At 58.0% G+C, this 51,326-nt stretch carries 31 protein-coding genes; 22 read left to right on the plus strand and 9 right to left on the minus strand.

Annotation, left to right across the window (positions count from 1 at the left end; all coding sequences use genetic code 11):
* The 3 genes from NZ823_05385 to NZ823_05395 form a co-directional block, all read right to left on the minus strand.
* A partial coding sequence (locus NZ823_05385; protein MCS6804563.1) for a hypothetical protein occupies positions 1-596 on the minus strand: 596 nt, incomplete at its 3' end.
* Between the two features lie 454 nt (positions 597-1,050).
* Positions 1,051-3,315, minus strand: coding sequence for a YncE family protein (locus tag NZ823_05390; GenBank protein MCS6804564.1), 2,265 nt, complete (start codon positions 3,313-3,315; stop codon positions 1,051-1,053).
* A gap of 38 nt (positions 3,316-3,353) precedes the next feature.
* Positions 3,354-3,563, minus strand: a complete 210-nt coding sequence (locus NZ823_05395) for a hypothetical protein (GenBank protein ID MCS6804565.1) — start codon at positions 3,561-3,563, stop codon at positions 3,354-3,356.
* Between the two features lie 676 nt (positions 3,564-4,239).
* Between NZ823_05395 and NZ823_05400 the strand changes: the two genes are divergently transcribed.
* The 3 genes from NZ823_05400 to NZ823_05410 all read left to right on the plus strand — a co-directional run bounded on the left by NZ823_05400 (position 4,240) and on the right by NZ823_05410 (position 8,343).
* A complete protein-coding gene (locus NZ823_05400; protein ID MCS6804566.1) occupies positions 4,240-7,356 on the plus strand; it encodes an AAA family ATPase in 3,117 nt (1,038 codons plus the stop codon).
* A 414-nt stretch (positions 7,357-7,770) separates the two neighbouring features.
* Entirely contained in the window at positions 7,771-7,968 is a 198-nt protein-coding gene (locus tag NZ823_05405; protein MCS6804567.1) for a hypothetical protein, read from the plus strand.
* A gap of 54 nt (positions 7,969-8,022) precedes the next feature.
* A complete protein-coding gene (locus NZ823_05410; GenBank protein MCS6804568.1) occupies positions 8,023-8,343 on the plus strand; it encodes a hypothetical protein in 321 nt (106 codons plus the stop codon).
* A 439-nt stretch (positions 8,344-8,782) separates the two neighbouring features.
* Here the strand turns inward: NZ823_05410 and NZ823_05415 are convergent, their stop codons facing one another.
* A complete protein-coding gene (locus tag NZ823_05415; protein MCS6804569.1) occupies positions 8,783-10,540 on the minus strand; it encodes a M10 family metallopeptidase domain-containing protein in 1,758 nt (585 codons plus the stop codon).
* A 411-nt stretch (positions 10,541-10,951) separates the two neighbouring features.
* Positions 10,952-11,323 carry a phosphomannose isomerase type II C-terminal cupin domain gene (locus tag NZ823_05420; protein ID MCS6804570.1) on the minus strand — a complete coding sequence of 124 codons (372 nt, stop codon included), beginning with the start codon at positions 11,321-11,323 and terminating at the stop codon, positions 10,952-10,954.
* Between the two features lie 361 nt (positions 11,324-11,684).
* Here NZ823_05420 and NZ823_05425 point away from each other — a divergent pair, with 361 nt between their 5' ends.
* The 5 genes from NZ823_05425 (at position 11,685) to NZ823_05445 (ending at position 17,366) form a co-directional block, all read left to right on the plus strand.
* Entirely contained in the window at positions 11,685-12,323 is a 639-nt protein-coding gene (locus tag NZ823_05425) for a (2Fe-2S)-binding protein (GenBank protein MCS6804571.1), read from the plus strand.
* The gene (locus tag NZ823_05430; protein ID MCS6804572.1) at positions 12,316-14,463 is read left to right on the plus strand and encodes a xanthine dehydrogenase family protein molybdopterin-binding subunit; all 2,148 of its coding nucleotides are present in this window, start codon (positions 12,316-12,318) and stop codon (positions 14,461-14,463) included. Before NZ823_05425 ends, NZ823_05430 begins: the two co-directional genes overlap by 8 nt.
* The gene (locus NZ823_05435; GenBank protein MCS6804573.1) at positions 14,450-15,439 is read left to right on the plus strand and encodes a xanthine dehydrogenase family protein subunit M; all 990 of its coding nucleotides are present in this window, start codon (positions 14,450-14,452) and stop codon (positions 15,437-15,439) included. Before NZ823_05430 ends, NZ823_05435 begins: the two co-directional genes overlap by 14 nt.
* A 329-nt stretch (positions 15,440-15,768) precedes the next feature.
* Positions 15,769-16,449 (plus strand): DUF1326 domain-containing protein, encoded by a 681-nt coding sequence (locus NZ823_05440; protein ID MCS6804574.1) that lies wholly within the window; start codon positions 15,769-15,771, stop codon positions 16,447-16,449.
* Positions 16,450-16,709: 260 nt separating this feature from the next.
* Complete coding sequence (locus NZ823_05445) at positions 16,710-17,366, plus strand: hypothetical protein (protein MCS6804575.1); 657 nt, start codon at positions 16,710-16,712, stop codon at positions 17,364-17,366.
* A gap of 167 nt (positions 17,367-17,533) precedes the next feature.
* Here the strand turns inward: NZ823_05445 and NZ823_05450 are convergent, their stop codons facing one another.
* A complete protein-coding gene (locus NZ823_05450; protein ID MCS6804576.1) occupies positions 17,534-23,392 on the minus strand; it encodes an MG2 domain-containing protein in 5,859 nt (1,952 codons plus the stop codon).
* Positions 23,393-23,576: 184 nt separating this feature from the next.
* On the opposite strand from NZ823_05450, the gene NZ823_05455 reads away from it, so the two are divergent.
* Positions 23,577-24,779: an isoprenylcysteine carboxylmethyltransferase family protein gene (locus NZ823_05455; protein ID MCS6804577.1), complete on the plus strand. Its 1,203-nt coding sequence runs from the start codon at positions 23,577-23,579 to the stop codon at positions 24,777-24,779.
* A 293-nt stretch (positions 24,780-25,072) separates the two neighbouring features.
* On the opposite strand, the gene NZ823_05460 is transcribed toward NZ823_05455, so the two are convergent.
* Both NZ823_05460 and NZ823_05465 read right to left on the minus strand, forming a co-directional pair.
* A complete protein-coding gene (locus NZ823_05460) occupies positions 25,073-26,053 on the minus strand; it encodes a patatin-like phospholipase family protein (protein ID MCS6804578.1) in 981 nt (326 codons plus the stop codon).
* 171 nt (positions 26,054-26,224) lie between these two features.
* Entirely contained in the window at positions 26,225-29,401 is a 3,177-nt protein-coding gene (locus NZ823_05465) for a hypothetical protein (protein MCS6804579.1), read from the minus strand.
* A gap of 259 nt (positions 29,402-29,660) precedes the next feature.
* On the opposite strand from NZ823_05465, the gene aceE reads away from it, so the two are divergent.
* From aceE to NZ823_05495, 6 genes are all read left to right on the plus strand, one after another.
* Positions 29,661-32,363, plus strand: a complete 2,703-nt coding sequence (gene aceE, locus NZ823_05470; protein MCS6804580.1) for a pyruvate dehydrogenase (acetyl-transferring), homodimeric type — start codon at positions 29,661-29,663, stop codon at positions 32,361-32,363.
* An 85-nt stretch (positions 32,364-32,448) separates the two neighbouring features.
* Positions 32,449-33,822, plus strand: a complete 1,374-nt coding sequence (locus tag NZ823_05475) for a 2-oxo acid dehydrogenase subunit E2 (protein ID MCS6804581.1) — start codon at positions 32,449-32,451, stop codon at positions 33,820-33,822.
* A gap of 180 nt (positions 33,823-34,002) precedes the next feature.
* Positions 34,003-35,427 carry a dihydrolipoyl dehydrogenase gene (lpdA, locus tag NZ823_05480; GenBank protein MCS6804582.1) on the plus strand — a complete coding sequence of 475 codons (1,425 nt, stop codon included), beginning with the start codon at positions 34,003-34,005 and terminating at the stop codon, positions 35,425-35,427.
* A gap of 233 nt (positions 35,428-35,660) precedes the next feature.
* Entirely contained in the window at positions 35,661-37,079 is a 1,419-nt protein-coding gene (locus NZ823_05485) for a Glu/Leu/Phe/Val dehydrogenase (protein ID MCS6804583.1), read from the plus strand.
* Between the two features lie 27 nt (positions 37,080-37,106).
* Positions 37,107-38,660: a 5'-nucleotidase C-terminal domain-containing protein gene (locus NZ823_05490; protein MCS6804584.1), complete on the plus strand. Its 1,554-nt coding sequence runs from the start codon at positions 37,107-37,109 to the stop codon at positions 38,658-38,660.
* A 15-nt stretch (positions 38,661-38,675) separates the two neighbouring features.
* Entirely contained in the window at positions 38,676-39,296 is a 621-nt protein-coding gene (locus NZ823_05495; protein MCS6804585.1) for a nucleotidyltransferase family protein, read from the plus strand.
* 101 nt (positions 39,297-39,397) lie between these two features.
* Here the strand turns inward: NZ823_05495 and NZ823_05500 are convergent, their stop codons facing one another.
* Positions 39,398-41,014 carry an MFS transporter gene (locus NZ823_05500; protein MCS6804586.1) on the minus strand — a complete coding sequence of 539 codons (1,617 nt, stop codon included), beginning with the start codon at positions 41,012-41,014 and terminating at the stop codon, positions 39,398-39,400.
* Between the two features lie 441 nt (positions 41,015-41,455).
* Between NZ823_05500 and NZ823_05505 the strand changes: the two genes are divergently transcribed.
* The 7 genes from NZ823_05505 to NZ823_05535 form a co-directional block, all read left to right on the plus strand.
* Positions 41,456-41,890: a YraN family protein gene (locus tag NZ823_05505; GenBank protein ID MCS6804587.1), complete on the plus strand. Its 435-nt coding sequence runs from the start codon at positions 41,456-41,458 to the stop codon at positions 41,888-41,890.
* The gene (locus tag NZ823_05510; GenBank protein MCS6804588.1) at positions 41,890-42,501 is read left to right on the plus strand and encodes a uracil-DNA glycosylase; all 612 of its coding nucleotides are present in this window, start codon (positions 41,890-41,892) and stop codon (positions 42,499-42,501) included. Before NZ823_05505 ends, NZ823_05510 begins: the two co-directional genes overlap by 1 nt.
* Positions 42,502-42,683: 182 nt before the next feature.
* Positions 42,684-46,208, plus strand: coding sequence for a helicase-related protein (locus tag NZ823_05515; protein ID MCS6804589.1), 3,525 nt, complete (start codon positions 42,684-42,686; stop codon positions 46,206-46,208).
* Between the two features lie 3 nt (positions 46,209-46,211).
* Positions 46,212-46,802 carry a DUF4433 domain-containing protein gene (locus NZ823_05520; protein MCS6804590.1) on the plus strand — a complete coding sequence of 197 codons (591 nt, stop codon included), beginning with the start codon at positions 46,212-46,214 and terminating at the stop codon, positions 46,800-46,802.
* A gap of 10 nt (positions 46,803-46,812) precedes the next feature.
* Complete coding sequence (locus NZ823_05525; protein MCS6804591.1) at positions 46,813-47,934, plus strand: macro domain-containing protein; 1,122 nt, start codon at positions 46,813-46,815, stop codon at positions 47,932-47,934.
* A complete protein-coding gene (locus tag NZ823_05530) occupies positions 47,927-48,556 on the plus strand; it encodes a DUF4433 domain-containing protein (protein MCS6804592.1) in 630 nt (209 codons plus the stop codon). The genes NZ823_05525 and NZ823_05530 overlap by 8 nt, the downstream gene beginning before the upstream one ends.
* Positions 48,557-48,573: 17 nt before the next feature.
* Positions 48,574-51,326, plus strand: a 2,753-nt coding sequence (locus NZ823_05535) for a DUF1156 domain-containing protein (protein ID MCS6804593.1), incomplete at its 3' end; no start/stop codon positions are given.

Below are 51,326 nucleotides of genomic sequence, written 5' to 3' on the forward strand. Positions count from 1 at the left end.
AGCACATATAGGAATTCGCTACCCCGTGCGCCCGCCACTACATCCTGATGACCGTCAGCGTCGAAATCCCCTGCGCCCAGCAAGTCCGGCGCTTCACCAAGCTCAAACACCCGCGCCTCCAGCAAAAACGGCGGCGCGTCCAAAAGCTGTGCCCCGCCCTGCGCCATCCCTGATCCATGACCGCGCGGCCAGAGCGATTCCAGATTGCCTCGATGCAACGTAATGAGGCCACCACTTGGCCCCTCGTACCCGCAGATCACATCCGGCACGCCATCTTCATCAAAATCGGCCGAGGCCAACGCCGTCGGGCGCGCCTGATGATGTCCCAGCATTTGTCGCAGCCCAGCCGCGCCCTCATACACGGTCGGCACAACAAGGCTCCCCGTCAAATTGATATGCTCCGTTTTAATGGCTCGTGTCGGCTGTAACTCTTCGCTTCCCCAGCCAGCCAATGCTGCCTGCTGCGTCGCAGCCTGCGTCGGCACAGACAGAAAACCCGCCAGCCACCGCCCACCGGCTCCAAGCCAAAAGATCAATCCCACCAGCCAAACACACGTCATCATGTTTCGCCGATTTTTCAGACTGTCGTGTTTCATCAGAGTCATCTCCTTATCATGTGGTCTTTGGTTAAGGTTGTGATGGTGTTGCTCGTGCAGACCTCGTATGTGACGTACTTCGTCGGGCGGCGCAGCCCGTGGCAGGCTGAGCTAACCAAGCGTGTGCGCGGTCAAGCCGTGCACAGGCCACCTCGGCGCAGCACCACTGCGCCAGGCCTTTTTGCAATGATACGTCCAGAGCGTTCCACATCTGGCTACCTTCTGCGCGGGCCTCTGCCGACGCCCCCAGCTCAGATTCGTCTCGAATCTGGCTCGGACGTCCCGCCGGTGGTCCATTCTCATGCTTCGTGGCCTGCATTAACCACACTGGCGATTCCTCAGAAAAACTCCCGTCACGAGGGCCCGCTTCACATCACCGATTTGGAATGTCAGACCCAAGGCGCAACCCCGCCGGCTGGCCCGTTAGCCGGCGGGATTGAGAGCCTTGAGTTTTTCATGGATTGATCGGCGGCGTCCGCGCGTCAATCGAGAGGATAAAGCGGATCAGTTTGCGTCGCTGTTCCGGATCATCCAGCAGATCAACGCCGGTGCCCGCGCTGCGATGTTCAACGTTATTCAATACCGCTTCGAGCGAATCCACAGCGCCCCCGTGCAAGAAGGTGCGCGGGAAGGCAAACAGCGAGAGTAATGAAGCAGGCGCAAAGCCGTCAGCGCCCAATGGCGGTGCTGCGTTGGCGCGCACTTCATTCTTGAGCGTTGGATCGAACGTGCCAACCCTGCGGAGCACGCCGACAAATTGTCCATTGCTCAGTTGATTAGCAGCCGGCGGCGGCGTGAAGTTTCGTATGGCTGATGTCCACTGTGGGCCGCCGTGGCACTGTTGACAATTATTGGCGCGAAAGATGCGCTCGCCTTCGATGACATCGGGATCGTTTTTGCGTAGCGGCGAGATTGGCGCGCGAATGCCAAACGCGATGAATGTCCGCATCGCATCCCAAGCGCCGACGCCGCGCACTTTCACCTGATTTCGGTTTCTATTAGCTGGCGCAAAGGCGTTGACATTGGGGTCCGGCGTGACGCCATCGGCCAGCACGATTAGTCCCTGGCCACCCGACACGTTTCGGATATTCAGTTCAAAGTCCTCTTCTTCATCAAAGATGGCTGACCAGTTGTAGAGCCGGTCTTGTTCGCGCTGCGGGTCGGTTTGGTCAAAGTCGGTGTGTTGAGGAATCGTGCGGCGGGGGCCGGCAGCGAAAATCCACACGACATTGTCGCTCAGACCAAACGGGTGACATGAAGCGCAACTGCCCCAGCCTTCCGACGACATGCGGCCAACAAGCGGCGTGGTCGTGCCGGGCGCCGGATCGAACTCGCCGACCGACGTGTTATACAGTTCCTTGCCGATGTGAATACGGTCTTCGAGCGTCCCTGGCTGCGGCAGGGCGGCTGAGCGAACTGTGGCGATGGCGGCCTCTGGTGTGCGCGTCAGATCAATGACAGTCACGTCGCGCGAGATGAAATTCATCACGTAAGCCCGCGTGTCAATCGAGTTGATGACGATACCACGTGGGTTCTTGCCGACCCTGATGTCGAGCACCCGGCCGGTGGCTGGATTGTTAACGACGGTGGGCGCGCCCGTAGTGGGATTGACCGAGATTTTAACTGCGATATTGCTGGCGGCGCTGACGACAAATCCTTCGTTCGTCCGATTCTTAAAGGCCATCGCCCACGGCTGTGTAATGAAGAGTTTTTCCAAGCCTGCTGGCTGGCGCGCCACAGCCAGGTGCATGTTGATGGTTTGCAAGGCATCGCGATTGGTGGCGCGGTCAAGAACGTGCAGCAAACTTTGTGTATTGACGTTGAACCGAACCGGACCATTGGGCGAGGCGCCGGTGTTGGGCAGATAAGCGAAGTTGCCTTTGATGGCCACATTGTTCAATTGATTAGGATAGGCGCCGGTGACGAAGGTGAATTGAGGCGGGTTGGCCGGCGCAATCCGATTGATGGCATCGCCGGCAGCGCGGAAGCCAGTGTCGGCAATCGGTTGCAACACCGCTGTGCTGACGATCGAGTCGGTGGTGGTAGACAGCACTGTGACCAGTGCGACTTTGCTGTCATCTTCGCCATCCAGTTTACCCACGGCACGCGGCAACGAGAGAAATTGCGTGACGTAGACGGTTTCATCCAGATCATTGAAGTCACCGTTATTAGTGATCGCCAAACCACGCGGTTCCTGGCCAACATTCTCAATTGTCCTGATGACCTGATTGGTGGCTGTATCAATGACGGAGACCGAGTTGGATCGCGAGTTGGTCACATAGAGCTTTCGCCCATTGGGCGTCAAGGCCAGCCCGTAGGGTTCTGTGCCTACTGGGATATTGGTGATCACGCGGCGGTTCACCACATTGATCACGGAAACCGTGCCGCTGACCGTGTTGGCCGCATAGGCGCGCGTGCCGTTAGGCAATATAGCGACACCATTGGGTTCATCCTGCACAGGGATTTCCGCCAGGCGGGTCAACTCACCGGCACCCGGATTGACATCAAAGAGCGATACGGTGTCATTGTCGGCATTGGCGACGACCAGCAGGCTATCGTCGGCGCTGAGGGCCAATGGTTGCGAAGACGTCGGCCCGGGAAAACGAACAGCTTGCGCCTCAGTGCCGCCTCCCGGCAAATAAACCTTCAGGAGAGCAACGCCGACAGCGAGGCAAGCGGTGAGTTTCAAAAGGTTCATCCATTGTCGTGTCTGTTTCATACATGGTCCTCCCTTGATTGTTTTGGATGGTGAATCAACTATGCTTGATGGGCATCGGTCCACTCCTCTTGCGCCAGTTTCGAGTTTTCCTCCTGCACCATCTCGCAGAAAAAGCCAAGCATCTCCTGTAACGAGTGGAAGTGCATGACGCGACCCGAACTGACGTGCTCCGAGCGTCCTTCCCACTGTCCCTGTTGCAGGTCTGCGTCCGATTGAAATTGGAGAACAAACGCTCGGCGATTGGACATCAGCCGTTCCTCCTCAACTGGGTTGTTTGGCCTTCGTTAGTCATAAGCGTTAATGTTGGTCCACGTAACAATCGGGAGAATACCAACAATGGGGTTTGCAAGTCATAAAAGTCTGGTAGTAATTCGGTAAGATTTCGGTAAGTTGTAAGGATGAAAAAGGAGCCACCGAGGTCACAGAGGCCACCGAGTTCATCTTTGTCCTGTCTCCTCAAAAAAGCGGCACAGGGGTTCCCGCCTGTGGGGTTTTTCATCGTTTCTCTCGCGTCGTGGCTAACGACACGAACAACTCCTCTGTGTGCTCTGTGGCGTCGGTGGCTATGTTCGGGAGAGACGAGGGGTCGAAGCCGGTGCCCCTTCGATTTGCTTTCTGCGTTGCTTCACGGCGTTGGGTCGTTGTGTTACAATGCCGCCTCGCGCTAGTTTGTCCAATTGGCATCCTATGCGGGCTTCAGGGATGCAAAATTGTTAGGGAGGCGCACTCAAGCGAGGGTTCAACATGGTATCCGTTAGGGCGTCAGCAAGGCACACCTTCTGAGTTAACGCGCCCGATGCGCTGATTGGTTGAGTCATCAGAAAGGCAGGCCCCTTGGCCTCTAAACGGTAGAGGTTCACTTCTTCCGATGTGACTGCTGCAGACGTGATTTAACGGTTGATGACCATTGACTCGCATCAAGACATGACACAACAGAAGGACGTCAAATTTGGTTCATTTCGGCTCAGCTTGGCCAATCAATGTCTGTGGCGGAACGATCAAGCGATTTCGTTAACGCCGAAGGCGTTTGCTGTGTTGTGTTATCTGGTCGAGCGGGCCGGACAGTTGGTTAGCAAAGATCAATTGCTCAACGCCGTCTGGCCTCAGACCTACGTGACGGACGCCGTGTTAAAGGTGTGTATTCGCGAGATTCGACAGGCGTTGGATGATGACGCCAGGAACCCTCAGTTTATCGAGACAGCGCATCGGCGCGGGTATCGGTTTATCGGGAAGGTCTTGACTGTAGAGTCGCGCGAGCCAACCAGGGACAAATCTGCGTTTGCCTCTTCATTTCAGCCTCCAACTTCCAAAGCGCACACAACGCCACTGGTCGGTCGAGAGGCAGAACTCAGGCAACTGCGCGAGTGGTTGCAACGCGCTTTGCGCGGCGAGCGACAGGTGATCTTCATCACCGGCGAGCCGGGCATCGGAAAGACTGCATTGATCGAAGCCTTTTTGGAGAGCCTGACGGACCTTCCAGGCGTCGCGGACGATCCTCCGTCAGTGTTGATTGCACGCGGCCAGTGCCTCGACCAATATGGTTCGGGCGAGGCTTACTTGCCCGTGTTAGACGTGCTTGGTCGGCTGTGTCGCGGGCCGGCACGTGAACTGTTAGTGGAATTGCTGCATCGTCATGCACCGACTTGGCTCGTACAGATGCCTTGGTTGATCAAAGAGAGCGAACGCGACGGCGTGGCGCGAGAAACGCTTGGCGCGACCCGCGAGCGGATGTTGCGCGAGCTGACGGAAACGATCGAGCAGCTCACGTTGGAGGCGCCTTTGGTGTTCGTGCTGGAGGATATGCACTGGAGCGATTATTCAACGCTCGATTTCATCACAGCGATGGCTCAACGGCGAGAGTACGCCCGGCTGATGGTGCTGGCCACGTATCGCCCGGTGGAAATCATTTTGAGTGGACATCCGTTGAAAACCGTGAAACAGGAACTTGCGACCCACCGCCGGTGTCAAGAAATCGCGCTTGAATTCCTCACCCAGTCAGCCGTGACCGAATACCTGAAGGCTTGCTTGGGCGATGATGCCGTGGCGCATCAGGTAGCGCCGGTTGTGCATCAGCGGACCGATGGCAATCCGCTCTTCATGATCAGTATGGTGGACTACCTGCTGAGGCACGAGATGCTCGTCCGCGACGAGCATGGCTGGCACTGGAAAATGCCAATGGGCGAGATTGAAACAGCAGTGCCTGACAGCATTCGTCAGATCATCGAAAAGCAAGTTGAGCGTCTTCCTGCCGATCAGCAGCAGGTACTAGAAGCGATGAGCATCGCCGGTATCGGCGTTGAGTTCTCCGCAGCGGCAGTGGCGGCCCTGCTGGAGGCAGATGTTGTTCAGGCTGAAGAGGCATGCGAAAAGCTGTCGCGCCGCCGCCAGTTCATTGAGGCCGTCGGCGTCAGTGAACTTCCTGATGGCACAGTCTGCGCGCGATATGGCTTCATTCATCAGCTTTATCAAAATGTGCTCTATGATCGGATTGCGCCGGCGCGTCGTAGTCGGATGCACCGCCAACTGGGGCTCGCCGGCGAGCGGATATTCGCCAATGATCCATCGGTGATTGCCGGCGAATTAGCCATGCACTTTGAGCGAGGGCGTGAAAAACGGCGGGCAATTCATTACTTGCAACAGGTGGCCGCCAAGGATGTGCAACGCTCGGCCAATCGCGAAGCGATCGCTTACCTGAGCCGGGCGTTAAAACTGGCCGAGCAACTGCCCGAGTCAGACAGGCCGATGGCGCGCCTTGAGCTGTTGGAGCAACGCGGTCGCGTCTACCGTTCAGTGGGCCAGATGAACAAAGCTGTGCAAGACTTCACAACGATGATGAGCTGCGCGCAAGAACTGGGGCGGGTAGACCGTCAGGTGTGGGCCTCGTTGCTGGCGGCCAGCGCCCAGTTCTGGATCAATCGCCAGCGGTGCTTACAAGCCGTTGATGAAGCTGCTGCGTTGAGTGAGCAGATTGAGGATGAGTTGCTGCGGGCGCACATGCGCGGCTATTGTGGGCATTGGAGCCTGAACCTGCGCGGCTGGCGCGACGAAGACGCGCAAGCGTTCATCGCCGGTGTGGCCGCAGCCCGTCAGGCCAACGAGCCTTCGTGGTTGACGCTGCACACGGCGCGTGAGAGCTATTTTGAATGCATGCGCTCGAATTACCTGGCTGCGAGCCGCGCGGCTGAGGCTGGCATGCAACTGGCGTTGCAATCAGGCGAGGCCTTTGATTACATGTTGGCCAAGTTCTTTGGCGCGTGGGGCCTGTTGCACAGCGGCCAGTGGGCTCGGATGAAAGCCTCGTTGCAGCGCGGTATCCAGATGGCCGAGCGTAACGGCCACACGGTGTGGGCGTGGTTATTCCGCGTGGCATTGGCGTGGTTGTATCAAGAGGCTTACGACTTTGAGCAGGCGCGAGCGTTATGTGAACCCGCGGCTCAATACGCCCGCAGCTCGCCGCAAGAGAGCGGACAATTACTCTTCAAAAGTTTGATCGTGTCCGGTCTGACCTATAATGGCCTCGAACAGTGGCAGCAGGCTTCAGCCTGCTTCGACGAAATCACGGCGCATCTGAGCAATGAGCGTTGGGTGATGGATTGGATTTTGAACGCGCCGTTGCACTACGGCCTGGCTGAGTGTCAGTTCCGGCAGGGTGACCTGGATCACGCGCAACATACAGCCGAACAATTGTGCGAACTGGCCTCACTTGTGCCCGAACGAACCTATCTGGCGCTGGGCCATCGCCTCTTGGCTGACGTGGCCATGAGTCGGCGAGACTGGCATCAGGCCGAAGCGCAATTGACTTGCGCGTTGAGTGCGCTGAAAGCCGCATCGGCGCCGCTAGCTCAGTGGCGCGTTTACGCAACGGCCGCACGGTTCTATGAACAACGGCGCTCACGGTCTAAGGCAAAATCCTATTGGGCACGGAGCGCGGCTGTGCTCCATCAGTTGGCCGATTCGCTCGATCAGGCTGATGGGCTGCGGCACACATTCCTCAACCATCCCGCCGTGCAAGCCATTTTCCATAACGCTCAGCCTTCCTGATGAAGTCTTTTGAGAAGCGGCCGGTGAGCAACCACAGCCAGAGCGCCGGTCGGTTGGCATCGTGCATTTTTGTGCGCGCGGCCATGAAAACCGGGGATGACGCCCTTCCAGACGTTGCACGTCGGGCTACCGGCTCAGGCACCGCTTGCGCAGCTCAGCAGAAAGGAGCGTAGCATGAGTAGGCAATACAAATGTGCATAGAAAATCGTTGACTGCCGTTTCGGCCGTTCTGTTGCTCTGCATGTCGCTTGTTCAAACACGACCTTTCTCCAGACTATTGGCCCCTGGCTCCTGACTCACATAGGGCCTTTCTTCGAACGATTGGTATATGCAGAATGGTTTTGTTAAGGCCTTTTCCTATACGCGCTATGATGTGATCCTGTGAACGACGCAGCACGAAAGCATGATAAAGTGATGACACACCAGGAGCCCTGCATCGAACTTGATCCGGTCATCGAGGCTTACAAAAAGGACGTGGATCGCACGCTCATTCGCGAGAATCTCAAACTAACCGTTGAAGAGTGGTTCAAGAATTTGATGAATTTGCAGGCGTTCATCGAGCAATTGCGGTGCGCCGGCCAGGACTTGAAAAAACGTAATCACCAGGTTTGATCAATTGATCGCCTGGCAACGGCCAAGGTTGAATTCATTATCGTCGGTGGCGCAGTGGCCGTAGCGCACGGCTCTGCCCGCTCAACTGAAGCTTTGGATATTGTCTATCGGCGAACGCTGGAGTGCGTCACGAGGCTGGTGCATGCGTTGGCTCCGCACCACCCATATCTACGCGGCGCGCCTCTGGGATTGCCCTTCGTATGGGACGAGAGGACGATTTGGAACGGCCTCAATTTCACGCTGGTCACGTCGCTGGGAGCGATTGATTTGCTTGGCGAAATTACGGCTGGCGGCCGTTATGACGATTTGCCTCCCCATACAGTTGAACTCCACTTGTTTGACTTAAAGGTTTATGTCTTGGCTTGGAACGTTTGATCTACGTGAAGCGCACGGCGGGTCGCCCGAAGGACTTCGAGGTGATTGCTGAGCTGGAAGCAATCTTGAAGGAGTGCCAACGTATGCCCCCGTAATTTCTACAAAAGCCGTCGTGCGCACGCCACCGCTGTCCCGTTTATTCGGGGACTCGCTCATGAGCAGTAGCTCGCCACGAAGCATGAAAATGAATTACAGGCAGGAATGTCTGGGCCACATTCTGGTGGGAATCGCCTCGATGCAACAGCTCGCCACGAAGCATGAAAATGAATCACAGGCAGGCATGCCTGGGCCACATTCTCAAGCAAGGCGCAATTGTTCAATCGCTGCCGAGCTTCAATAATCACCGTTGGACAATTGGTGAGTGAAAACGATAGAGCATGCAATACGCACAGCAAGCTGATTTGTATCGGCGCTCTGTGTGTCGTTCATTCACCATCCGCTAGCGCGCCACCACAGCCCGAATCAGGATATTGACCGGCGTCTGATTGCCGCGTCCATCAACCAACACCAGCGGACCTTGAAAACTCGCTCCATTGTTGACAGAGAAGTAAGCGCGCCGCCGTTGAATGCCGTTGGAATCAGCCGCGAAAGCGACACCGCCGGCGGGCGACGGCGCTTGGAATCCAACATAGAAATCCCCGCTGGTCAGGGTCGGGCCATTGTTGATCTGGTAATCAACGAACGCGCCGGCATTCGTCACACTGGGAATGGTGACCATTTGATCCACAGCCCGCTGCGGGTTATTGGGAGGTCGGCCTGAGCCGGTCGGATCGGTGAAAACAATCAGACGAACTTGCGAACCACTCGGATTAGGCAGACCTGCAAATGCCTCCCAGTAGAGGCGAACGGCTTGCAACCGGGCAGGGTATCGCGTCGGCGTCAACCGATTGACGATCAACGCGCCATTAACGGAGACGGCCTGTTCGCTCGTGCCGTCGTCGGTGGATAACTCTTCGGTGGGATTGAACGTGGTTCTTAGGTGATAACCAAAAAAATCGAGCGCCAACCAATCATTCACAGTGAGCGTTTCTCGTTCACCGGGCGCAATGGTTGGGTCCATCACGCCGATAAATCGGCCGATGAGCGTGTTATCTTTCCAGTGACTCGCTTGATTACCATCGCCGCCTGAGCCATCGGGTCGGCCGGTCGAAAGGGGTATCTCTTCGCCGCCAACAAAGAAGACGTGCTCGCCGCCAGCAGAAAGAATCCGCGCCGCGCCGGTGAATGAAGCCATCGTGACACCTGGCCGAAAACGGAACAGGTCCCACACACTGAGAGCCAACGGAAACCGACGGTCAAGTTCTCGGTAGCCGGTGAGCGAGCTAAATCCTAAGGCGTGTCCGATCTCATGAATGGCAATGGCGTTGAAATCGAAGCGGCCTCGCTCGATACCGTTGTTGGGGTCCAGGTCGAATCTGAAATTGGAGTTGAAGCCAATGGCCGGCGGGTCGCCCAATTGACTCTTCTCTCCGGCAGGATCAGCCACCGGCGGCAACAAGCCAAGCGCACGAAACACCGGCGAAGGCGCCATGACCGAATTGATGGAACCAATGTCAGCAGTCAACGCGCCGCTTGGCAATGCGCCGTAAATCAACGCTTCGTGTGTATCCGGTGTCCGTTGAATCAGCCGCGAACGCACCTCACCATAGTTGCCTGTGCGACCGATCATCTGTGGGTCTGTCGCGCCTAGAACGCCAGAAGGATACGTTTGCCCAAACCAGGTCGGTCCGTAATCCACATCAATGACCACTGTGATCGGTGTCTGCACGCGCTCTTCCCAAGCGGCTGCCGCGCGGATGAACGCTTCTCTGGCTTCGGGAAAACGGTCTAGTTGCGGCGTGCCGCGCAGGACAATCTTCAAGCCATCCTGCTGGTGGTAGAACCGGATTGGGCGAATTGGCATCACTGGGTAATCGGGGTCGCGCGACTTGACCATCGCGGCTTCTTCTGCCGTTGCTTCTCGGCAGACCAATTCTCCGTCCACCATGCGGCGCACATAGAGGCCAGCTTCAGCAATTCTGATCAGCGCCCGATCATACTCTGCCTCAGTTGATGCAACTGGTCCTTTGGGAACCACAGGCGAAAGCGGAACGGCCAGCAACACCAGCGTTATAAGCATGAGGGTGATGCTTGAGCGGCGCAGATTCAGTGGAATGGGCTGACGCTGCTTCGCAGAAGGTCGTTGCTGCTTGATCATCCGAGTCCTCCTTGAGAATGTGGCACAAGCGGGAACGCCTGTGCTCCATTTTCATTCTTCATGGCGTGACATAGCATAAGGGCGATTCCTTGTTGATTAACTGCGCGACCAACGCAAGGCACGCGACAACAGAGACTCTTCAACAAGTGACAGGATGTTGGGGCAAATGCCATGCCATAAGGAGCCGAGCTTTTGCTCGTAACGAACGCTTGAGATCAAACAGCTTAGCCTGTCAGTGATGGCGGATGTTAGGAAGTCAGCGATAAACACATTTCAACGGCGCTGCAACGCGCGTTGCAGACGTGAAAAGAAGAGGCCAGCACTCACCCATCGGCTAAGTGTTGAGTACGCGCCGGTCTGTGATGCGCTGGCATCATCGCGCGCGGCGCATACACAAAGTGGAAACCATTTCTATTGAACGCGCCCGTAATCATCCTGCAGCCGGATAATGTCATCTTCACCGAAGTAGCTACCATATTGCACTTCGATGAAGGTCAACACATCCTGCCCGATGTTCTCAATGCGATGGGCTGTGCCAGCCGGCACGTCAATCGGTTCTCCGGCTTTGCGGATGAAGTCTTGTCCGTCCAACGTGACCTTGGCCGTCCCTCTGATAATGAACCAATGCTCGGAGCGTTTCGCATGCTTTTGGTAGCTGAGGCGTTGGCCCGGTCGCACCTCGATGCGTTTGACTTTATGCGTGTCTGCATCTTCAAGGACCCAGTAAGCGCCCCAGGGCCGCTCGTCGTAAAGATTGACTGCTTCATCGGCGCGCTTTAGCACAATCACTTCGACCGACTCGCCTTCTCGGAACGGGCTATCGGGCAATACGATTTTGCCTCCTGCTTCAACGGTCGCCTGACGCTTGATCGCTTGCATAGTGCCTCCATGATGAATCTGACTCAAACCCACCGAACAAGTCTAGCCGACTTGCCATCGGCTGAAAAGCAAGGCGCGTTGGTTGCTTCGTCCTCATCCTGGCGTGTAAATCGTTGTAAAATCCCAGCCATTGCCTGGCAGCGTCGGTCAGGTGTTTGACCAGCACAGCTTGGCGCGTTAGACTATCGGCTCTGTTTTATGCCAAGCACCACACAGAAAGTTGAGCTACGTGCGCGCGTCGTGAGCGCAGCATGGGAGGTGAAGTATGAAGCATGAGGATCAGCAGTCGCAGCAATCGGGCGCAAGCCTATCGCGTCGTGATTTTTTGAAAGTGTCAGGGCTTTCGTTGTCGGTCCCGCTTGTCATCGGCCATCGCACGATCACCGTCGCCGGAGCTGAGGTTGTGCTGTACGGGCCTGGGAAAGTGCCCGTTTCGCTCACGGTGAACGGCAAGAAATACACAGCCGAGCTTGAGCCACGTGTGACGCTGTTGGAAGCGCTTCGTGACCACTTCGATTTGACCGGCGCCAAGCGCGTGTGCGACCGCGCCAGTTGCGGCGCCTGCACTGTTCTGATAGACGGCAAGCCAGTGTACGCCTGTTCAGTGCTGGCTATTGAAGCGCAAGGTCAGCCAATCACCACGGTTGAAGGATTGATGCAAGGCGAAGCGCTCCATCCGATTCAACAGGCCTTTGTCGAAAATGACGCCCAACAGTGCGGATTCTGCACGCCGGGATTTGTCGTCGCTTGTCAGGCGCTACTGAATCAACATCCTAATCCGACGCCGGAACAAATCCGACAGGGCTTGGGCGGCAACCTGTGCCGTTGTGGCACCTATGTCGGCGTGCAAGCCGCTCTGATGCAGGCTGCAAAAGCGCGCAAAGGAGGGCAAACCAATGGCTGAATACAAATGGCCAGACGCCACTGAACGCACACTCATTGGGAAACGCATTTCGCGCGTAGACGGCCCGGCCAAAGTGTCGGGTCAGGCCAAATACACCTACGACCTGAACCGTCCCGGCATGCTTTATGGCAAAATCCTACACTGCCCGCACGCGCATGCCAAGATCATCAGCATTGATACCAGCGCCGCCGAGAAGATGCCCGGCGTGCGAGCTGTGAAGGTGATTCAAGGGCCGGGTACAGAGATTTTCTGGGCGGGCAGTGAAATCGTCGCTGTCGCTGCTGTGGATGAGCCGACCGCGCGCGACGCCATCCGGGCAATCAAAGTTGAGTATGAGAAACTGCCTCACCTGGTCGAGGACACCAATCCGCAAGCTGCCGGTCAGATGGCCAGACCGACGGCAGAAGAGATCAAAGGCGAGCCGGACAGCGCGTTTCAACAAGCTGACGTCACGATCGAAGGAGAGTACGGCATGCCGATGATCACGCATTGCTGCCTGGAAGCGCACGGGTCGGTGGCCGAGTGGGAGAATGAAAACAACCTGCTGGTTCACATTTCGACGCAGGCTGTGTCGGCGATTGCTGGACAGATGGCCGGACCGCTGCAAATTCCTGCTGGCAACATTCACGTGAAGCAAGAGCATATCGGCGGCGGGTTCGGCAGCAAATTCGCTGCTGATCGCTGGGACATCGTCGCTGCGCAGCTTTCCAAGCTGGCCGGCGGACGACCTGTCAAGATGATGCTGGAGCGCGATGCTGAGCTGATGATCGCTGGGGCGCGCCCTTCATCCTATGCTCGCGTCAAAGTGGGCGCCAAACGTGATGGCACTGTGGTTGCCTGGCAATCGCAATCGTGGGGCAGCGGCGGCATGGGCGGCGGTGGCGCGCCGCCGTTGCCGTACATCTTCGACATTCCCAATCAACGCAAGCAACACACCGCCATCCAGAACAACGTCGGCAGCGCGCGAGCGTGGCGCGCGCCGGGGCATCCGCAAGCCTGTTTGATCACGATGGCGGCGCTCGACGACCTGGCCGCGCGCTTGAACATGAACCCGCTCGATTTCTTTCTCAAGAACATCGAACTGACCGGAGTGCGAGCCAATCTCTATCGTGAGCAATTGCTGCTGGCTGCCGAATTAAGCGGATGGAGAAAGCACTGGCATCCGCGCGGCGACAAATCGCCCGGCCCGATCAAACGTGGCCTGGGTCTTTCAATTCACACCTGGGGTGGACGCGGGCATGCTAGTGATTGTGATCTGACCATCTATCCTGACGGTTCTGTGGATGTCAAGATGGCTACACAAGACCTCGGCACCGGCACGCGCACGGTCATTGCCATCGTGGCGGCAGAGACGCTTGGGCTGCCGCTGGACCGAGTCCGGGTGATGATCGGGGACTCTCGTTTTCCTGTCTCTGGCGGCTCCGGCGGCAGCACGACCGTCGGCGGCGTGGCATCGTCAACGCGACGGGCGGCCCTCGATGCGCTCGATCAACTATTCGCCAAAGTCGCACCGGCGCTGGAGGCAACACCGGACCAACTGGAAGCCGTCGGCGGAACGGTTCGCGTCAAGAACAACCCAAGCCGCCAATTAAGCTGGGCGCAAGCGTGCGCCAAACTGGGCGGCATGCCGCTGACTGTCAGAGGCAAGAATCCCGGTCCGGGTAACCTGACCAATAGCGGCGTAGGGGGGGTGCAAATCGCCGACGTTTCCGTAGATGTGGAAACCGGCGTCGTCAAGATCAACAAGATGGTCGCTGTGCAAGATTGCGGCTTGATCATTGATCTGAAGACGGCTGAGAGCCAATGCTACGGCGCGATGATTATGGGCATCAGCTACGCGCTCTATGAGGAGAAGATCATGGATCGTACCACAGGCCGCATGCTCAATCCGAACCTAGAATTTTACAAGCTGGCCGGCCTTGGCGACATCGGCGAGCTGGTCGTTCACATGATGACCGGACCGGAGCATGATGCACGCGGCGTCATCGGGCTGGGCGAGCCGCCGGTGGTTTCGCCGGGCGCGGCGATTTCCAATGCAGTGGCCAACGCTATAGGAATTCGCGTGCCCTATCTGCCGCTGACGCCTGAGCGTGTCTTGCAAGCGTTGGCCAACAAAGGAGGTGCCCATGCGCGCGTTTGAATATGCCAGCCCAACAACGACACAACAAGCCGTGGCTCTGCTGGCCAGCCGCTGGGGCGAGACCGAAGTGCTGGCCGGCGGCACCGACCTATTGTCACTGATGAAGGATGACGTGGTAAGCCCAAAGCGGCTCGTCAATATCAAACAGATTCGCGAGCTGCAGGGCATCACGTTCAATCCCAAGACCGGTCTGCGGCTGGGCGCGTTAGTGACCATCCAGCAAGTGCTCGACGATGCGCAGGTGCAACGACACTATCCGGCCCTGCATCAAGCCGCACAAGGCATTCATAGCCCACAAATCAGGAGCATGGGCACGGTCGGCGGCGATTTGTGCCAGCGGCCGCGGTGCTGGTATTATCGCGCTGGCTTTGGCTTGCTGGCGCAAGACAGCAGCGGTCAATCGCTCGTGCTGGCTGGCGACAATCGTTACCACGCGATTCTGGGCAATGCCGGGCCGGCCTACTTCGTCAATCCGTCGAGTTTGGCGCCGCCGCTGATTGCACTGGGCGCTCGGCTGCGCATCTTCGGGCCAAAGGGCGCGCGCGAGCTGCCGCTGGAGAAGTTCTTCCTGATCCCACAATCGAACGCGCAACGCGAATATGATTTGCAACCCAATGAGATCGTGACCGACATCCTTGTGCCACCTGCTGGTGGTCCCAGTGCGACGTACGAAGTGCGGCAACGCGAAGCGTTAGACTGGCCGCTGGCCACGGCCTCCGTCGCTCTCCGGTTGAGTGGCAGCAAAATCCAATCGGCTCGCGTTGTCATGGGGCATGTCGCGCCTGTGCCGTGGGTCGCAGTGGAAGCCCAGCGCGCGCTGGCAGGAAAAACCATCAATGAAGAGGTCGCGCAGGCGGCTGCTCGCGCTGCTGTGGCGACAGCCAAGGCCTTAAGCCATAACGGCTATAAAATTCAACTCGCGCAAGTCGCCGTCAAACGGGCTATCATGCAAGCTGCTCGGGGAGGTGTCCGATGATGACGGAAGCCGAACGTTTCAATATCCACCATCCGGCGTTGTGCCATTGCCTGCGCTGGAAAGGACAGTTCGTTCTCGCGGAAAGCGATCCAACGGTTCCTGCTTCTCATGACGGCCTCTTTTGGTGCCTCTACACTCAGACCTGCATCGGCCCAGATGGACAGTTAGCCGAGCCGGCCAATTGTTCATCACCCAGCCGCGCATGCTATGGCACCGGGCGGGCATGAGAGAATGATTGCTGCACATTGCCAGATGAATAAGGCGAGCGAACCGACCGCTTGTTCATCATTCAGCGTTCGTCAGGCATTGTGCTGATTCATGGAGGAAAGATGATGATGTCACGATTCAGTTTCATGCTTGGAATTGGCGTCATGCTGCTGACGCTTTCAACCGTCGCTCAAGCGCAACAGATTCGCGGTGATTATGTCGAGACGCGGAGCGCCGACGTGTATACCGGCGCCTGCGTGGCCAACGGAGAAGTCGGCCTCGTTGGCGATCAAGCCATCCTGGCGTGGCGCGTGCAACAAGGCGAGTGGAAAGGCGTTCGCCTCGATGGATTGAGCGTCGTTGGCGTCGTCAAGGCGAAGGCTACGTTGGGAGACCCGCACAGCAGCCCCTATCCGGCCAAAGCGGTCCTTATTGTGGACGAACGGGCAAGCGCCGAGCAGCGGACAGCGTTGGTCGGACTCGCCCAGGAACTCGCCGGTGATCTGTTGAAGAATGTTGTCCACACCGAAGTGGCGCCCATCCGCCTAGAGATGCGACACGACGACGGACACCACGCTCATGTCAGCCTGCGTGCCGGTCATCTGGCGGCCATCGAAACACGTACCATTGCCCACACTGATCATCTGTGCGGCAATGAGGAAACGTACTACCCGCCGCTGGTCGCTTTGTGTCATGCGATGCCGGCTGTGGCTACACTCGATCAATACACCGGCCCGGCGCTGGGCGTATCCTGGACGTTACAGGGCAAGCGCAGCGCATTCGTCGGCAGCTTCTCGCGCTGACGAGCGGATAGAGAACAGTGGTCGGTAAACAGTGGTCAGTAGGTAATGGTTAGTGGTCAGTGAACAGTGGTCGGTGGAGAGTGAATCATCGAAAAGTGAGCAGTGGACAGCGGAGGGCTGCATGAGGTTGAACGATTGTCCACACTCTCCACAGACCGCTTGCCACTGTTCACTGAACACGAACCACTGACCACCAACCACTTGCCACTGTCCACCAACCACTTCGCACTCTCCACTATTGCGGTAACTGGAGGTATTTTATGCTCAGTCAAATTCTCGCCATCATACTGCTCGCGCTGCCACTGACCACCGTGTGGGCTGGCGGCAAAGTTGAACCGATTGGCTCGTTCACTGACGCGAGCGCATCTGAGTCGCTCCGCAGCGCGCTCAGTGAGCAAGGCTACCGCGTTTTTCTCGGCGACAATCAAGCTCTCTGCGATATTTGGTGGCGGAAAACCATCCCTACACAAGCCAAGGCTGATGTGCCTGGCGCAACCTACACTGAACTCGCCGAGTCAACCTTCGTCGGCGTTATATCACTGCTCAAACCCAGCGCCGATTATCGTGGGCAAACGCTTAAACCCGGCGCCTACACCATGCGTTACGCACTGCTACCGAACGACGGCAATCATCTTGGCGCTGCGCCCACTCGCGATTTCTTATTACTCATTCCAGTCGCTGCCGACCAGGCAGTTGATGCGCCGCTGAAATACGATGATCTTATGGCGCTGAGCAGAAAGGCCAGCGGGACCACTCATCCAGCCTGTTTGAGCTTGGTCTCGGCTGAAGGCCAAAAGACGTTTCCTGCCGTTGTTGAAAGGGGGCACGGGCACGTTGCATTTGTTGCTACTTTGCAGGCAGCATCCAAGGCGCAATTTCCTATCGCGCTGATCGTCAAAGGCGTCGCCGAACAATAGGCATTTGGACGCGCAAAAGCGCAATGCACGCGGGCAAAGGAAGAATGCGGAAAGAGAGCTTTTGGGGGAGCCGCTCGCCGTGCTTGCATTGAGCCTCTGCATCTGAATTGGCCAGCAGCGCCTCATGGGGCGATGCGCATGCTGACTGAGGCGCAGCTCAGTCCAATCTATTTCTGATCCTCCACGCGAATGCGCACCTCGGCGCTGTTGGCGCGTATCTCCGGCACATACATCGCATGAGCCAGCACCGGCAGCGCATGGAATTGACCTGGCACTTCGGCGCGCAAATCATAACGTATCTGCCACACGCCCTGCGGCAGCTTGTCAATAAACAAGGCGACTTTGCGGTCACGCAATTCCTGATAGACCCACCGACGCCGGCGCGTGTAATCGCTGACCGTTTGCCAGTCGCTGCTGACGGCTTGTTCTCGCGCGCCGGATGCTGCTTGCATCTGACGTTCGACAGCGCCCGACTTCAGCTCGTGCGCGTAGAGCTTTTCGCCGCTACGAATTTGCACAGCTTCCAGGCCGGCCGGCTTCAGGTCTTCAAACACGAGGTACTCGTAATCATTCTTCGCTTCGATGGTCATGACCACTTCGATGCGGTCGCCGCTTGTCACCGAGTCGCCGTCGCTGAGTGGCAGTCTGTCGTAGACATACCCTTTGAGCAATGTCGGGCGACCCACCAGCCTGTAGTATTGCCGGTTGACGAAAATCTCGTTGCCTGCCGGCGTGAGCGGTTCTTCCAAGCTGAAGAACTTTGCCTGCGCAGCAAAATAGATCGGCCCACGCCCGCTCTTGCGCAGGATGCGAATCTCGTTGGCGCCGTCACGGATCAGTTCACGGTCAATGGCAAATTGACTCGGCGCGCTCAACGCATCCTCTGCCGTCAGTCGTCTGCTGGCAATCGAGCGACCGTTGACGAACAGCTCATATTCCAACGAGGGATTTAGTTCGCCGCTCTGGCGCAGGTACTCGCTGAGCGTGAGCACAACGATGGCCGTGTCGCGCGTGTTGCTCCACTGCGCGCCACGCCGGTTTTTCACCAGCCAGTTCATCACCGGCTCGATCAACTTATTCTGAGGATCAATGGCCAGCAAAGCGCGCAGCGCGAACGCTGTGGATTCGACGGCGCCGTCTGACCAACGCCAGTAGATGCCATCTCTGCCCCAATGAGCTGTGCCGATGACCGTGTCTTGCGCCGATTCTCCGCCGCGTTGAATGACCGAGGTATCCGGTGCTCTGTCGAGTTTGACGCCATTTTCCAAATTCCTAACGAGCGTCCTTGCCCGATCGGCATACCCGAAATAGTGGGCGCTCAGGGCCAGCAGCGCGCGCGTATAAGCGTTGAGCCGGTCCCGGTTTGTCCAGAGATTTTCAAATGCCTTGGCCTGGAATTGACCGACGCCAGCCGGTCTGGATGAAACGTGATAAGCAGCCAGCGCATGGAGCATCCACGCTTGCATGTCGTACTGGTTTTCTTGCTCGACGATCTCTTTGATGAGATATTCTGCGCCGCGTTCGAGCGCACTCTCTTTGATGTTCATGCCGCCCTGGCGCGCGAGCGTCAATCCCCAAACGACATACGCGGTCATGAAATGATCGCTGTCGCCTTCCTTCCACCAGCCCCAGCCGCCATCGTTGTGCTGCATGTCGTAGAGCCGTTCCAGTCCCTTCTTGATCATGTCGTCCAGTTCCCGCAAATCCCGTTTGCCTTCGGGCTGCGTTTTCTGCGCGAATGATTGTTCAATGCCGCCAAAGATTTTCCCCATGACCACCTCCGGCTTGAGGCCAAGGTCATTGAGCGTTTTGGCACTGATGGCCACTGGCAGAAATCGGCTCATCGTCTGTTCGGTGCAGCCGTATGGATAATCAATCAAGTACGGCAGCGCATCCAGCATCATCGCGGCCATACTGGGCGTTACCTGCACGGTCAGCGTGGTTGAGTCTGGTTTACGTTCCCTGGGAATATCGAGCCTCACAGTCACGTCATCACCGCGCGTTTTGCCTGAGCGGGCTACGAATTTTTCAATGCCATGTTCATAAGCGATGTAGGATTTTTCCATCGCATCGGCGTATTTTTGGCTACGCCCGGTGACCTTGATCGAGACTGCGCCGGCATTCAAGACTTTGACGAGCCAATCCACGCGAGCTTCGCCATGAGCGGCAACTTTCACGCGCTGCGGCTGAGGCTGACGCGATACGGCATCGAGGACATTCACGGCGCTCCCGTTTATCTCCCACGATGTCGCCACCGTCATGTCTTCATCGGTGTTGTTGTTGATCACAGCCGAGAGCGTCACGTCATCCCCGACCACAAAGAACCGGGGCGCTTGCAACCGAACGATGAGAGGCTGCGTGGTGCGTGTCGTGCCCGAGGCGATGCCGAATTGATTTCCGCTCGTTGCGACGCGCGCCGTCGCTTTCCATGTCGTCGTCGAATCGGGGTACTTGACGTTCACTGTGGCTTGCCCATTTTGGTCCGTGATGACATCCGGCTGCCATACGACAGTCGCGCGAAAGTCGCTACGTACCTGCACGGGCGGTTCTTCGCCCGGTGGCGGGGCTAGCATTGCCGTCGCTCTCGCCTCAGCCATGGTAGGCTCCACCACGAGCATCTCTTGCACAACACCCGCCTGTAACTCAGCGCTCTCTTTGCTAAGAACCAATCGCGCTGACGTATCACCGAGTACGCCGGCGGGGACGCGGGCCGCATCATATCGAGCAAGCTCGCCTTCTTCAGAGTCGCGGCGCGCCCACTCGTCAATCAAGTGCTTATCCTTGTCTTCGACCAGCTTGACATAGGATTTTTGTTGAAACGTGCTCTGTGTTTGAACGTACTGGCGGCGTTTCTCGCCATAGAAGTATTGTCGTGGGTCGCCGGCGTAGTCCTGCTGGATATAAAACACCGACTCATCCACCAAACTGAGCGCTACCTCGGCGGCAACCGGTCGTCCCTGCTGATCGCGCGTTGTCACCGTCAACGTGCCTTCCTCGCGCGGCTGATACTCCTGGCGGTCGGACTTGACTTCCACACTGAGGAAGTGCTCGACCGGCGGAACGATGACCTGCTCCACATCCATGAACAGGCGACGGTCGCTCACCATCGCTGCGCTCAGGAAGATATTGGGGACGTGCTTCTGTTCAATCGGCACTTCGATCAGTTTGACCGTGCCGGTCAGATGAATGAGTTGATAGCTGTAGAGGTCTTCTCCTTCGATGCTGAACAGCACGTAGCGATCATTCGTCGGCGCGCTCAACATGACCGGCGCTTTCTGTCCCACGCGGAATGTGTCTTTGTCTACGATGATCTCTAAGCCGCCATGCCGGTAACCAAGATCGGTCGAAGCGCTGGTGGCAACCCAAACGGTCGTATCAGCCTTGATCGCCGCGCCATCCTTATCTTTGCTGTTCCAGCTCACGCGATAGTAGCCTTCGCGTTCGGGCGTGAAGGTGAATTCGGCTTCGCCGTTGGGATCAGTCTTTACCAGTCGCGTCAGAATCTCGTCATATTGGTAGCCGCGGAATTTAGGTTGCCATGGCCGTTGGCCCGGTCGTTGCGGGGGTGGTGGAAAGATTTTGCTTGACTCGCGCAGCCGCCTGAGCTCATCGCCCTTGACTTCACGACCCATCGGATCAACCCAGATTTCGTACCAATACTCGCGCACCAGCTTGATCGTGCCTTCGGCTTGGACCGGTTGATTATTGGCATCGAGCGCCTTGACGTTGACGGTGACTTTGTCTTGTGGGCGATAGAGGTAATGTTTGGGATGAAGATAAACGTAATAGCTCTGGCGGGTCACGCGCACGGCGCCGGTGGCGATGATTTCGCGTCGGGAGGCATCGGTCACGCGCGCTTCGACACGGTACTCGAAATCTTGCTGTGCGCCGCGTGGCGTCTCAAATGTGAACGTCGCTTTGCCGAGCGCATCAGTCCTGAGCGTTTCGCGCTTCACGATTTGATTGTTTCTGCCATAGGAGCGGTACTCCGCCGACGCTTCATCATAGAACCATGGGAAGTCGCGTGGCGGTCGCCACCAGTGATAGAATGGCTCTTGGTAAACAAGCGCCTCAACGGTCGCATTGGCAACTGGGCCGCCGAAGTAGTACTCAACCTGGATGCTCACGTCAACTTTGTCACCCAGTTTGAACGATTTCCTTTTACCGTTCTCTTCCGGCGTGTGTACACTGACTTTGAACTCCGGCAGTTTGTATTCTTCCAGCCGAAACAACGTGGCATAGCCGATATGCTGCTGGCGACCTTCGTTCCAGAATGTGACCCGATATTCACCCAGCGGCATCGCCTCAGTCAACCGCAACGAACCCCAGGCGCTGCCAAACGCATTGAGCGTGGCTTTGCCCGCGTGCACTTTTGATCCACGCGGATCAATGATTTCAAACTCGATGGTTTGATTCGACGGCGTCGTATAGACCGAGCCGTTGTATTTCCGCGCGATGAACTTCCATTGCACCTCTTCATTGGGCCGATAGGCAGGCCGGTCGGTGAACGCATAAATGCGCCATGGCTGATGCTCGCGACTGCTCCGCGAGCTGTAACCGGCGCTGTAGGCTTGACGGTCACCGAGCGCCGCGCTGGCAAACAAATTCCTATAGTAGCTCGGGCTTAGCGACACATCGAAGACGGCGAGGCCGTTGCCATCCGTCTGTTTGGTTTGCTTGTGCCACCGAGGGCCTTCCTGCATTTCCCAGAGTGTGACCGTGCCGTTGGCGATGGGCGACCCGTCTAGTGCATTACAAAAGTAGACCAGCGCCTGCCGGCCTGAGGCCTTCACTACGACCGATACATCGGTGACAAGTATCAGCTCGCGCGCCGTGAGGCCGCCGCCTCTGGCCTCGATGACGTACGCGCTGGTTGGCAATTTGCTATCCAGGCGCATATTTTGCTGGCCGGGTTGATGATCGCCTTTGTCACCGGTCTCTTTGACCCATGTTTTGATTCTGGCACGGCCGCTCAGAGTGAGTTGCCCAAGCCAATTGGCATCATAACCGGACATTTGCACATCGCGCGTGAGATCAATTTTGTAGATGGCTAGATCAATTCTTTTCACGTTGCGCCAACTCAAATGATACTGAATTTCCGAGTCAGGCAGAAAAATGTTGCTTACGCTCACGCCGAGCGATGGCCGCGTGATCTCTTCAATTTCGCGTCGCGCTTGATCGTAATAGCGCGTTTCCCCTTCGCGAAATTCGCGCGTCAGCCGACGCAATAGCGCCAGTGCCTTGATGAAGTCAGGTTCGTAGTTCAAGTGGCCGTCTTCTGCCTCCACAATGCGACCATAACTGGCCACCCATTCGGCGTAGTGATAGAGCGCGTCATCATACCAATCCGTTGCTTTTCCGCCTTTGAGCGCCGCTTCAAATTCTTCAGGGATGCGCCGGCGTTGTTCCCGAGTGCTGTGTTGGCGAAGCGTCATGGCGATCAGATAATGCGCGTGCGCCTTGTCATTGTCAGTTTGAGCTATCTTCAAAGCATTTTCCAGAATCTCCAGCGGCACGGCGCTTCCGTAGTAGCCATAGTAGTAGGGCTCGGCGTCGGGCGGCTTCGCCATTCGCCAAACCATGTTCAGATAGCGTTGCCGCGCCAGCGGGATGTCGCTAGAGCCGGCCCACCAATCGAGCGCTTGTTGATAGTGGATCAACGCCCGGCTCCAGTTGCGCACCTGAGGTTGCGTCCACCAGAAATCGCCGAGCGATTCCTGCACCTCAGCCCAGAGACGGTCTTTCTCTTCGTCGCGTTGCACATCGCGAATCAACTTCTCCAGTTGCTCCCGCGCCTGGTCGCGTTTGGTCGAATCGGCGGTCTCTGTAGCCGCTTCTGATCGCCAGAGTGTATCGGCAAGGCGAAAATCAACCCACCGCGCTTCGTCTGGCGGCAGGCTCAGCGCGTCGGCTTTCATGTATAACTCGTGAGCTTGAGCGTAAGAGCCTTCAGCATAGCGTCGTTCGGCATCGGCTTTTAATCGCTCATACTCCGGCAACTGTGTGTCGGCAAGGCTATCTATCATAATCGAACCCATCATCCCACAAAGGGAGAGTAGCGCAAGCGCTATAAGATTTTTCATGCTCATACTATATCATACCGTCCCGACCCGTGTAGTGTTGGCACGTCATTGAGACGCCGGACAGAAAAGGAAAGTTCCCCGACTTTATGCATGAAAAAGATTTTGCTTGTTTCAGAAATGAGCGCTAATGCGACAGCCGCGGCTTCAGCAAGCAAAAAAGCAGAGGCCGCTCAAAGCCGCTTGCAAGCATTGCAGGTTGCCGTATACTTCTGGCGACATGGTCAACCTGAATCGAACACTTGTGCCTGCCGCATGGATGTTCTATCTGGTCATCGTCTTTGAAATTCTCTACATGATCAGCCCCTTTGCGCTCTATTTCTATTCGGCCTACGGGCCGTGGCTGAACTTGTTTCACCACTCCGCGCAGACGGCATGGCTGACCGGTTTCTTCCTGCCGCACTTTTCTCAAACGACGAGTCCTGTGCTCAACCTTCTACCAAAATTGAGTGACCCGCTTGTCTGGCTCGGCGCAGGGGTGTTCGCGCTGGGATTCGTGCAGATCTACGCAGCCAAAATCCTACGGCGCGGCGCCGTCACCGGCGGGCTATACAGATTCATCCGGCATCCGCAATACGCTGCGCTGGCCATCGTCGGGCTTGGCACGCTCATTCACTGGCCTCGGTTTCTGGTGCTCCTGATGTTTGTCACGATGCTCTTCCTCTACTACTTCCTGGCGCGTCATGAGGAGGAGCGATGCGTGCAAAAATTCGGCGAAAGTTACCGCGCATATCAAGCGCAAACGGGCATGTTTTTCCCCGGCGGACTCTTCAAGCGTGCGCCGGCCGTTTTGCCGGCATCTGGTTGGCAGAGGCTGGTTGCTGCGCTAGCGCTTTACGCCGTGGTGCTTGTTGCCACAGTTGGCATTGCTCAATGGCTCCGCGATTACTCGCTCTCACGGGTTTCCACCCATTATGCCGACAATATGGCCATCATCTCGCCAGCGGTGCTCACGCAGGATGAACTGGTGAAGGCAGCGCGGATCGCTCAAGACCACACTGAGACACAACGCGCGCTGGGCAGCGTTGGTCCAAACGCCAAGCTGCTGGTGTACGTTGTCCCGATTGAATGGAAGCTGCCCGATATTCCAATGGAAACGACGCAAGGTGGGCATTACACGCCGGAGAATTTTGATCGCCGGTTTTACAAAGTGCTGTTTACCCGCGTGCGAACGCACGAGCCTGCTGCTGAAGGCAAAGAGATCATCACGCGCGCGTATGGTCGAGACCCCATCGTGCTGGTTAAGGTCAACGTTGAAGCAGGTCAAATCACCAGCATTGAAACGCCGCCGCCTCATGTGCGTTGGGGTGACATCCCGACACCGTTGTTTTAGGATTTTGCTAGCCAATCGCCTCTGCGCAATGGCACGCCATGAAACATAAAAACGTGGGAGCGCCCTTGCAACAGGAAATCCGAAATCCGAATATCGAAATCCGAAACGATTCGGATTCGGGATTTCGTGCTTCGAATTTCCCCGCGGGGGCAGGGCGTGCGCTCACAGGATGAACTCATTCGCAGACCGCACTAGAGCGATTTGTGAATGAGTTTACGCTGGGGCGCGCTTGCAGCGTGCATCAGCCGCAACAAGATGCAGGGCAACCAGGCTAAATGCAATTGAAAATCGCTCTAAAGTTCAAAAAATCGTTTGCCGGCCTCCGTTCGCATGACCTGCTCAGCACACTCTGCGCCTTGCCAGAATGTTTTCATGATGAGGCGATTGTCCCGGCAGAGCGTGCCGGCAGCGACTTTGCTCGTCGGCGCAATGATCAGCAGCTTGCCATCGTGGATTGCTTGCTGAATATCTGCTTGATCGTTCCACCGCTCCAGTCGCATCGTTGTTTTCCAGAGAACGCCGTCGGTTTCGGCGCTGATGGCGAGCGTCTTTTTGGCCTGCAAGCTCCGCGACAGCTCGGCGTAGGTTGTATCCGAAGGCAGATCAAGTGGCATCTTCAGCGTGAATCCGCCGTCTATCAGGTCCATGCCGTCATAGCGCAGCGGCAAGCCCATAGCCAGCGGAATCAGACACGACGCCATGATCGCCTGACGAAGGTTATCGCAGCTCAGGCGGCGGATCAGTGGCGTGACCGTGGGAGGCCGGCTATCAAAAAAGACAGCGCGGTAGATGTAGCCATCGGCCAGGTATTTGATCGGCAGCTTGCGCGTCAACGATTGCCAGAACAGTCGTCGCATATCCCGGCGAGTGATCGGCCGGCCATCGTGGCGAGTGATCTGGGTTGTGCAGATGACCAAGCGTGTAGGATTTTGCTCGCTCAGGATGGACGCCATGGTTGAATCGTCCAGCACGTATTCGATCGAGTGCTTCAAGTGGGCGCGGAAATGACGGACGTGAAGGAACCCTTGTTCTGATGGCGGCACAGCGGGTGGCGGCATACGCTCCGCGCCCCAATCAGTCCATCCCTTGAGGAACACATCCGGATTGCCTGTTGCCGCGTCAGCAGCCATGTAAGCGCCGACCGAGGAGCCGATGACGACATCAGGAAAACGCCCCAAGGATCGGGCCATTTTGGTGAGGGCATAGCCAACCCCGCCGAGCCATGCGCCACGGCCTGCTCCACCGGTATCGAAAACCCATTTACAACCAATCATTGTGTGCCGGAGCGCCCCTCAAGCGCACATCCGCTATCCTCAGGTCTGCGCGTCCGCGCGCCCCTCATGAGCGTGTCCGCTCTGATGTGTCTGCGCGTCAGCTCGTCGCCAGTGGCAATCGCGCTCACCGGCGCAAATTCCTACGACCTATGCACGCGCCCGCGCGCCTGCTCACAAACTGAGCGTCAGTCGAAAGACTTTAGTGTCGCCGCTGGGGATCGTTTGTGTCGTGCGAAGTTGTCCACCGCTCACGACAAACGGCGTGCTGGCGCCGGAGACAATCTCGACCAGTGTTGATGACGGCATTAGGTTCGCGCCGAGCGCGCCGAAATCAATGGTCAAGGTATAGCTCTGAGTTGAACGCGTCGCATTGCGCACGGTGAAGTAGACGTAGCGGCTTGAGCCAACGACTTCCGGCCCGTAGCGCTCGACCCACACGGCATGATTATCCGTCCACGCCTGTGTGACCGGCTCCCAGCCAGCGCGGGCAATCGTCTGGATGATTGGAATGTAATAGCGAAACAGATCACGGTCGCGTTCATAGAGCGCCGGCGTGCGCCAATAGATGCGCGACTGCCCATCGGCATCAATGCCGGCATCGAAGATGCTGGGGAAGAACGCATAAAAGAGACTGGCTTTGATGTAGGCTTCGACATCGTTGCGCGTCATCAGTTGGCGTGATCCGCCTTCCCACAAGTGCCATTGCATGAGGTTCGAGTTCGGCTTTTGATAGGAGAGCGTTCGTCGGAGATTAGCCCGCGTGTCGTCGTCAATGACGGCGATTTCGCTGCCCAGCACGTCCAGATGATGAGCGAAGAAGTTATAGGCGTCGAAAAAGACATTGCCCATCAGCAAACGATTCTGCGCGTGCAATTGATTGGAGAGCCAGTCAACGAAGTCGTAGTGTGTCATGAAACCCAGCAGGACGGGTTGCTTGGTGTCGTACGAAAAAACTGGTGGATGATCGGCGACAGCCAGATGCTCGCGCCGATAGTTTTCCAGCGTTGACCAAGCCCAGCGCACATGCAGCGAATCCAGATATGCGCCTTCGACGTCGGTCTCAGTCGTATTGCCGCGACGATTCTGTTCAAAGCTAGGATTTGGCGCCAGATTTGCGCTGGCGCCGGCGGCGCGCAGTTCAACATCATCGAACCAGACTTTGCCGACGCTCCGTTGCCAGATGGCGCCATAAAGGAAGACCTGTCGGGTGCGCGGGCTTGTGACAAAGCTGACCGACCGCCGTGTCCAATTATAAGTGCCGCGCGGCACGGTGATGTCGTGTTGCGTCCAGGGCAAGATCGGTTCGCCTTGCCCGTCCAGTTCGACGGCGAAGAAGCCAGCTCCAGCCACGCCGTCCAGCGCTTCAGCTTTGACCCACGCGCTCAGCGTGTAGCTCGTGTTGGGAGTGACCGAAATGGATTCGCTCTGCCAGTAGCCCGACGGTTTGTCTGTTGGCGCGGGCACGGCAATCTGGGCTGAACGGCTGCCACTGCGGCCAATGGAATCCCAGCGGCATTGCAGCCCGAACGTCCAATGATCAATGAAATTCAATTGAGCGGCTTTCGCTAACGTGCGCCCCAGTTCATAGTCCCAGGCAATGCGACCGCGATTGGGTCCGGGCAGCTCCGGGTCAGGATTGGTCGGATAATTTTGATAGTAGCCGGCAATGCCGGCGCCCCAGTAGTGCCAGAAGTGATCGGAGGCATCCAGATAATGCCGACCGGCGGCATCCCACGGCGCGGTGTTCAAGACGCTCTGCGCGACTTCCCGCAGCGGCGCGCCTTCCCATGTGCCGTTGCCTGAGGTGGCATCCTGTATCAGCGCGTTCATGCGCTCTTGATAGGAGGGCTTTTCTGGACTGACGCTAAAAAATCGCCACCAGCCCCACGGCTCCAGATATTGAAATGTCTGGATGTTGTGCAAGCTATCGGACAGCAGATGCAACTGCCCGTCTTGGTTAAACGCGAAGCGAAAATCTTCCACATTGGGAATCTTGGCAGGGTCTACGCCACCAATCCACAGGCCTTCCTGCTGAACACGCTTGGTGAAAAAGTGTGGAAAGATAGCATAGTACTTGGCTGCGGCGGCGCGGAAGCTCCAGGGCGAATCATATCGGTAGAGCACCAACGAGAAGGTCGCCCGACCGGGGCCAATCTTGGTGGTTGCCGGCGAGACAGCCAAGTCAAACGTCATTTGATATCCGCGCGCCTTTTCGTAGGTGGTGAATTGAATGCGCGGCACATCCATCGGCACGGCGAGTGACAAACCGCCGGACGGGCCACTCAAGCTTGAAAACGGATAGCGTGAAACCGTGCCGCCGTAGGGAAGCAATTGCGTGTTTTCGTAGCGAATGCCATCTCGCACGGTGCGCCCATTGCGAATGTCATCACCCCAAATCCATCCGACAGCATCCATAGGCACGGTGAAGGAGATTTGCATGCCACGATCAACTCCTCGCCGGTCTTGAATCTCACCGTCAATGCGCAGATGGTTGGAACGGGCTGTGTATGTGGCCGTGAAGTTCAGGCCGACGTTGGCCATGTTGGCGCGATGAACGAGCACATTGGCTGCGGGCTGCGTGACCGTGCCACTGAGCGCGATCTCAGGGTTTTCGCCGAGCGAGGCGCTCAAGTTGACATCATCAAGCCAGAGCGTGCCGTAGCCATAGAAGATATTGGCGTAGATGTACCCTTGACGACAATCGCTGCGGGTACGAAACACGCGGCGCAGTTGTCGCCACTCATACGTGCCGTGAGGAATGTCGAGCGCATGTTGGAGGATGCGATTGTTTTCCCCGCGCAGCACGTTGCCGGCGGCATCCAGCTCCACGAAGCGAATCGCTGGTTCAAATGAGCCGCCCACATCTTGCGCACGCACCCACACGCTGAAGTCATACGATGTGTCCGGCAGCAGCGGAAAGGTGGAAGACCTCAAATTGCTACTCAGTTGATCTACCGGCGGCGGCACGACCAAACGAACCGAGCGACGTCCGCTCCGATAGGTGCTGGAATCCCAGAGCCAATCGGGTCCGCCAAATGTCCAGTCCATTGGCGCGTTCGATCCTTGTTCAAATCCTGGATTCGGTGCGCGATTGATGATCGTGCGGGAGACTTCCCGCAATCGAAATCCACCCAGGCCAGTGGCCAGCTCACTGGCGCCGAGGCGCACTGATTTGACCGCGCCGCTGCCATCGAGCGTGATGCTCAGCCCGTCGCCAGTGGTCAATGCGAAATCGGCGCTGGATGCCCAAGGAAACAACACGGTTGGTAACCACCACAACGTCACCATCAGCAAACACGCTGCCACAATAGCCACTACCACCTTGCCAATCACTGTCTGTTTTCTCATGACTCCTGCTCCCACCGTTAGATTGACCCGATTGGGAGCCGGCATTTTAACATAGATCAGGTCAATTTTTAAGCAGATGTTTCCGGCATGCTGATTGAGCTTGGACGTTGCGTCGTGAGCCAGCAACAGTCCGCCGCCAGTCGGGTGCCACCGAGCGCTTGCACGCTTCCGCGCCGGTGCCAGAGCCAACGACTTGCGCAATGGACAAACCCTGATGAGGGCAATACAATTGGGGCCTTCAAGCGAGGAGTCAAATCTTATGGTTAAGGGAATCAATCGTCGGGAGGAAGTAGACACGGATGTAGCTGACGCTTCAGAGATCGAAGCATTTGAAACGCAGGAATGGATTGAGTCGCTCGATTACGTGCTGCAACACAGCGGGCCGGAACGGGTCAAGCGGCTGATCCAGCAACTGCAGTTTCATGCCCAACAAGCTGGCGTCGAGTTACCATTCACCGCTAATACACCCTACATCAACACTATTCCGGTAGAGAAGCAACCTCCATTTCCCGGCAATCGCGAAATCGAACGACGCATCAAGAGCATCATCCGTTGGAATGCGATGGCTATGGTCGTGCGCGCCAACCGCGAAGAGAGCGGCATCGGCGGGCATATTTCGACCTATGCTTCAGCGGCCACGTTGTACGAAGTGGGATTCAATCATTTCTTTCGCGGTCCGGGAGAAGATCACGATGGCGACCTGATCTACTTTCAAGGCCACGCTTCGCCGGGCATCTATGCGCGCGCTTATTTGGAAGGGCGATTGACCACCGAGCAACTGGAGAACTTCCGCAATGAGCTGAAGCCGGGCGGCGGACTGTCGTCCTATCCACACCCTTGGTTGATGCCGAATTTTTGGCAAGTGCCCACCGTCTCAATGGGACTGGCCCCGATCATGGCGATCTATCAAGCGCGCTTCAATCGCTATCTGGAAGATCGCGGATTGAAGAAAACATCCCATCAGAAAATCTGGGCGTTTCTCGGCGATGGAGAAACCGACGAGCCGGAATCGCTCGGCGCCATCACGCTGGCCGCGCGGGAAAAACTGGACAATCTGATTTTCGTCATCAACTGTAATCTGCAACGACTCGACGGGCCAGTGCGCGGCAATGGCAAGATCATTCAGGAGCTGGAAGCCGCCTTCCGTGGCGCCGGTTGGAACGTGATCAAAGTGATCTGGGGAGATGATTGGGACCCGCTGCTGGCCAAAGATAAAGACGGCGTGCTGGTCAAACGCATGGGTGAGGTGGTGGACGGCGAATATCAAAAATACACCGTCGCTCCCGGCAGCTATATTCGCCAGCATTTCTTTGGCGCAGACCCACGATTGGCCGAGATGGTCAAGAATTACTCGGATGAACAACTGCGCAAGCTGCGCCGTGGCGGTCATGACCCAGAGAAGGTCTATGCTGCTTACAAAGCTGCCGTCGAGCACAAGGGCGCGCCAACCGTCATTCTGGCCAAGACGATCAAAGGCTACGGACTGGGCGAGAGCGGCGAAGGTAAAAACATCACACACCAGCAGAAAAAATTGAACGAAGAAGAACTGCGCGAATTTCGCTCGCGCTTCGGCATCCCTATTTCCGACGAGGATGTCGCCAACGCGCCGTTTTACCGACCGGACGACGACACGCCGGAGATGAAATACCTGCGCGAGTGCCGCGCTCGGCTCGGCGGGTATCTGCCCTCGCGGGTGGTCACCTGTGAGCCGCTGCCGATGCCATCGGAAGAGATCTTTCATGAGTTTTACGCCGGCACTGAGGGGCGCGAAGTCTCCACCACGATGGTCTTCGTGCGAATTCTTTCCAAGTTGCTTCGTGATCCGCAAATCGGCAAGCTGATTGTTCCGATTGTGCCAGACGAAGCGCGCACATTTGGCATGGAAGCGTTGTTTCGGCAGGTCGGCATCTACTCGCACGTCGGCCAGTTGTACGAACCGGTTGATGCTGACACACTGCTTTACTATCGCGAGTCAAAAGACGGGCAGATTCTCGAAGAAGGCATCACGGAAGCGGGTTCCATGTCGTCGTTCATCGCGGCCGGCACGGCCTATGCCACGCATGGCATCAACATGATTCCCTTCTTCGTTTACTATTCGATGTTCGGATTGCAACGCATCGGCGACTTGGTCTGGGCAGCCGGCGACATGCGATGCAAAGGGTTTTTAGTCGGCGGCACATCGGGACGCACAACGCTGGCTGGCGAAGGATTGCAGCATCAGGACGGCAACAGTCACTTGCTTGCTTATCCGGTTCCGAACCTGATCGCTTATGATCCGGCCTATGCCTACGAGCTGGCCGTGATTATCCAAGATGGCATTCGCCGCATGTACGTTGAGCGGGAAGACATCTTTTACTACCTGACCATCATGAATGAGAATTATCCGCAGCCGCCGATGCCAGAAGGCGTGCGCGATGGCATTCTCAAAGGCATGTATAAATTCAAGCCGACGGCCAACCCAGCCGCGCCGTTGCGTGCTCAACTGCTGGGCAGTGGGGCCATCTTAAACGAGGTGGTGAAAGCCCAACAGATGCTTGAGCGATACGGCGTCGCCGCCGACGTTTGGAGCGTGACCAGTTACAAAGAACTCTATCGCAACGGGCAAGCGGTTGAACGTTGGAATATGCTCCATCCTGGCCAGCCGCCTCGCGTGCCGTATATCACGCAGTGTTTGGCTAATGAACCCGGCGTGATTGTTGCTGCCACCGATTATGTCAAAGCCTTGCCCGGTTCCATCGCGCGGTGGACGCCCAAACCGCCGCTGTGCCTGGGCACGGACGGCTACGGGCGCAGCGATAGTCGCCGCGCGCTACGCGACTTCTTTGAGGTGGATGCGCGATTCATCACGCTGGCCACATTGTCGGAATTGATGCGCGAAAACAAACTCAAACCAGAGGTCGTTCAACAAGCGATCACTGAGATGGAGATCAATCCGGAGAAGGCTGACCCGATGATTTCATAATCCTGATGCGTCATTGGTCATCTGTTCACCACCGGCAGGCAGCCAACGGACACCAATGACGAACGACCAATGACCAAGAACCATGATGGCAAGCGAATTCAAATTACCGGAACTCGGCGAAAACATTGATTCTGGCGTGGTCACCAAGCTGTTGGTCTCGGTTGGCGACAAGATTGTCAAAGACCAGCCAGTGTTGGAGCTGGAAACTGACAAAGCGGTCATCGAAGTGCCCTCCGGCGTTAGCGGCGTTGTCACGCAGCTTTTCGTCAAAGAAGGAGAGAAAGCCACTGTGGGTCAGCTCATCCTAACCGTTGAGCCGACGTCGGCGCGACCGACGGCGGTGGCTGAGGTGGTCAAACAAGCGCCAGAACCAGTGCCGGTTGAAACGGAACAATCGGTCGGCAAGCGCGCGCGGCCTTCAACGGTCGTCACTGAAGAACGCATACCGACAGCGCCGCCGCGCCCGTTGCCACCCGAACCGACCCGTGCGCCGGCGGAAGCGAACGTGGTCTCACTGGTGCCGCGCGTAGAAGCATCGGCTGAGGCGCGGCCCGAACCGGCGCCGGCAGCACCATCGGTGCGCCGATTGGCACGTGAACTCGGCGTAGACATCAATCAGGTGACCGGGTCAGGGCCAGCCGGTCAAATCACCGTCGAAGATGTCAAACAATATGTGCGACAACTGATGACGGGCGGCGGCCTGCTGCGTCCTGTTGGCGCACCGACGCTCAGCGCTGTACCCGAGCATTCGCGGTGGGGTGAAATCGAACGCGTGCCGATGAGTAGCGTTCGCCGCAAAACGGCTGAACACATGGCGTCCGCTTGGGCCAACATCCCACATGTGACCCAGCACGATCAAGCTGACATTACACAGTTGGAACAGCTCCGTCAGCAGTTCGCCGCCAGGGCGCAAGCAGCCGGCGGTAAACTGACCGTGACGGCCATCTTGATGAAGGTGGTGGCCTCGGCGTTGAAGCTCTTTCCGCAGTTTAATGCGAGTCTGGATATGTCCCACCAGACGATTGTCTACAAGAAGTACATTCACATCGGCGTCGCGGTGGATACAGACCGGGGACTGCTCGTGCCGGTCATCCGCGATGTTGACCGCAAGAATGTGATCGAATTATCGGTTGAATTGGCTGCCGCCGCAGAACGCGCCAGAACCAAGAAGACGACACTTGAGGAGATGCAGGGCGGCACCTTCACAATCACCAACCTGGGGGGTATCGGCGGCACGGCGTTTACCCCGATTGTGAATGAACCGGAAGTAGCCATTCTTGGCGTTGCGCGCGCGCGTATGCAACCAGTCTACATCAACGGGCAGTTTGAGCCACGGCTGATGCTCCCGCTGTCGCTCTCGTACGATCACCGGTTGATTGACGGCGCTGACGCAGCGCGATTCCTGCGCTGGATTGCGGAAGCCCTGGAGCAACCATTTGTATTGATGTTGGAGGGATGAGCCCGGAGCTAATGGGCGATTGAGGGTGGGTCGCTGAGTGGCCCTCGGCAATGTGAATATATCAGCAGATGCACAGATGCGGCGGAAATGATGGGGATGGTCAATCGGCTCTGAGTTGTGAATGATGACTCGGCTCTGAGTTGTGAATGATGACATCGAGAGGAAGGATAGGTTTGAACGATGAGTGAACAAACACATTCAACGCAAGTGGTAGTTGTCGGTGGTGGACCGGGCGGTTATGCAGCGGCATTTATGGCGGCTGATTTGGGGTTGCAGGTCACGCTGGTTGATTTGGAAGTGAATCCTGGCGGCGTCTGTTTGTATCGTGGGTGCATTCCCTCGAAAGCCTTATTGCATGCTGCGCGGGTGTTGACTGAGGCGCAGGAGGCAGCGCATTGGGGCATTGAGTTCGGCAAACCCAGCATTGATCTGGACAAGCTGCGCGCCTGGAAAAACAGCGTCGTCCAGAAGCTGACAGGCGGTTTAGGTCAACTCTCCAAGCAACGGCGTGTGACGTTCATCCAGGGCCGCGCTACATTCCTGGATGCACATACGCTCCAGGTGGACACAAACGGCGCTCAGCAGCGGCTGAAATTCGAGCACGCGATTGTGGCCACCGGCTCGCGGCCGGCGACGATACCGAATCTTTCACTGGAAAGTCCTCGGGTGATGGATTCCACCGTCGCTCTGGACTTACCCGACATTCCCAAAACGATGCTGGTCATCGGCGGCGGCTACATCGGGTTGGAACTGGGTACGGTCTATGCTGCATTGGGCACGGAGGTGTCGGTTGTCGAGATGATGCCGGGGCTGCTGCCTGGCGCTGACCGCGATTTGGTCAACCCGTTGGCCAAACGCTTGCAAGGCATTTTCAAGTCCATCATGCTCAACACCACTGTGGTTGAGATGAAGGAAGAAAAGAAAGGCATCCGCGTCAGGTTCCAGGGCGCCGACGTGACCGAGCCAGAACAAGTCTTCGACAAGGTGCTGGTCTCGGTCGGGCGCAAGCCAAATTCCGACGGCCTTGGCCTAGAACGCACCAACGTGCAGATTGATGAGCGCGGTTTTATTCGCGTTGATGGGCAACGTCGGACGGCAGAGCCGAGCATCTACGCCATCGGCGATGTTGTCGGCGAGCCGATGCTCGCGCATAAAGCCACTCATGAAGGGCGCGTGGCTGCTGAAGCGATTTCCGGGCGTCGTGTGCTCTTCGAGCCGATGGCCATCCCGGCCGTCGTGTTTACCGATCCGGAAATCGCCTGGTGCGGTCTGACCGAAACACAAGCCAAGCAGGAGGGACGCGCGGTCAAAGTCGTCCGCTTCCCGTGGGCGGCTTCAGGCCGGGCGTTGACGTTAGATCGGCAAGAAGGCGTGACCAAATTAATCATTGATCCAGACTCCGAGTTGGTGTTGGGCGTTGGCATCACAGGGCCGGGCGCCGGCGAACTGATTTCCGAAGGCGCACTGGCCATTGAAATGGGCGCACTGGCCGCCGACATCGGATTGACGATTCATCCCCATCCGACGCTCTCGGAAACAATCATGGAAGCGGCTGATGCATTTTATGGACACAGCACACACATCTACCGACCGAAGCGCGATTGAGGATCGCAGAAGTCGCCCATGTGTGCCTACGCCACAAACGATGAACATGAGCAGAACGCAGGTGCTGCGGGCCGAACGGATGCTCGCCGACGGGTAATCGGCGTTAATCTGCACGTCCGTGTCATCGGCGTTCGATTTTTCAAGAGGAATCACCCCTATGCGATTATTCGCCACGAAGAATGAACATGTGGCACAGGCAGGCATGCCCGTGCCACATTCACAAGAGGAGGCTTATGGCAAAGCGAGAATTGACATTCTATGAAACTGTTCAGGCATTTTTCGACAAAGCAGCTCGGTTTACATCACATCCGCCGGGGCTGCTGGAGCAAATCAAGTATTGCAACAGTGTTTACCGTTTCAAGTTTCCTCTGAAGAAAGAGGATGGCAGCATTGAAATCATCGAAGCATATCGCGTTGAGCATAGCCATCATAAGCTGCCGGTCAAAGGTGGCATCCGTTACAGCGAGATGGTCAATGAAGATGAGGTTAAAGCGCTGGCGGCGTTGATGACCTACAAATGCGCGATTGTTGATCTACCCTATGGTGGCGCTAAAGGCGGCGTGAAAATCGAACCACGCAACTACACGGTGGATCAGTTGGAGCGGATCACGCGGCGCTACACGGCTGAGTTGGCAAAGAAGAATTTCATTGGGCCGGGCGTGGACGTGCCGGCGCCCGATTATGGCACGGGGCCACGCGAGATGGCCTGGATTCTGGATACCTATTCGGCTCTCAATCCTGGTCAGATTGACGCGTCCGCCTGCGTCACCGGTAAACCGATTGCGCAGGGCGGCGTGCGTGGTCGCAATGAAGCCACCGGTCGCGGCGTGTTCTTCGGCATACGCACGGCGATGAGTCATACCGAGGACATGAAAAAAATCGGCCTCACGCCGGGCATTGCTGGCAAGCGCATCGTCGTTCAAGGTCTGGGCAACGTCGGCTATCATGCTGCGAAATTCCTTCAAGAGGCCGGCGGCATCATTGTGGCGCTAGCCGAATATGATGGCGCTATCTACAATCCCGACGGGCTAGATGTAGATGAGGTGCAGAAGCACCGTCGCGAAGCGCAGACCATTTTGAATTTCCCCGGCGCCAAGAATTTTGCCAAGAATTCCGATGCGCTGGAATATGAATGCGACATCCTCGTGCCGGCTGCATTGGAACGACAAATCACCGAAGAAAATGCGCCACGGATCAAAGCCAAGATTGTGGCCGAAGCCGCCAACGGACCAACGACCATAGGCGCTGAGGAGATTCTCAGTGAGCGGGGCATCATGATCATTCCAGATATATACCTCAATGCTGGTGGCGTGACCGTCTCCTACTTTGAATGGTTGAAGAATCTGAGTCATGTTCGATTCGGTCGGTTGAGCAAACGGTTTGAGGAAGCCACTAACTTGGCCATCGCCAACGCGCTGGAGCGCGTCACCGGCAAGAGCCTGACGCCCGAAGAACGCAAGTTGATCACGCACGGCGCGGATGAAATTGATCTGGTCAATTCCGGCCTCGAAGAAACAATGATCACAGCCTACGAAACGATCCGCGACGAAATGCTGCAAACCAAAGGCATCCCTGACCTGCGCACAGCGGCATTCGTCAACGTCATCAACAAGATCGCTGTTTCGTACATGGAGCTGGGCATCTTTCCGTAAGAACGTGACGGCCCCGAAGACGCGCAGATGAACATCAAAACGCGGCCCATCAGATGGATTCTTATCCTCTGGGTCTTCTGTGTCGGCTTGGCGTGCATGCCACCGCCGGCTCAGGCGCAGACCACGCCGGAGCCTGTGGTGCGTGTCACGTTGTTGCACGTGAACGACGTCTATCAAGCCGCGCCAGTGGACCAGGGTGCGCGCGGCGGTTTGGCGCGGATTGCCACGTTGCGTCGCACGATCATGGCCGAGTCGCCCCACACACTGCTGCTGCTGGGCGGCGATACGATTTCGCCATCGGTCGCCTCCAGCATCTTTCGCGGTCAACAAATGATCGCCGCGTGGAATGCCGTGGGACTGGATTATGCCGTCTTCGGCAACCACGAGTTCGACTTCGGCGATGACGTGTTGCACCAACGCATCAAAGAATCACGGTTCGTGTGGCTGGGCGCAAACGTCATTGATAAAAGGGCGAAAAGACCGTTTGGCGGCGCGGCAGCGTTTGTCATTCGTCAGTTTGAAGGCATCAAGATCGGCATTTTTGGATTGTGCTTGCCTGAAACCAAATTCCAATCCAATCCTGGTCCTGATGTGGCGTTCTACGATCCATATCTGACGGCTCGTCAGATGGTGCGCCAGTTGCGCGCGCGGGGCGCAACTGTCATCGTGGCATTGACACACATGAGCATGGAGCAAGATAAACGACTGGCGCGCATGGTGCCGCAAATTGATCTGATTCTGGGTGGGCACGAGCACACGCTGCTGCAATCGCTTTCGGGACGCACGCCGATCTTCAAGATGTGGTCAGATGCGCGCCTGCTGGGTCGCGTGGACCTGCACATTCATGCTCGTAGCGGTAAGCTACTGAGCATGGATTGGCAAATCATCCCGGTCACCGCCGATGTGGCAGAAGATGCCGCGGTCGCCGCCGTGATCAATGAGTATGAGAACAAATTGAGTGTCGAATTGGACAAAGTCGTTGGCACCACAACGGTCGAGCTGGACGCGCGGCAGCAGACCAATCGCTCGCGGGAGACCAACCTCGGCAATTTCATCGCCGACGCATTTCGCGCCTACGCCGGCGCTGATGCGGCGTTGGTCAACGGCGGCTCGATTCGCTCGAACACGACCTACGGACCTGGCCCGATCACCAAACGCGATGTGCGCTCAATTCTGCCGTTTGAAAACCCTATCGTTAAAATCCAAGTTACCGGTGCAACGTTGCGTGCTGCGCTGGAGCATGGCGTCAGTCGCGTGGCCGAAGCGATTGAGGCAGGGCTTTTCCCGCAGGTTTCTGGCTTGCGGTTTACGTTCGACGGCAGGCGGCCGCCCGGCTCGCGCGTGGTGGATGTGACGATCAATGGAGAACCGCTCGACAACGCAAAAACCTATACGCTGGCCACGAGCTCGTTCGTGGCCGCCGGCGGCGATGGCTATACCATGTTGCGTGGGATGCCGTACCTGATTGCGCCCGAAGCCGCGCAAGTTGACTTTGCCATCCTGAGCGATGCCATCGCCGCCAAAGGCACGATTGCGCCTCAGACCGATGGTCGCATTCGGCGACTGGACCAACCAAAATGACCAGAAAGGGCAGCCATGATCACAGCCATTTTGCTCGCTGCCGGCGAGTCGCGCCGCATGGGACAACTCAAACAGCTCTTGCCATTCGGCAGCAAGACCGTGATTGAAACGTGCCTCGATGCGCTCTTGGCCTCGAAGGCGGATCACGTCATGGTTGTGCTGGGACACCGCGCTGACGAGATTGGGCAGCGCCTTGAATCACTGCCGGTCACGCGCGTCATCAATCCAGACTACCGACAAGGCATGAGTAGCTCCGTCAAGGCCGGTGTGCGCCGGTTGCCGCCAGAGACGCAGGCGGTGATGATCGCTTTGGTTGATCAACCGCTGGTCCCCTCCAGCATCATGGATGAGATCATGGATGCTTATCGCAGCGCGGACAAAAAGATCGTTGTTCCCGAATTTCAGGGCCGCAGTGGTCATCCGATTGTGATTGACCTCGCCTATCGCGACGAGATACTCGCCGTCAATCCTCAAGCTGGTTTACGTGAGCTGATCTATCGTCACTGGGATGACGTGCTCAAACTACCCGTCCAGACCGAGGCGGTCATTGACAATATGAACACGTGGGATGACTATCAACGCTTGCTCAGGAAGCAAGAAGCATTGAGCCAGGAAGCCATCGAAGGCAACCGATGAGGGGGGTGTGTATCTTCCTGCTCTGCGCCCTCACTCAGCGGCGGAACAGTTGATTATTGAGACCGTGACGACGTGGCCGTGTATCTCCCTTCTCTGCGCCCTCACTCACCGGCGGGCGCGACGGCCTCGCGCTTGATGGCCAGTTCGTGAGCTTTGCCTTTGGGTACAAGAAAGGCGCTGAGGAAGGCCAGTAGCGAAACAATCAAGCCAACCCAGAAGACGCCACCCAGCGCATCGGCTAACGCTGACTGAACGGCTGTCAGCACGGGCTGAGAGAGGTGAGCACGGGCCAGTGGATCAATGAGTGCATCGGGGTGTTCGAGCAGCCGCGCGATGTCCCCCGAATGGATTGTTGGCACTGAAGACAACGTCGCCTGATAGGCCCGCAGGCGATGGATCATGACCGTGCCCATGATGGCCACAGCGATCATGCCGCCGATGATGCGGAAAAACGTGATCGCTGAGGTGGCGATGCCCATGTAGTGACGCGGCACAGAATTTTGCACGGCGATGGTCATCGTCACCACCGAGAGTCCCATGCCGACGCCGATGAGAAACACGTCGGCGCAAATCAACGCCCACGGCGTCGTCGGATTAAGCCGTACCAGCAACAGGAAACCCGCCACCAGTGAAATCATGCCGGTGATCACCAGCGGACGATATCCCACCCTGAGCAACAGCCGACTGCTGATGATGGAAAACGTGGTCCATCCAAATGTCAGTGGAATGAGCACCACGCCGGCTTTGGTGGCGCTTGTGCCGAGGACGCCTTGCACATACAGTGGAATAAACGACATCGTTCCAAACATGGCCATGCCGGCGAGAAACCCGTTGAGTGAGCCAGCAAAAAACAAGCGGTTTTCCTGCAGCAACGTCAGTGGAATGATCGGCTCTTGCGCCGCGCGTTCCCAGACGATGAATAAGACGAGCGCCACGGCGCTCGCCAGGAACATGCTGAGAATAGCCGGCGAGTTCCAGCTTTCGCCACGACCGCCTTTCATCATCGCCAACAGCAGCAGCGTCATCGAGGCGGCAAAGCTGATGACGCCTTTGATGTCAAGCCGCGCTTGCTTTCCGATGGGCGGCTCCTTCAATGTCAGGCCGATGATCGTGGCAGCCGCTAGACCAAATGGAACGTTGATGTAGAACACCCAGCGCCAAGAAATATGTTCCGTGATCAATCCACCAACGAGCGGTCCGATCAAACTGGCTACACCCCACACGCCGCTGAACAAACCTTGCATGCGTGACCGCTCAGCCAATGAGTAAATATCGCCGATGATCGTCAAGCCCAGCGGCACAAGCGCGCCGGCGCCCAGCCCTTGAATGGCCCGGCAGGTGATCAACTCGACCATCGAGCTTGCTTGCCCCGACAGCGCTGAACCGAGCATAAACAATCCGATGCCGATCAAATAAAATCGCCGCCGACCGTACAAATCGGAAAGCTTGCCCCAAACAGGCATCGTCACTGTGGAGGTCAGCAGATAGATCGAAAACACCCACGAATAGATGTCAATGCCACCCAGCCGCGCGACCACAGTCGGCATCGCTGTGCCGACGACTGTCCCTTCCAAGGCGCCGAGGAAAAGTCCTGTGATGACGCCGAGCGTTACCAATTTTCTTTGCACCGGCGGCAATTGAACCGGCGCTGTGAACATGGCAGAAGAGTCAGGAGCAGGTGTTGGCTCAGTCAGCGCAGCCGACTCGTGCTTGGGCATAATGATCTACATCTTTACAGGCTCAAACAGAATGCGACAGGCTAGTGGAAGAGCACAGAAAAGTCAAATAGGGCATCGGTGCATCTGTGCATGAACGGTAGTGTTTCTCACCTGTGGGAATGTGACGCAGGCGTCCCGCCTGTGAGCCATTTTCATGAGTGGTGGCGTGCCCTCACACATGGCCGAACCTTCCCAACATTTTCGCCAACGGATGAAAGGTTCCAGCAGATAGAAGATCCGTTGGCATGTTTCATCCGTTGGCAACCCCTTACTATCTCGTTTTTCTCGCCTCGTCACCGCCAACGTGAATACCTTCTGAATGCCCTCTTTGAAACTTTCACATTGAGGTTGCATGCTGCTGTAGCAACTCCGCTCTGCCGGTTGCAGCAGTGGACAGGTGGTCAGGTTGATGCTACGCTGCGGTGCATGAGTCGAGCAAGCATGACGCAGCAGCCGGCTCACCTGACGTTAGGCCAGCGCGGCGAGCGGTTCGCTGTTGAATACTTGAAGCATCGCGAGGGTTACCGAATTGTCGCGCAAAACTTCTCTGTCCCGCTCGGACGCAATCGCCGCAACGTCGTGATCACCGGCGAGATTGACATCGTGGCGTATGATGGTGAGACGTTGGTCTTTGTTGAAGTCAAGACGCGCTCGCAGGAGACGGTCGCCACGGCGGCATCGGCTTTGGATCGCCCCAAGCAGCGAACGCTCTCGCGCGCGGCGCGCGCTTATCGGCGACTGCTACACCTTGACGATGCTCCTTACCGTTATGATCTGGTGACCGTCGTGTTTGAGAATGAACGCTGTCCGACGATCACGCTTTATAAAGGCTACTTTCGCGAGCGCCCGATGCGCGAGCCATCAACGATCTGGTGATGGACGGTCTGACCAAACTGCATGATGAATATCGTGAATGTCGTCGCTGCGAGTTATGGCGTTCGCGCCAGCAGATTGTGTTTGGCATTGGCCATCCGCAGGCGCGTGTGCTGCTGTTGGCTGAGCGTCCTGGTCGGCAAGATGATTTAACAGGCGTGCCTTTTTCCGGGCCATCGGGCGATTTGCTGCATCGGATTCTGACGGCGCCGCGTGTCGAGATTCCGCCGGCTGATGTTTACATCACAAACATGGTACTGTGTCGCGCGCCGGAAGATCGCTCCCCGCGCGCCGCAGAAATCGTCGCCTGTCGTGAGCGATTGCATCAACAAATTGCTCTGATCAATCCACAGTTGGTCGTTGCGATGGGTCGGTTGCCGATGATCTATTTTCTGGGCATCAACGGGAAGCTCGAACAGGTGCGGGGTTGGTACGAGACGCTGATTCGGGGTCAGCGTGTGCCGGTATTTCTGACGTTCAATCCGGCCAGCGCGCTGTACGGTCACGCGTGGCAGATCAAGCAAAAGAAGCGGCTGATGTATGAAGATTGGCAACAGATTGGCGCGCGCTACCGCGCCTTGCGACAAACGGAGAACGAAATGCTGGAAAAATAACGGCCTCAGATAATGGTTGCTCACCGTCGGTGGTGGTATCAGTTCACAGCTCGGTGGTCGCTGCAAGCATTGGCTGATCGTTAATGTCCATCGGTGAGGGACCTCAGTTCGTTCTGCATCGAGGGCTTCGTCCTTGCCAATGGTTCAATGTCAGCGATAACATATCCGCCCTCGTAGCGCGAATGGCCGTGAATAACTTTTTAACGCAGGTCGGGCGGCAGATTCTTTTGCCAGGGCACTTCGACGTCCCTGTTTTGCTCGAGGACGTGAGGGCGCTCGGTGGGGATGGTTCCGCGGGTTACGAATGCCGGGTCCGGCTGCCCGACGGCACTCTCGAGGAGGCGGTCATTTCGCCTGCTGAAGCGGCCACGCTGTTCGGCACGGACCAGGAAACGCCGACCGCGATCAAACCCGCTGATGCGGAACGACTCCGACTCTTGATCGAGTCCGCGCGGATTCGCCTGGCCTACGCCCACGACCGCCAGTTCGCTGTGAGCCTCTCCGGCATCCGTACCCTCCCTCATCAGATCGAGGCCGTCTACCAGGCCATGTTACCGCAGCCTCGTCTCCGCTTTCTCCTCGCCGACGACCCGGGGGCGGGCAAGACGATCATGGCCGGCCTGCTGATCAAGGAGCTCAAGCTGCGAGAGGCCATCGAGCGCGTTCTCATCCTCTGTCCGGCCCCGCTCACGATTCAGTGGCAGGACGAAATGCTGCGGTGGTTCGGGGAGTCCTTCGACATCATCTTCTCCGCCGTGGACCAACAGCAGCTCACGAACCCGTGGCAGCGCTCCTCGCAGGTCATCTGCTCCATCGATTACGCAAAACAGGACGGTGTCCGCGAGCGCGTTTGGCAGCAGCACTGGGACCTCGTCGTACTGGATGAGGCGCACAAGTGCTCGGCGTACACCAAATCCTCCTCGGGACGCAGCGACGAGGTGGCGGAGACCAAGCGGTACCAGTTGGCCAAGCGCCTGTCCGAGTCGGCTGACCACGTGCTGCTGCTCACCGCCACCCCGCACCACGGGGACGAAGATCGGTTCGCCCACTTTGTTCGCCTGGTAGACCCGGATCTCTTCCCCGAGCCGCATCGTTTGGCCAGGGAGGCAACCGCGATTCGAAGAGAGGTGCTGAGACTTGGCAAGAACTCACCGTGGTGTTTGCGCCGTCTCAAGGAAGACCTTAAGGACCTGAACGGCAACCGCCTGTTTCCCGACCGGCACGCACGGACCGTGACGTTCCACCTCAACAGCGAGGAGTACGCGCTCTACAAGGCGGTCACGGCTTACATCAACCAGTTCATCCCTCAGCAGACGGGACAACGCAGGTCGTCGGCGGCGCTCACCCGCACCGTCCTCCAGCGCCGCCTGGTGAGTTCTACCTGCGCCATTCACGAATCCCTGAAGCGGCGCCTCAAGAAGCAGCAGGACCTGCTGGACGAACTGGAGGGACTTTCTCCGGCCCAGCGTGCCAAGTGCCTCGCCGCTCTCCAAGGACGTCTACCCGACGCCGAGCAGGAAGAGGACGACCTCGATGAGGAGGTCCGCGATCGGCTCGTCGACGAGTACACAGGGGCGCAGGAACTCGAACAACTTCGCGCGGAGATATCCCTCCTCAAAGATCTTGTCGAGCAGGCCCGCAGGGTGCGCGAACTGGCGAGCGACTCCAAGTTGGCCGCTTTGAAGAAGTGCCTCGGCCAAGCGCAGTTCATCGAACTCAAGGACGGACGAGGGAAACTGCTGCTCTTCACCGAGCACCGTGATACGCTCACCTACGTGCGCGATCACCTGGAGCGCTGGGGCTACACCACATGCGAAATCCACGGTGGGATGAACCCGCACGAGCGGAAGTGGGCGCAGGAGCGATTCCGAACAGCAGCCCAAATTTGTGTGGCGACGGAGGCGGCGGGCGAAGGCATCAACCTCCAGTTCTGCCACCTCATGATCAACTACGACATGCCGTGGAATCCCACGCGCCTGGAGCAACGCCTCGGCCGCATCCACCGCATCGGCCAGGACAGGGACGTCTACGCCTTTAACTTCGTGGCTACCGACTCCGAAGACGGTCAACCCATCGTCGAGGGGCGCATCCTGCATCGTCTCCTTGAGAAGCTGGACAGGATGAACGAGGCTCTCGAGGGACGTGTGTTCGACGTGATCGGCGAGGTCTTGTCACTGAACGACGTCAACCTCCCCGACATGCTGCGGGAAGCGGCCTACGATCCACGCCGGCTCGACGAGTACCTGGACCAGATCGACCGCATTGATCCGGGAAAGCTCAAGGAATACGAGGAGGCCACGGGCATCGCGTTGGCGAGGAGCCACGTCGACTTCACGGGCTTTCAGCGCCGCAACCTGGAGGTGGAGGAGAAGCGGCTGATGCCCCGTTACGTGGAGACGCAGTTCATCGCGGCAGCCAAGGAGATCGGCCTTCGCGTGGAGCCGAGGGCAGACGGCCTCTGGCGCATCGAGCACGTCCTGGCTGACCTGCGCAGTGAGCGCCTCCGGTCGGTCCAGCGGCTGGGCAAGGCCGATCCTTCGTATCGCAAGGTCACGTTCCACAAGCACCACCTTGAGCAGTCTGCGCATCTGGACGCCGTCCTCATGGGGCCCGGTCATCCCCTCTACGCGGCGCTCGACGAGAAGCTTAACGAGAAGCTGTCGCCGCTCCAAGGAGGGATCGGGTTCTACGTGGACCCGATGGCGACCGAGCCGTTTCGGCTTCACTTCTTCGAGATCACCATTCGCGGCAAGGATTCGAAGGGCAACGACGTCCCGCTGCACGGCGAGCTGGTGGCCGTCCGTGAACAGCACGGGCAGTTCGAGATCGTACCGGCCGACATCCTGCTCAATCTGCCGCCGCACCCGAATCCCCCATCCGCGGTCGAGCCCGTGGCCATCCAGGCAGCGTCCGACTACCTGAAGAGCACCTACCAGCTCGAATGCCGCGCTCGTTGCCAGCACGAGCGGCAGCAGTTTGCCCGCATTTGCCGCGAATATCTGGAGCGGTCTTTCGACGCCCGGATCAAGCGCGCCCAGGAGCGCGCCATGTCCCTTCTGGCGGAAGCATCGGCGAAGCCAGAGTTCAAGCTGGCAGCGGATGAAGCCCGCAAGTACGTGGACGAGCTTCAGCGGCAGCGGCAGGAACGCCTAAACGGTCTCGGCAAGCTCGAAGTGGCCCGCACCGGACCCGTGCGTCACATTGCCACAGCCATCGTCTTGGCGCCCGGCGTCGAAACGGAACTTCAGCTTGCGGATCTTTTGGACGAGCCGGACCCCGACATGCGGAGGAAAAGCGAGCTCGCCGCCGAGGACCTGGTCGTGGCCGCGCTCAAGGAGGAGGGTTTCCCCGAGGACCGCATCGAGCGCGTCGGACACCTGAAGCTCGGCTTTGACATCCGTGCGCATCGCATTGCAGACCCGGCGACCGGCGAGGTCCTGGTCAAGCGCGTCGAGGTCAAGGGCCGGGCGCGCGGCCAGGCCGTGCGGCTGACCACCAACGAATGGTATAAAGCACAACAGTTGGCCGACACCTACTGGCTCTATGTGGTGTGGGACCCGCTGGGGCCGGAGCCCGAGCTCGTGCGCATCCAGAACCCGGCGGCGCGGCTGGACCATGCCAAGCGCGAGATCGTCGCTGCCCGGTTTTTCGAGATTCCGGCGGAGGCAATCGAAAGCACAGTTGAGGCTCAGAAATGGGGAGCATAGATCGTGACACGCCAAGAGTTGAGCGAATTGCACTACATCGCGCACATGAACAACGTGCCCTCAATCCTTCGCCTCGGCATTTTGTCGAACAAGATGTGCTCCAAAGTTGCGCACACTTCGGTAGCGATGCAGGAAGTTCAAGACCGGAGGGCAAAGGTGGCTGTGCCCGGGGGGCGGAGATTGCACGAGTACGTCAACCTCTACATCTGCGCCAGGAACCCGATGCTCTACAAGCTTCGAGGACAACATCTGGACTTGTGCGTGCTGCGAGTCAGCACCGACGTGTTGGACCTCCCTGGGACAGTCGTGACGGACGCAAATGCGTCGAGCAACTACGTCCGCTTTGCAGCGGCGCCAGCCGGGTTGAGCATCGTGGACCGCGATTTGACTTTCGCAGACGATTGGCGCGACCAGGATCCGATCCAGTACTTCCGCAAGAAATCGGCCAAGTGCGCCGAGGTCCTGGTTCCCGACAGGGTAGGTCCGAGGTTCATTCTGGGTGCATACGTGTCGTGCCCAGAGGCTATGAACCGCATGAATGGCCTGAATACTGGAATCAACCTGATCCTCAATGCTAACATGTTCTTCAGGTAGGGAGGGAAGGATGGTAAAGGTTGTCATTGGTGACATCTTTCAGTCCAGGGCGCAGACCTTGGTAAACACGGTCAACACCGTTGGCGTCATGGGCAAGGGGATTGCACTCGAATTTAAGAAGCGATTCCCGGACATGTACGACGACTATGTGCGACGCTGCGAGGCTGGTCAGGTCAAGCTTGGGCAGCCTTACCTTTATCGGCGGCTTTTGCCGCCGTGGATACTGAACTTTCCCACGAAAGATCACTGGCGGTCGGTCTCAAGACTTCAGGACATCGTGCGTGGGCTCCGTTACCTGGAGCGCCATTATAGGAAGTGGGGGATTACATCCCTGGCGGTTCCGCCGCTTGGATGCGGACAGGGCCAGCTTGAATGGCATGTAGTAGGTCCAACGCTATACCGGCACCTTAAGCGTCTGAACATTCCCGTCGAGCTATACGCCCCGCATGGGACTCCCCACGAGGAATTACAACCTACCTTTCTTGAGCAGACGCCCGTGGAAGCCCCACCTGATGGCCATCCAGAAAGCCGTATGAAGTCAGCCTGGGTGGCACTTGTGAAGATTTTGGATGAGATTGAGCGGGAACGCTATCACTACCCCATTGGGAGGACTTCGTTCCAGAAGATCGCATACTTTGCTACTGAGTTGGGGATCCCTACAGGGCTTTCGTACCGACGTGGTAGCTACGGTCCCTATGCGCCGGAGCTTAAGGCTTTGATCACTCGACTCATCAACAACGGGCTCATCCGCGAAGAGCGCCTCGGACAGATGTTCACCGTCAAGCCCGGCCCGACGTTCAAGGATGCATGCCGGGCCTACAACAGCGAGCTAGCGACGTGGAAGGACGCGATTGAGGCCATCGCGGACCTGTTCATGCGGATGCGCACTCAACAGGCGGAGCTGGCGGCGACGGTGTACTTTGTGGCAAAGGAGCTCACTTCCAAGACGACGAGTACGCCCAGCGAATCGGATGTGCTGGTCGAAGTGATGATGTGGAAGCAGAAGAGGCATCCCCCCCTCGAAGAGACAGACGTGGCGGCCACTATTCGAATCCTCAGCATGCTGAGCTGGCTGAAGGTAAAGCCGAGCGCCGACCTGCCAGTGAGCGAGGAGGCCTTACTCGATGTTTGATGGAAGCAACTTATTCTACATGGCCCCGATGCTGAATGCGCCTTACATTGCGCAATACGGCATTATGTCATTTAACACGCTAAGATCACACCCTGAGCTCGCCAAGGTCAGTGGCTCTATTGCACATCCCTTTGTCAACGCGCGCAGGCACGGACGTCTTGTCGGCCACAGGTCCCTGCACGATTACGTGCCGCTCTATTGGGTCACACATACGCCCATGCAATATGTGGTGACTATCCGGGACCGTCGGTTGCCGCAGCAGGATTTAGTATTCTTTCTGTTCGACGCTCGACTGATACTCCAGTTGCCTGGCGTGTGGACAACTGATGGTAACGCGGCATCCAGTGAGACCCGGTTCTACGAGGGGACGGGCGCACTGACGCATTTAGACTGGGGAATCCTGAACACGCCTAATTGCTTCAGCAAAGAGTACAAAAGACGCAAGTGCGCGGAGGTCCTCGTACCCGACATGATTACGAGGGAACTCATAAACAGCATAGCGGTTTACAACCAACAAGCAGCCAATAACCTAATCGAAGCTGTGACGGTGATTACCCAATCATCGGCTCTTATCCAGTGGGCTCGCGATAGGGTGATCCCGAGACCAGAGTTCTATTATTGAGACTGGGGAATGTCTTAATGAACGACCGCAGGCTCATCGAGGACTATCTGCCCATCGAGGCCATCAGCGCGGAGGCCTCGCGGGAAAAGTCCGTCCGCAGGGGGCACATTTCGACGCTGCACCTATGGTGGGCGCGGCGGCCTCTGGTGGCCTCCCGGGCAGCGGTGTACGGGGCGCTGGTCCCGGCGAGCCGGTTCCGCCCGGCGAACGGGCCCGAGGAGAAGCGGGAGAGCCTCGGCCGCGCGAACGCGGCGAAGTTCGTGGAGCGGCTCTGCCAGTACCCGGGCTCGCCGCAGGCCATCGCCGAGGCTCAGAAGCACATCCTCGAGGCCCATGCGGAGCGGCTGTCGAGGGAAACCGGCAGGCGGGTGACGGTCGAGGACATCGCCGGAGGGCGCGCGCCGAGACCCAGGGTGCTGGACATGTTCGCGGGCGGCGGCGCGATCCCGCTCGAGGCGCTGCGGCTCGGCTGCGAGGCCTATGCGCTCGATCTGAACCCCGTCGCGCACATCATCGAACTCTGCACGCTGGTCTACCCGCAGAAATATGGGAAGGCCGATCCGGACGCGCGAGGCATGACCGGCCCGAAGAACGCGAGGGGCGAGACCGCCTGGGGCGGCCTCGCCGATGAGGTCCGCTACTGGGGCGAATGGGTGCTGAAGAAGGTCAAGGCGGAGATCGGCGACCTGTATCCGCCAGTCCCCGATCCGCCAGCGAAGGGGGCCGAGCCGCTCCGGCAGGCGGACATGTGGCAAGCCAAGGAGGACGTCCCGCCCGGCTTTCTCGTGCCGGTTGCCTACCTCTGGACGCGCACGGTGCGGTGCAAGAACCCGGCGTGCGGGGCGACGGCGCCGCTCGTGCGGCAGACCTGGCTCTGCAAGAAGAAGGACCGCTATGTGGCGCTGCGCATGATCACGCCGAAGAATGAGAAGCGTGTGCGCTTCGAGGTGGTGGAGAGCGCGACCGAAAAGGGGCTCGGCTTCGACCCGGCGGCGTTTTCGAAGGGCGGCAACGCCACCTGCCCTTTCTGCGGCACGGTGGCCGATATCGACTACGTGAAAGAGGAAGGCTGGCAAGGTCGCATGGGCAAGCAGATGATGGCCCTCGTGTGCACCCGCCCGGGCCAGAGGGGGAAGACGTATCTCTCAGCGGATGATTACCCGCCATTCCGGCCCGACGACGACGCGATTCGAAACCGCATCGAGGCTCTCTGCGAGCGCACCGGGCTGACGGTACCCAACGAGCCGATTGCTAATCTGGCATTGGATTGCCGCGACAACTCTTTAGGGATCACGGTTCGACCTTACGGCGTGCGAACATGGGGCGACCTCTTCACCCCCCGCCAGCTGCACTGCCTGCTGACTTTCGCCGCGGCGGTGCGGGACGCGCAGGCGGAGATGGCGCGGGCGGGCCTCGACGCGGAGCGGGCGAAGGCGGTGGGGACATATTTGGGGGTCTTGGTGGACAAGATTTCGACGAGATCCAACAGTCTGTGTCCTTGGGACAGTAAAAAGATACTGACGGTGCAGTGTTTCGGGCGGCAAGCACTGCCGATGTTGTGGGATTTTGCCGAGTCTAACCCGTTGGCACACGCTTCCGGGGCCTACCAAGAGGCGGTTGACGGTGTTGTGCGGGCAGTCGCGAGTTCTGAATTGATCGCGATACCGGCTTTAGTCCTCCGCGGCTCGGCCACCGCGCTCCCCTGGCCCGGCGCCACGTTCGACGCCGTCGTCACCGACCCGCCCTACTACGACAACGTCCCCTACGCCGACCTCTCGGACTTCTTCTACGTCTGGCTGAAGCGCACCATCGGCCATCTTTATCCGGAACACTTCGCCACTGAGGGGACGCCCAAGAAGCAGGAAGCGGTCGCGGATGCGGTCCGGCACGGCGGCAGCAAAGAGAAGGCCCGGGCCGCCTACGAGCAGATGATGGCGCAGGCCTTTGCCGAGGCGAACCGGGTCCTCAAACCCGGCGGCGCGATGGTCGTGGTCTATGCCCACAAGACCACTCTGGGGTGGTCCACGCTCGTCGATGCTCTGCGGCAGGCGGGCTTTACCGTGACCGAGGCCTGGCCACTGGACACCGAGGGCTACCGGCTAAGGGCACTGAATTCGGCCGCCCTCGCCTCAAGCATCTTCCTCGTCGCACGCAAACGTGGCGCGAGCGACATGAGCAGCGCAACCGTCCCGGTTGCGGACGCTGGCAAGGTTGCGGACGCTGGCAAGCCAGAGGCTTCTTCCACCTTGACAGAAGAATCGCAAGCCAGAGGCTTGCGCTACTTTGGCTCCTACGAAGACGAGGTTCGCCCGGAGCTGGAGACAATTGTCCGCGAGCGCGTGGACTCTCTCTGGAAGATGGGGATAACGGGCGCCGACCTCGTCATCGCCGCTGTGGGAGCAGGCCTCCGAGCCTACACGCGCTTCTCCCGCGTCGAGTACGCCAACGGCGAGGAGGTCCCGGCCGGGAAGTTCCTCGCCGAGGTGGAGGGGGTTGTCCTCGAGACGCTGCTGGAGAAGATCTTCGGGATGCCGGGAAGCGGTGTGGCCGCCGTGGACGGGCCGAGCCGCTTCTATGTGCTCTGGCGCTACGCCTATAGGGCGGCCGAGATGGACGCGGGCGAGGCGATCGTCTTCACCTACGGGCAGCACGTGGAACTCGACGGCCCGAAGGGCCTCTCGGCCGGACGCCACGCCCTGGTCGAGAACAAGAAGGGAAAGTACCGGCTGCGCGATTTCACCGAGCGGGGCCACGAGGAGAAGCTCGGCAT

Source organism: Blastocatellia bacterium (assembly GCA_025054955.1).
Taxonomy (GTDB): domain Bacteria; phylum Acidobacteriota; class Blastocatellia; order HR10; family J050; genus JANWZE01.

Coding starts and splice junctions, on each gene's coding strand:
- NZ823_05485 (MCS6804583.1), top strand. CDS start 35,661: ATGGCAAAGCGAGAATTGACATTCTATGAAACTGTTCAGGCATTTTTC.
- NZ823_05415 (MCS6804569.1), bottom strand. CDS start 10,540: ATGATCAAGCAGCAACGACCTTCTGCGAAGCAGCGTCAGCCCATTCCA.
- NZ823_05425 (MCS6804571.1), top strand. CDS start 11,685: ATGAAGCATGAGGATCAGCAGTCGCAGCAATCGGGCGCAAGCCTATCG.
- NZ823_05455 (MCS6804577.1), top strand. CDS start 23,577: ATGCGACAGCCGCGGCTTCAGCAAGCAAAAAAGCAGAGGCCGCTCAAA.
- NZ823_05435 (MCS6804573.1), top strand. CDS start 14,450: ATGCGCGCGTTTGAATATGCCAGCCCAACAACGACACAACAAGCCGTG.
- lpdA (MCS6804582.1), top strand. CDS start 34,003: ATGAGTGAACAAACACATTCAACGCAAGTGGTAGTTGTCGGTGGTGGA.
- NZ823_05500 (MCS6804586.1), bottom strand. CDS start 41,014: ATGCCCAAGCACGAGTCGGCTGCGCTGACTGAGCCAACACCTGCTCCT.
- NZ823_05430 (MCS6804572.1), top strand. CDS start 12,316: ATGGCTGAATACAAATGGCCAGACGCCACTGAACGCACACTCATTGGG.
- NZ823_05525 (MCS6804591.1), top strand. CDS start 46,813: ATGGTAAAGGTTGTCATTGGTGACATCTTTCAGTCCAGGGCGCAGACC.
- NZ823_05495 (MCS6804585.1), top strand. CDS start 38,676: ATGATCACAGCCATTTTGCTCGCTGCCGGCGAGTCGCGCCGCATGGGA.
- NZ823_05395 (MCS6804565.1), bottom strand. CDS start 3,563: ATGTCCAATCGCCGAGCGTTTGTTCTCCAATTTCAATCGGACGCAGAC.
- NZ823_05465 (MCS6804579.1), bottom strand. CDS start 29,401: ATGAGAAAACAGACAGTGATTGGCAAGGTGGTAGTGGCTATTGTGGCA.
- NZ823_05450 (MCS6804576.1), bottom strand. CDS start 23,392: ATGATAGATAGCCTTGCCGACACACAGTTGCCGGAGTATGAGCGATTA.
- NZ823_05515 (MCS6804589.1), top strand. CDS start 42,684: ATGGCCGTGAATAACTTTTTAACGCAGGTCGGGCGGCAGATTCTTTTG.
- NZ823_05475 (MCS6804581.1), top strand. CDS start 32,449: ATGGCAAGCGAATTCAAATTACCGGAACTCGGCGAAAACATTGATTCT.
- NZ823_05505 (MCS6804587.1), top strand. CDS start 41,456: ATGACGCAGCAGCCGGCTCACCTGACGTTAGGCCAGCGCGGCGAGCGG.
- NZ823_05440 (MCS6804574.1), top strand. CDS start 15,769: ATGATGATGTCACGATTCAGTTTCATGCTTGGAATTGGCGTCATGCTG.
- NZ823_05490 (MCS6804584.1), top strand. CDS start 37,107: ATGAACATCAAAACGCGGCCCATCAGATGGATTCTTATCCTCTGGGTC.
- aceE (MCS6804580.1), top strand. CDS start 29,661: ATGGTTAAGGGAATCAATCGTCGGGAGGAAGTAGACACGGATGTAGCT.
- NZ823_05530 (MCS6804592.1), top strand. CDS start 47,927: ATGTTTGATGGAAGCAACTTATTCTACATGGCCCCGATGCTGAATGCG.
- NZ823_05445 (MCS6804575.1), top strand. CDS start 16,710: ATGCTCAGTCAAATTCTCGCCATCATACTGCTCGCGCTGCCACTGACC.
- NZ823_05400 (MCS6804566.1), top strand. CDS start 4,240: ATGACACAACAGAAGGACGTCAAATTTGGTTCATTTCGGCTCAGCTTG.
- NZ823_05510 (MCS6804588.1), top strand. CDS start 41,890: ATGGACGGTCTGACCAAACTGCATGATGAATATCGTGAATGTCGTCGC.
- NZ823_05390 (MCS6804564.1), bottom strand. CDS start 3,315: ATGAAACAGACACGACAATGGATGAACCTTTTGAAACTCACCGCTTGC.
- NZ823_05460 (MCS6804578.1), bottom strand. CDS start 26,053: ATGATTGGTTGTAAATGGGTTTTCGATACCGGTGGAGCAGGCCGTGGC.
- NZ823_05405 (MCS6804567.1), top strand. CDS start 7,771: ATGACACACCAGGAGCCCTGCATCGAACTTGATCCGGTCATCGAGGCT.